This is a genomic window from Nocardia sp. NPDC058658 (assembly GCF_042716665.1).
Taxonomy (GTDB): Bacteria; Actinomycetota; Actinomycetes; order Mycobacteriales; family Mycobacteriaceae; genus Nocardia.
Map to the genome: position 1 here is coordinate 60,497 of NZ_JBHXRR010000014.1, position 57,671 is coordinate 118,167.

Sequence of the window (57,671 nt, forward strand, 5' to 3'; positions counted from 1 at the left end):
ACCGGCGAGCAGTGTGACGGCGGTGTCGGTGGTGATGTCGAACCAGATCCAGCCGCCGTCTTCGAACGGGCCCAGATCGGTTTCGAACTCCACGACCACCGAGTCCGCGCCCTGCGCGACGGCGAATTCCTTGCCCTGCACGTGAATTCGCGAGCCGTCAGCCTTGGAGCGGTAGACGTCGGCGCGGCCGTGCCCGGCAAGTTCGAGCCGCAGCACGACCGACTTCAGAACGCTCCACCGACGCCAGTAGCTCGCGGGCAGCGCGTTGAAGTAGGTGCAGAACGACACCTCCGACTCCGCGCCGATCGACAGCGCGGTCCGGCTGGTGGCGTGTGCGCGGCGGGCGTTGGTGGTGGATTCCTCCAGGTAGAGGGTCCGCACGTCCAGGGGCTCGCCCGGGCGCGGCAGGATGACGCGCTGCAGCAGCGAGATGGCGCGGGTTTCGGTCTGCACGTCTTCGAGCATCGCCTTGGTCATGCCTCGTCCACCAGCGGCGCGCCGGATTCCAGGTGCGGGCGCAGGACATTTTCGAACATGGTCAGCGCCGAACCGATCGCCATGTGCATGTCCAGGTACTGATAGGTGCCCAGTCGGCCGCCGAACAGCACCTTTTTGGTGGCGGTTTCCTTCTTGGCGCGCTCGCGGTAGGCCAGCAGCTTGGCGCGGTCGTCGGGGGTGTTGATCGGGTAGTACGGCTCGTCGCCGGTCTGCGCCGAGCGGGAGAATTCGCGCATGATGACCGTTTTGTCGGTCGGGTAGTCGCGCTCGGGGTGGAAGTGGCGCGGCTCGATGATGCGGGTGAAGGGGACATCGGCGTCGTTGTAGTTCATGACGCTGGTGCCCTGGTAGTCACCCTGTTCCAGCACCTCGGTCTCGAAATCGATGGTGCGCCAGCCCAATTCGCCTTCGGCGTAGTCGAAGTAGTGGTCCAGCGGGCCGGTGTAGACCACGGGTGCGTCCGGGTTGGCGGCGACGATCTCGTCACGCACGTCGAACCAGTCGGTGTTCACCCGCACCTCGATGAGGTCGGAGGCGGCCATGTTCTCCAGCCACTTCGTGTACCCCTCCTTCGGGAGGCCCTCGAAGGTGTCGTTGAAGTAGCGGTTGTCGAAGTTGTAGCGCACCGGCAGGCGGGTGATATTGCCCGCGGGCAGCTCACGCGGGTCGGTCTGCCACTGCTTGGCGGTGTAGTCGCGCACGAACGCCTCGTAGAGCGGACGGCCGATCAGTGAGATCGCCTTCTCCTCGAGGTTCTGCGCGTCACCGGTCTCGACCTCGGCGGCCTGCTCGGCGATCAGCGCCTTGGCCTCTTCCGGCGTGAAGTACCGGCCGAAGAACTGCGAGATCAGCCCGAGCCCCATCGGGAACTGGTAGGCCTGCCCCTTGTGCATCGCGAACACCCGGTGCTGATACCCGGTGAACTCGGTGAACTGGGTGACGTAATCCCAGACCTTCTTGTTCGACGTGTGGAACAGGTGCGCGCCGTACTTGTGGATCTCGATACCGGTCTGCGCCTCAGGCTCCGAATAGGCATTACCACCCAGGTGGTAGCGGCGGTCGAGCACCAGCACCCGCTTGCCCAGCACGTTCGCCGCACGCTCGGCGACGGTCAGCCCGAAGAAACCGGAGCCGACCACGATCAGGTCGTACCGGTTTGCCGGTGCATTGGAATCTGCGTTGACGGAGTTACCCTCAGGCGATGCGGCGGTCACGGGTGCCCAGCGTATCGGAAGACCGCAAATTGTCCCGGTGGAGTCACCTATCGGGCCCTGACCAGGACATATCCACCTGCCCTCAGCCAGCGCCCGGTCGACGGCGACGCCGGGATCAAGGTGACCGAGGCGACGACAGCGTCGGCGACGTCGAAGCCTGGTGTCAGTACTGCGGGTATTGCTGGTGGCCGCCCTGCCGACCGGCCCGAATCCAGCGGCCCGTAGACGGAGCAGCTGCCATCACGAAGATCAGCAGGGGAATCGCGCCGACGATGGCAAGCCCGACGAGTGTGGCCGGGGTGGTTTGCCAGCCGTATTCGTTACGGTTTGCCGCGATTCCCGCTGCCGCCGACAACCCGAGGCCGATCAGGCTGATCGACGTGAGGAGGATGAGCAGAACCCGGCCTGCGGTCTTGCGCCGGAACAGCAAGATGGAGCCGAGCAGTAGCAGCAGGGCTGGCGCCGAGCCGATCGCCAGGGCGATCAGTACTCCTTCGCGGCCCGCTTCGTCGCTCGCACTCGTGGCCTCGGTGCTCAGCAGAATCGCCAGGCCGAGGCCGACACCGCCCAGGGATACCAACGAGAGCAGCAGTGCGAACAACGCGGCAGTGATGGCGGTGCCGCCACCGGCCCTGGGCTGGCCGTAGCCGGGGTACGGTGCCGCGCCGTAAGCCGGTGCGCCGTAACCGTTCTGGACGGGCGCACCGTACGGCTGCGGGTAGCCTTGCTGACCGCCGTACGGGTCGTGCCCGTAACCGGGCTGCGCGTACCCCTGCCCCGCGTACGGATCATGCCCCTGCTGCGGGCCGTACGGATACCCCATGATGTCCCCTCCTAGCGAGCTGTACCTGTAGCCGATATCTCGTGTGCCGGCCCCGCGGCGATGCTGACCTGCTGAAACTATACGTTCGGTCCGACAACATCTTCCGGGCGAGCGAGCGTGTAGGCGGCGGTCCATGGCATGGCCGCCGGCAACAGCACGATCCCACCGAGCAGCGCGCTCGAAAGTGCCGCCGCCCAACTGTGATTCACCATCGATGTCACCGCACCGGGTACCCCGCCGAGGCCGATCAGAATCGAACGGAGGACGGATTCGTCGGCGAACCAGTGGATCCCGTACCCGGAGTCGTAGTTCACGAGCGTGGCGAGCAGACCGATCAGCCCGAGGGCCAGCTGCGCGGCCGCGGCGACGACGATCACCCATCGCCCGGTCTCGTCCCGGCGCGCCAACAGCCAGCCGCCGTAAACGAACGCGAACACCGACACCAGCGCGCCGAGCGTGGCGGACATCGCCAGCGAGTCGTCGAGTTCGCCCGGGTCGCTCAGGAACGACCGCACCAGAACCACGGCACCCACCAGATTCGCCAACGCGGCGACCCCCGCGAGGCACACGACGATAATCGCCGCCACCTCACCGCTCTTCGACTTCGTCTCCAGCACGACCATCCCCCGACCGTAGCGCCATCGACCGCGCCGTACCGAGTTCGAGCGAATGCGCGTCGAACCGACCGCTACCGCGTGATGGTCCAGCGCCGTGTCGGCTCGCTCAAACTGAGCGCGAGGATCACCACATTGAGCACCAGCCACCCGTCCAACGGCCCGAACCGCCACCCGTGACTGGCCCCGTTGAGCACGACGACCAGCAACGTCGCCCCCGCCATCACCGCCGCCACAGTGATCAACATGCGCCTGCCGACCATCCGCCGCCGCAACAACAGCACCGCCCCGAGCAGATACACCACCCCGAGCCCGCCGACGATCCCCGCACCCACGTAATCGAGGTCGAGCTCGCGCCCGACCGCCCGCAGCGCCGAGGTCGCCGTCCCGACGACGATCCCCGCGGCACCGACCAGCACCCCGAGCCAGCCCGCGATCACCCCGGTCACCGCCCGCGAAGCCCGCTCCGGCCCCACCTGTTCCACCACTGCCCCCGCTAACTGTCGACGTCGCCGTCAGTTATACGGCGCAACCGGCGGACGCGGGTGTTCAACAGTGTGACCTGGGCATTCTTGCCTTCAGGCGGGATGGGCGGCGGCGTAGGCGCGGAACGCTTCGAGGATGTACTCGGCGACACCTTCACCGTGCACGTCGTAGTTCTTCCGGAAGCGCGGATCGGCGACATACATTTCGCCGAGGCCGACCAGGTATTCGTTGGTCACCGGCCTACCTTGTGTGCCGTCGCCGAGCCACACCCGGTGACGCGCGACGATCGCCTGAACTTCCTCACCATCAACGGAAAGCCCTGCGGCTGCGGCCTTTCCGAAGTCAGCGGCGATGTCGAGCTGGGTCTGCTGGAAGGCCTTCTTGTCGTCTTCGGTCAGCGAACGCCACCAGCGGTCGCCGCTCTCGTAGGCGTCCTTACCCCAACGTTCGGTGACTTCGTCCTTGTACTGCGTGTGGTCGAATCCGTCGAAAACCTCTGCGGCCATGAGCGGTTCACCTCTTTCTGTCTTGCGCAATGTGGTCGACACCGATTCGATCTGCCGCGCCACCCGATCCTGTTGTTGCCGAAGCAGTTCCAGGTGGGTGCGCAGCGCACCGGCGGTGTCCTGTTCACCGGCGAGGACCTCGGCGATCACGGGGAGGCCGAGGCCGAGTTCGCGCAGCAGCAGGATTCGCTGCAGTCGAACGAGGGAGGTCTGGTCGTAGTAGCGATACCCGTTGGCCCCGATCCGGCTCGGCTCCAACAGCCCGAGCTGGCCGTAGTGGCGCAACGTTCGACTGGTGGTTCCCGCGGCTTTCGCGAGGTCCTGAATGGACCATTCACCCACCATGACCTGCTCCCTTTCTCGTCGGTATCTCCACTCTGCAAGTTGACGCTACGTCAATGTCAAGCGTTCGCGGGAACTCGCGCCGGAGCGCCCGCGATCGGATCGGTCGAAGTTCCGATCGCCCGCGGCGGGATCTGACCGAGCACGGTGCCCGTGAGGGCGACACCGAAGCCGACGATTTGCAGTGCGGTCAGCGCCTGCCCCAGTGCGATCCAGCCGATCACCGCGGCCGACACGGGGCTGAGCAGAGCGAGGAAGACCACCGAAGTCGCTGGTACGCGCGAGATTCCGCGGAACCACAGCCAGTAGGCCAGTGCGGTGCCGATGATGCCGAGGTACAGGTAGCCGCCGATGGCCTCCGCGTCGAACGCGGGCGGCGCGCCTTCGATCACCAGGGCGAGCGGCGCGATGAGCAGCCCGCCCGCGGTGAGCTGCCAGCCGGTCATGGCCAGCGGGCCGACACCCTCGGGGCGGCCCCACTTCTGGGTGAGCACCGTTCCCGCCGCCATCGACGCCGCACCCGCGAGCCCGGCGAGCACACCGATCAGGTCGAGTTCGGCGGTGCCACGGAGCACGACCAGCGAGACACCGACCACGCCGACCACACCCGCGATCGCCTTGCGCCTGGTCGGCGTCTCGGCCAGCAGGACAGCGGCGAAGCCGAGCGCGAACATCGGCGCGACCGCACCGAGCACCCCGGCGACGCCACCCGGCAGCCGATACGCGGCCAGGAACAGCAGCGGGAAGAACACCCCGATATTGAGCACGCCGAGCACGGCGGCTCGGCCGATCCACTTGCCGTGCGGCAGCACTCTGGTCAGCGCGAGCAGCACCAAGCCTGCGGGGAGGGCGCGCATGAGCGCGGTGAACAGCGGCCGGTCGGGCGGTAGGAGTTCGGTGGTCACCGCGTAGGTGGAGCCCCAGACGATGGGGGTGAGTGCCGTGAGCGCGAGGGTGCCCGCGTACGTCGAGCGGGTTGCGGTCGTCATGTTCACTCCTGATTGATAATCTCAACATTGAAATATCTACTCGCGAGGTATCTCCGCGTCAAGTAGATGAACGTTAAGAGTTTCAACCGAGAGGGAAATGAGATGCGCGACGCGGTCGACCTGATCACCGAGCACTGGCACGCCGCACGGCCGGATGTCGACGTGTCACCGATGGCGATCATCGGCCGGATCAACCGGATATCCCGCGTCCTCGAACAGGAACTGAAGCAGTTCTTCGCAGGTCACGGCCTCGAACGCTGGGAGTTCGACGTACTGGCCACCCTGCGTCGCTCCGGCGGCGAAGCCGGCCTGACCGCGGGCGCGCTCAACCGCGCGGCCATGATCACCTCCGGCGCCATCACCAACCGCATCGACCGCCTGGCCGCGAAGAACCTGGTCCGGCGCGTCCCCTCCCCCGACGACCGCCGCTCGATCTTCGTCCAGCTCACCGCCGAGGGCCGCGAACTCGTCGACCGGCTCCTGCCGCTGCACGTGGCGAACGAGCAGCGCCTGCTCGACGCTTTGGGTGCCACGGATCGCGAGCAACTCGCCGATCTGCTGCGCACCCTGGCGGTGGCACTGAACGACACCACGCTCGATTGAGCGGTGCAGGACTGGCGTAATCGCACAAAACGCGACGTTTTAATCAGTTTTCTGATTTTTCAGAGGCGTTTTGGGTGATTACGCCAGTCACTCCCCGTCGTGCGGGCCGGGTACCGCGCCGTGGCCCGACTGGCTGGGGTCGGGGTGCGTGCCGGGTGACGCGGCCGGATTCGCCGGGCCGTGGACCGGTTCACCCCTGACCTCGGCCTCCGTGGGGACCTGCAAGGCCTGCGGGTCGACAGGTGAGACCACTTGGGGCACAACGGCTTCCGGCGCTTTCAGCTTGGGTCTGCCCGAAGCCGTCGAAGGCAGCTGATCGCCCGCGTCGGGAACGAGCTGGAGCAGTGTGGAGAAGTCGACCACCTGGGCGCCGAGCGTCGGCGTCGCCACGATGACACCGTTGGTGAACATCCGGTACGTGCCCGCCCGTTGCGGCAGCAGCATTTCCGGGCCGATCGGCTCACCCACCGCGCTGTCGGCGCCGCCGATTCGCCGGTACTCGGTGTCGATCACCGACTCGCCCGCCAGTGCCTCGATGGTCAGATCCGGCTCGGCCGGTGCGGCGGGAACCGGTGGGGCGGGGGCGGATTCGACGAGTTCGTCCGGCGCCGGTCCGACCTCGAAGGTCTGGATATCGGCGGGGCGACCGCCGTCGGGAGCGGCCGAGTATTCCGAACGCAGGATCTGTCCGTCGCGCAGCAGCACGGTGCCGGTGGTGGCGGCGACGGCTTCGGTGGAGCGCGAATCCTCTTTCACCGTACCGGGATAGGCCTGGCAGTCGGTGGTATCGCAGGTCTGCGCGTAGGCGTACCGGCTCTCGGCGAGGGCGTAGGAGCGGGCCGCGATCGCCTGTGCGCGTAGGGCTTCGAAGGCACCCTGGTCGGCCCAGTTGGCCTGCATCTCGGCGGGCAGTACGCCGGCGAGGTAGTCGTCGAGATCCACTCGGTTGACGGTTCGGAAGGACTCGCCCTCCAGCGCGACACCGAGCGCGCCGCGATAGGCGGTGCCGCCACAGAGGGTCAGGTGTTCCTCGGCGGGCCGGCCCGCGCCGGGGCCGAGCGGGTAGACGAACGGATCGTCGGTGGCGGCCTGCCACAGGACTTCGCCGTCGCAGCCCGCGGTCACCACCACGTTCGCGCCGCCGTCCGGCAGCGGGGTGAGGTGGGCCGCGTCGCCGGGGCCGATCGTGCGGCCGGCGACCTGCGCGCCCGCGGCGGCGAAGGTGTCGAGGGTGGCGTCGTCCTGCGCTTGGAGCCGGACACCGATCGTTGTCGGGCCGATTTGCCCGAGGTCTGCGCCGGGGTAGTAGTGACCGAGGATTTCCTCGGCCGACCAGCCCGCGCGGGCGTTGTCGAACGCGCCGACCTGGCTCATGCCGCGACCGTGTCCGGCGCCGACGGTGGGCGTGATCTGCCCCGGCAGGATCTGCCACAGCCCGATCGCCCCGGTCAATGCCAGCACAGTGCCGCTGAGCAGCACCGGCATCGGCACGGTCCGGATCATCGGCACGGTCCGGCGACGCTTCCCACGGTCGGTTCTGCGGTTGATCACGGTGTCGGCTCTCATACTGCGCTCCCACGGTTTCGCGGTTCTACCGGCGGAGCTCGCGTCGGCATGTCGTCGTCGCCGAGCGGGATCCGAGGGCTACATTCGAGCAATCACATAAGTCTCGAGTTGAGGTTGAGATGTGTGACGTATGTTAACTAGTGTGATGTGTGAGGTTAGAGGAAGCAAGCATCACATGCACTGAATGCACGAACTGAATTCCGTTCGCGGCCCGCCTCGACCTGGACTGACCAGCCGCCGGAAAACGCCTGCTCGACCCTGATAGGAGTCGCACGTGCGATACCGAAAGCCGAAACGTTCCTACGTGCTCCCGGTGGTCACGACCCTGGTTGTCGCCGCACCGATCGGCGCGTTCGCCCTCAGCGACTCGACCGATTACCGCCGCGCCAACGATTCCCAGGCCACGGCTGTGCCCGCGCAACTGGCCGAGGTGGCGCTGACCTCGGTGCCCGACATCACGATCCCCCTGCGCGACCTGACCGGCCTCGACCTGCCCGACCTACATCTGTCGGACCTGCGGATGTTGCAGCTGCCGCCGTCGATCCAGATCCCCCCTGGATTGCCGGTCCCCCCGGGCGTGGCGCTGCCCACCGAGATCCCGCTGCCGCAGATTCCGACGAAGCCGCAGCCGACCCCGACCCAGCAGGCCACCCCGGGAGCCGCGACTCCGCCTGCCCCCGGCGCCGCAGCACCGCCTGCGCGCCCGCCGGTCCCGAGCACGGCGGTCCCCACCGCACCCCCCGCCGCGCCCCGGGCTCAAGCCCCCGCAGCTCCCGCGCCCGGCGCTCCCGGTGGAGCAGCGGCCCAAGCACCAGCACCTCCTGCACCGGCCGCGCCTGCCCCAGCGCAGGCAGCTCCCGTCCCGGCGGAACCCGCCCCCGCGGCTCCGGCGCCGGCCGCTCCCGTCGCACCTGCCCCCGCGGCCCCGGCCGCTCCCATCGCACCTGCCCCGGAGGCTTCTGCCCCGGCGCAAGCGGCCGCACCAGCGGCACCCGCCCCAACGCAAGCAGTTCCCGGCGCACCCCTCCCGGAAACTCCTGCTCCAGCGCAATCAGCTCCTGCTCCAGCCGCTCAGCCGCCGGCCGGCGCTCCAATCGCCCAAAGTCCTTCCGCCGAAGCGAAATTCATCGCCGACCCGGAAAATCTCGAACCCGGCACCACCCCCGACACCCCCGCCCTCTCCCCGGGCGCGGTCGGCGCCGACGTCATCGACCAGGTGGGCGCGCAGGTCAAGGAACTCACCCAGGAAACCCCGTTCAGCATGGTCGCCCTGACCGCCCGCGACCTTGCGAACACCACCACCAAACTGCGGGCCCGCCAGCAGGACGGTAATTGGGGCCCCTGGTACGACGCCGATCCGATCGACACCAGGGCCACCGACCACACCCCCGCCGACGCGCCCACCGGCACCGAACCGATCTACGTCGGCGAAACCACCGCGGTGCAGATGCTGGTCACCCGCAAGCCCGCCGCGGGCCCCGACCACGACCCGGCCCATCTCACCGACGCCGCACTCAAGGCCGTGTTGATCAATCCGGGCCGGGCGGCGATCGATGCCGCGCTCAACGATGTCGCGGCGGCGCTGCCCGGCGGTGGACCGAAGGTCATCACCCGCGCGCAGTGGGGTGCCGACGAGTCGATCCGCTGCCAGGAACCCACCTACGACGACGGCGTCGGCGGCATCACCGTGCACCACACCGCCGGTCGCAACGACTACAGCCGCTCGGAATCGGCGGGCATCGTCCGCGCGATCTACGCCTATCACGCCGAAACGCTGGGCTGGTGCGACGTCGGCTACAACGCCATGGTCGACCAGTACGGCCAGATCTTCGAGGGCCGCTACGGTGGCCTCGACCGGGCGGTGCAGGGCGCGCACGCGGGCGGTTTCAACGAGAACACCGTCGGTGTGGCGTTGATGGGCAACTACGAGTCCGAGCAGCCGAGCAACGAGGCGATCACCGCGATCGGCAAGTTCATCGGCTGGCGTTCCAAGCTCGCCGGGCTCGATCCCGAGGGCGAGACCACGATGTACTCCGAGGGCACCGAGTTCACCCCGTACGCCCAGGACGAGGCCGTCGAGCTGCCGGTGGTGTTCGCGCACCGCGATGTCGGCAACACCGACTGCCCCGGCGACGCCGCCTACGCGCTGATGGATCGCATCCGTGGCATCGCGGCGGGCAATTCCAACACCTACAGCTCGCCCGCGACCGCACATCGCCCGCCGAGCCAGCAAGCCCGTGCGCCGCAGGGCAATATGGCCGAACTCGGCGCCATGATCGACAAGTTCCTCGGCCTTGCAGGCGACAACGCGATCGCCAAGCACTGGGTCGCCAAGGGCGGGGTCGACGGTCCGCTCGGGGCGCCGCAGTCGGACCTGATGGCGGGTGCGCAGGGACGTCAGTACGCGAAGTTCGCCAACGGTTTCGTCTATTCGGGCGAGGACGGTGAGGTGTTCGAGGTGGTCGGCGCGATCCTCGACCGGTATCTGAGTCTGGGTGCCGACGCGGGCGTCCTCGGGTTGCCCACGGCCAGTTCGTATCTGGTGCCCAACGGTGTGCGCACGGATTTCCAGCACGGGTCGCTGGTGCTCAACGAGCTCACGGGGATCGTGACGACGTTCTGGAAGACCTACGACGAGACCTACAAGCAGGAAATGAACGGGCAGCCGAAGCCGGGGCAGACTGCTCCGACGCTGGGTCTCGCGGTTCCTGCCCCGGCGCCGGGCCAACCTCAGGCCCCGCCCACCGAACCCGCACCTGCCGAACAGGTTCCGGCCGAAGCCCCGCCCGCCGACCAGGCTCCCGCAGAACCGGCTCCGATCGAACCGGCCTCCGAACCCGCCCCGACCGGCTGACCCCGGTCACGGCGAAGAACGGCCGGTGCACCCTCCGAGCGAGGGGCACCGGCCGTTTTATATCGGTTCGACGGCCATTCCGGCGCGGGCTGTGCGCGTGGGGCCTAGCTCCACCAGCGCTCGAGCACCATCGCGACGCCGTCGTCGATGTTGCTGCCGGTCACTTCGTCGGCGGCCGCGCGAGCCTCGGGGTGGGCGTTGCCCATCGCGACTCCGTGACCGGCCATCGTCAGCATCGGCACGTCGTTGGGCATGTCACCGAACGCCACGATCGACGAATTCTCCACCCCGATCCGGCGAGCGACCTCGGCCAGGCCGGACGCCTTCGTCACCTGCGGCACCGCCAATTCGATCAGCCCGCTCTCGGTCGAGTAGGTGATCTCGGCGCGATCACCGATGAGCGGAGCCAGGACGGCGCGCATCTCGGAACTGCGGGCCGAACTGAGCCGGATGAGCATTTTGATCGCCGGAGAATCGATCACCTCGGCGTGCGAAACGACAGTGTCGTCGGGATTGAGCCAGGCGTGTTCGTAGGTGGGCGAGCTGACGAACTGCTGGGTCACCGCGTCGTGCGCGCTCGCCCCGACCCGCTCGGTGGCCAGCCCACAACCGGGTAACGCCCGCTCGGCGACCTCGGCCAACCAGCTCAATGTCTCGACGTCGAGGGTATGGCTCGACAGCACGCGATCGGTGGCGCTGTCGTAGACGACCGCACCGTTTCCGCAGATCGCGAGCGGTGCGTACCCGAGTTCGCTCACGACCGGTTCGATCCAGCGGGGCGGCCGTCCGGTGGCGAGCACGAAGGTCGCGCCGTCGGCGACGAGCGCCCCCACGGCGGCCTTGGTGCGCGCGGAGACCTTGTCGGAGTCGTCGATCAGCGTGCCGTCGACGTCGCTGGCCACCAGCCGCGGTTTCGGGTGCAGGTGCGTCATCCCATCTATCCTGCCGCACGTCGCCACGCGAGGACGCCGGACTGTCCCTATGATCAGGGCCTGATTACCCGATCCAGAGGGGACTGATGACCGGCTTCTTGCTGCGGCGCACACTCAACTATGTTGTGCTCCTTCTGCTGGCATCCTTTTTGACGTTCAGCCTCGCCTCGCTCACCTTCAATCCGCTGGAGAGCCTGGAGCAGCGCAATCCGCGCCCACCGCAGTCGGTGATCGACGCGAAGGCCGAGCAGCTGCACCTGAACGAGCCGATCCCACAGCGCTATCTCACCTGGCTCGCCGGCATCCCGCAAGGGGATTTCGGGACCACCCTGGCCGGGCAGCCGGTGAGCGAGGAACTGGGCAGGCGCGTCGCGGTGAGTCTGCGGTTGCTGATTCTCGGGTCGATCGTCGGCACCGTGCTCGGCGTGCTGATCGGTGCGGCGGGCGCGATCCGGCAGTACAAGTTCAGTGATTACTTCTCTACGGTGCTGTCGCTGCTGATCATCTCGACGCCGATCTTCTTGCTGGCGACGTTGCTGAAATACGGTGCGCTGCAGATCAATACGATGACCGGGTCACAGATCTTCCTTTACACCGGCGAGACCTCGGCTAATCAGATCACCGGGTTCTGGAACCAAATGGTCGACCGCGCACAGCATCTGGTGCTTCCGACCTTAGCGCTGGCCCTGTACGGAATGGCCGGCTACAGCCGCTACCAGCGCAACGCCATGCTCGACGTGCTGCAGAGCGATTTCATCCGAACCGCGAGAGCCAAAGGCCTGACCCGCAATCGGGCCCTCTACAAACACGGTCTGCGCACCGCGCTGATCCCGATGGCCACTCTGTTCGCCTACAGCCTCGGCGGCCTGATCACCGGCGCCACCTTCGTCGAGAAGATCTTCGGCTGGCACGGCGTCGGTGAATGGCTCGTCGATTCGATCAATGCCCAGGACCTCTACGTGGTGGTGACGGTGACGGCGTTCGCCGGGCTGGTGGTGCTGGTGTCGGGGCTGCTCTCCGATGTCGTTCTGGCCCTGCTCGACCCGAGGGTGCGTGTCTCATGACTGAAACCGAACTGATCGTCGTCGGCGCGCCCGAGGTCGCGGCGGCCGGGCGCCGCAAGCTGGTGTGGCGCCGTTTCCTGCGCAACAAGCCGGCCGTGGTCGGCGCGGTGATCCTGTTGCTGCTGCTCGTGGCCAGTTTCGCGCTGCCGCCGCTGCTGCCGTGGGACTACCAGCAGATGGACTACACAGCGCTGATGAAACCGCCGAGCCTCGAGCATCCGTTCGGCACCACCCAGATCGGCCAGGACGTGCTCGCCCAGACGATGCGCGGCCTGCAGAAGTCGCTGATCATCGGTTTCTGTGTGGCCTTCTTCTCCAGCATCATCGCCGCGACGGCGGGCGCGCTGGCCGGACTGCTCGGCGGCTGGACCGACCGCGCCATCATGTGGCTGGTCGACCTGCTGCTGGTGATCCCCGCCTTCATGATCATCGCGCTGTTCGCGCCGCGGACCAAGGGTTCCGGTTCGATCGTGATCCTGATCGTGCTGCTGAGCGTGTTCGGGTGGATGATCGCCGCCCGCATCATCCGCGGCCTCACCCTGAGCCTTCGCGATCGCGAATTCGTCCGCGCCGCACGGTATATGGGCGCGCCGACCCGCACGGTCATCATCAGCCACATCATCCCGAACATCGCCTCGATCCTGATCATCGACACCACCCTCGCGGTAGGCGCGGCGATCAGCGCCGAAACCGGTTTGAGCTTCCTCGGTTTCGGTGTGCAGCCGCCGGATGTGTCGTTGGGTTCGCTGATCGCGGCGGGCACCAAGTCGGCGCTCACCTTCCCGTGGTTGTTCCTGTTCGCCGGTGGCATCCTGATCACAATCGTGTTGTGCGCCAACCTCGTTGGCGACGGCTTGCGTGACGCGTTCGACCCCGGTGCCCGTGGTGCGCGTAAGGCCCGCAAGGAGGTCGCCGAGCACAAAGATGAGGCGCAGGTGGAGTTGAAGAAAGCCGAGAAGCGATGACCGCGTCGACCGCACCCCTGCTCGAGGTCACCGACCTGCGGGTCTCGTTCCCCGGCGAGGAAGGCCGCGTCGAGGCCGTGCGCGGGGTGAATTACACCGTCGCCGACGGCGAGGTGCTGGCGATCGTCGGCGAATCGGGTTCCGGCAAGTCGGTTTCCTCGCTCGCGGTGATCGGCCTGCTGCCCGAACAGGCTCGGGTGCAGGGCTCGGTGCGCCTGCGCGGCCGCGAGCTGCTCGGCCTCGGCGACAAGCAGATGTCGAAGCTGCGTGGTTCGTCGATCAGCATGGTCTTCCAGGACCCGTTGTCGGCGCTGACACCGGTCTATCGCGTCGGCGATCAAATCGCGGAAGCCCTACTCGCACACGGGAAGATGGGCCGCAAGGAGGCGGGCGAGCGCGCGATCGAGCTGCTCGAGCTCGTCGGTATCGCCGACGCGCGCGCCCGGTCGAGGGCGTTCCCGCACGAGTTCTCCGGCGGTATGCGTCAGCGCGTGGTGATCGCGATGGCCATCGCCAACGACCCCGCCCTGATCATCTGCGACGAACCGACCACCGCGCTCGACGTGACGGTGCAGGCACAGATCCTCGCGCTGTTGCGCAAGGCGCGCGACATCACCGGCGCGGGCGTCATCATGATCACCCACGACATGGGCATCGCGGCCACCGTCGCCGACCGGGTCGCGGTGATGTACGCGGGCAAGATCGTCGAAACAGCGCCTGTCACAGAGCTTTTCGCGGCTCCCCGGATGCCCTACACCGTCGGCCTGCTCGGTTCCATCCCCCGGATGGACGGGCCGCCGCGCACCCCGCTGATCCCGATTCTCGGCGCGCCACCGGCCATGCACGCCCTGCCGCGCGGCTGCTCGTTCGCGCCGCGCTGCCCGGTCGCGATCGACGACTGCACCGCTGCCGAACCGCCGCTGGAGAAGGTGAGCCCGGGGCACTCGGTGGCCTGCATCCGCACCGCCGAGGTCGGAACCCACCAGCTCTTCGAGGCCTACCGCAAGGAAATCCCGACCCCCGCGCACCCCGACCGCACCGACGACGAGGTGGTCCTGCGCGTCACCGACCTGGTGAAAACCTTCCCCCTCACCTCGGGTGTGCTGCTGCGCCGACGCACCGGCGAGGTTCGTGCGGTCGACGGCATCAGCTTCTCGGTGCGCGCGGGCCGCACCCTCGCGCTGGTCGGCGAATCCGGTTCGGGCAAGTCGACCACCCTGTCGCAGATCATGGACCTGGTGCGCCCGCAGTCGGGCAGCATCGAGGTCCTCGGCAACGACGTCGCCACCCTCACCAAGGCGAGCACCCGCGAGATCCGCCGCAAGATGCAGATCGTCTTCCAGGACCCCAGCTCCTCCCTCGACCCGCGGCTGCCGATCTTCGACGTGCTCGCCGAGCCGCTGCGCATCGACGGCCGGTCCCGCGAGGAGGTCAACCGACGGGTGCCGGAGTTGTTGCGGCAGGTCGGATTACGACCCGAACACGCCGACCGCTACCCGTCGGACTTCTCCGGCGGCCAGAAGCAGCGCATCAGCATCGCGCGCGCTCTGGCGCTGGACCCGCAGCTGCTCGTGCTCGACGAACCGGTGTCCTCGCTGGACGTGTCGATTCAGGCGGGCGTGCTCAACCTGCTGCGCGACCTACAGGCCGAGCACGGACTGTCGTACCTGTTCGTCTCCCACGACCTGTCGGTGGTACGCAATCTCGCCCACGACATCGCGGTGATGCTGCAAGGCAAGATCGTCGAATCCGGCCCGGCGGAGCGGATTTTCGCCGATCCTCAGCACGAGTACACGCGCTCGCTCATCGCGGCCGTGCCCGAACCCGTCGTCAGCGGCTGAGAACGTCGGTCCCGCCGAAAGAGGAGGCGTCATGAGAATCCGTCGAAGGCAAGCAGGCGGCCGAATGCGCTGTGCTGCCGTGGTGGTGGCGGCCGGGATGCTCGTGGCGGGCTGTAGTGGAGGTGACGAGTCGGCCACCGGGTTGACCGACTCGATCGGTGCCACCAGCGACGTCAACCCCAAGGGCACCGACGAGCTGCGCGAGGGCGGCAACCTGCGGCTGGCGACCACCTCCTATCCAGCGAACTGGAACACCCTGTCCAATGACGGAAACGACGGCGAGATCGGCGAGATCGTGCGCCCGATGCTGCCGCGTTCCTTCGAGATCGACGCGGCGGGCCAGCTCAGCGTTGACACCGATTACTTCACCGATGTCACCCTGACCAGCTCTGATCCCATGCGGGTGACGTACACGATCAACCCGAAGGCCGTCTGGTCTGATGGTTCGCCGATCACCTGGGAAGACCTCGCCGCCCAAGCGCACGCGTTGAGCGGGCGCGACAAGAGCTATCTGATCGCGATCACCAACGGCTTCGAGTTCGTCGACAAGGTGGAACGCGGCACCGACGACCGGCAGGCGATCCTCACCTTCAGCAAGCCCTACGCCGACTGGCGCGGCCAGTTCGCCGGCAACTCGGCGCTCTACCCGAAGTCGGTGACCAGCACCCCCGAGGCATTCAACACCAGCCTCGCCGAGGCGATCACCCTCACCGCAGGGCCGTTCATCGTCAGCGCCACCGATCGCGCTCAGGGCCGAATCACCTTGGGCCACAACCCGAAATGGTGGGGCGACAAGCCGGCCCTCGACACCATCACCTACAGCGTCCTCGACCGCTCGTCCTGGGTGCAGGCCCTGCAGAACAACGAGCTCGACCTGGTCCGCCTGCAGACCATCGACGATGTGAAGACCGTGCGCGGCACCGAAGGCCTCGTCGTCCGCCGGGCGCCGGGAAACCGCTGGCGCCACATCACCTTCAACGGAGCCCCCGGCTCCATCCTCGAAGATCCCGGTGTGCGCGTGGCGATCTCGAAGGCCATCGACCGCGTCGGCATCGCCAACGCCATTCAGAACGGGCTCGTCGAAGACCCCAAGCCGCTGAACAATCACGTCTTCGTGCAGGGCCAGAAGGGCTACCAGGACAACAGCCTCGGCTCCGACCCCGCCGCTGCCGCCAAGGAACTCGACGCCCTCGGCTGGAAGCTCAACGGTGAAGTACGCGAAAAGGACGGCCGCAAACTCGTCATCCGCGACGTCATGTACAACGACCCCACCTGGGTCCAGGTCGCCCAGATCATCCAGCAGAACCTGGCTGCCATCGGCGTCGGCCTGACCATCGACACCAAGCCCGCCGCAGGCCTTTTCACCGACGTGATCCAACCCGGCGACTTCGACGCCGCCCAATACGTCTACCAGGGCGACCCCTTCCCCCTGAGCAGCATCCGCCAGATCTACTACTACGACCCCACCGACCTCCAGTCCAACTACGGCCGAATCGGCTCCCCCGAACTCAACGCCCTCATCGAACAAACCCTCACCGAACTGGACCCCCAGAAGTCCATCGACCTCGCAAACCAGGTCGACCGCAAGGTATTCGAAGAAGGCCACTCCCTTCCCCTGACCCAGGACGCAGGCAATTTCGGCGCCCGAACCACCCTCGCCAACATCGGTTCCCCGGGTTTGGCAACGTACGACTACACGAAGATCGGATTCACGAAATGACCACAGCTACTTACGCCAGGCGGCTGCGCCGGGCCGGTTTCCGCATCGCGGTACCTGTTTTCGCATTGACGTTGGTGCTCGGTGGTTGTGGGTCCGAGGACAGTTCGCAAATCGGGGCAAGCTCCCTCGGCACGGTGAACGACATCAACCCCAAGGATGTGAGCGAACTGCAGGAGGGCGGCAATTTCCGCCTGGCACTGACTTCGTTCCCCGAGACCTTCAACTCGGACCACGTCGACGCGAGCAGCGACGTGTCCGATGTCGTCGGATGGACGCTGCCGGGCACCGTGACAGCGAACGCCGCGGGCGAATTGTCGGTCGATCATGACTACTTCACCGATATCCAGCTCACCGGCACCGAGCCTCAGCAGGTGACCTACACGATCAACCCGAAGGCCGTCTGGTCCGATGGATCGCCGATTACCTGGGAGGACATGCGGTCCCAAGCTCAGGCGCTCAGTGGCAAGGACGTCGCCTACCAGGTTCGCGGTACCGACGGCTTCGACCGGGTGGAGAAGGTCGAACGCGGTGTCGACGATCGACAAGCTGTTGTCACCTTCGCGAAGCACTATGCCGAGTGGCAAGGCATGTTCAATCCGTTCTACCCGAAGGTGGCCACCGAATCTCCGACGGCCTTCGAGAACTGGGCACGCAACAGCCTGCCACTATCCTCGGGCCCTTTCGTCATCAGCTCGATCGATCGCGCGCAACAACGCATCACGCTGAACCGGAATCCGAAGTGGTGGGGCAATACTCCGAAGCTGGATTCGGTCACCTTCGCGGTACTCGACTATTCAGCGCGTATCGCCGCACTGCAGAACAACGAGCTCGATGCTGCCACTGTCTCGGGCATCGATGAGATCTCCACCGCCGCTGGATCACCGGGCCTGGTTGTACGGCGCGCCCCTTCGCCGAGGTTCTCACACTTCACCTTCAACGGTGCTCCCGGTGCCTTGCTCGAAGACCCGCAGTTGCGCATCGCCATTTCCAAGGCGATCGATCGTCAGGGCATTGCCAACGCCACACAGAACGGCGTTGTCGCGAACCCGGAGCCCCTGAACAATCACATCTTTATGAAGGGGCAGAAGGGCTACCAGGACAATTCCGCTGCGGTCGCGTACGACCCGCAGGCAGCGGCCAAGATGCTCGATGACCTCGGCTGGAAGCTAAACGGTGATGTCCGGGAGAAGGACGGCCGCAAGCTCGAACTGCGCGATGTGATGTACCAGCAGGACGCGTGGGTCCAGATTGCCCAGATCGCCCAGCAGAACCTCGCCGCGGTCGGTGTCAAACTCATCATCCAACCGGTGCCGGGCAATGGTTTGTTCAAGGACGTTGTCGACCCTGGCAACTTCGATATCGTCCAGTTCACCTGGTCCGGCGGCATCCTGCCGCTCGGTGCCCTCCCGCAGATCTACGCCTACGACCCGAACAACCGACTCAGCAACAAGGGCCGCATCGGTAATCCCGAGCTCAACGCGCTGATCGAAGAGACTGTCGCCGAACTCGATCCGGAGAAGGCGATCGAATTGGCCAACAAGGCCGATCGGATGATCTTCGAAGAAGGCTTCTCCCTGCCGATCGTGCAGTCGCCCGGCGCGGTCGCGGTGCGTTCTACGCTGGCCAACTACGGCGCATTCGGTCTGGCGTCCACCGACCTGACCAAGGTCGGCTTCGTCAAGTAGAACTCCGCCACGCGCGGAAAGGAAGGACCACCATGCGAATCAGCTCGCTTGGCACCCGCTTTGCCATTCCGTGCGTGGCGATCGGCCTGATCCTGTCAGGCTGTTCCTCCGACAACGGCGTCACACCGGGCACCTCCACCATCGGCAGCACCAATGACATCAACCCCCACGATGTGGCGGATCTGCGCGATGGCGGCAACCTGCGTCTGGTGTTGAGCTCATTTCCGGAGACGTTCAATTACCTGCAGGTAGACGGCAGCAGTGAAAGCACCGGCGACGTGATCGAGCCGCTGCTGCCGTCGCCGTACACCAGCAATGCCGCCGGTGAGCTGGCGATCAATCACGACTACTTCACTGACATCCAGCTCACCGGCACCAGCCCACAGCAGGTGACGTACACGATCAATCCGAAGGCCGTGTGGACCGATGGGACGCCGATCACCTGGGAGGATCTGCGTTCGCAGGCCGCGGCGCAGAGTGGGCGTGATCCGGCGTATCTGATCGCGGCCACCAGTGGGTTCGAGCGGGTGGAGAAGGTCGAGCGTGGTGTCGACGACCGGCAGGCGATCGTCACGTTCGCCCAGCCCTATGCCGAGTGGCAGGGCCAGTTCAGTCCGCTGTATCCGAAGGCGAGCACCGAGTCCGCGGCGGCGTTCAACGACCGTGATCGCAACGGTCTCGCGGTGAGTTCGGGTCCGTTCCAGATCAGTGCGCTCGATCGTGGTCAGAATCGGATCACCTTGTCCCGCAACCCTTCCTGGTGGGGTGCGACGCCGAAACTCGACACGATCACCTTCAGCGTGCTCGACAGTTCGGCGTGGCTGCCCGCGATCCAGAACAACGAACTCGACATCGCCTACATGTCGGGGATCGAAAACGTCACCGGCGCAAAGCAAGCGGCCGGCGTTGTGCTGCGGCGGACGCCGGAACCCAGCTGGTCGCACATCACTTTCAACGGTGCGCCCGGTTCGCTGCTGGAGGATCCGCAGGTGCGGGTCGCGATCTCCAAGGCGATCGACCGGCAGGGCATCGTCAACGCCTCCCAGAACGGCGTCGTCGACGATCCGAAGCCGCTCAATAATCACATCTTCATGAAGGGTCAAAAGGGGTACCAGGACAATTCGGCCCCGATCTCGTTCGATCCCGCCGCTGCGGCGAAGATGCTCGACGACCTGGGCTGGAAGCTCAACGGCGACGTACGGGAGAAGGACGGTCGCCGGCTCGAGCTCCGCGATGTGATGTACCAGCAGGACGGTTGGGTGCAGACCGCGCAGATCGTGCAGCAGAACCTGGCCCAGATCGGTGTGAAGCTGAACATCCAAACTGTGCCGGGCAGTGGTCTTTTCAAGGACGTGATCGATCCCGGCAATTTCGAACTGGCGCAATTCTCCTGGGGCGGCAGCGTTCTCCCGCTCGGCGCGCTGCCGCAGATCTACGCCTACGATCCGAACAACCTGCAGTCCAACAAAGCTCGGATCGGATCGCCGGAACTCAATGCGCTGATCGAGCGCACCGTGGCCGAGCTCGACGCCGACAAGGCGCGCGAGCTCGCCAACCAATGCGATCAGATGATCTTCGCCGAAGGCTATTCGATTCCGCTGCACCAGGCTTCGGGCACCTACGCGGTGCGCGAGAACCTGGCGAATTACGGCGCGTTCGGTCTCGCCTCGGCCGATTACACCAAGGTCGGCTTCCTGAAGTGAGTTCCGGTCCGGTGCGCGCGCTCACCTATCCGCTGCTCGTCACGAGTGGCACCCTCGCGGTCGTTGCCGCGTGGGTGCCGTTCGCGGATATCGATCAGCTGAGTGCGCTCGCTGTGGTCGCGCTTGGTGTTCTCGCCTATACCGCGTATCAGCTGGGCCTTGCCTTCGGCGTTTTCCCGACCGGGCTCGTCGCGACCGGTGCGGTGGGTGGGCGGCGGGTTCGGCAGCAGTTTCGGCTGGTCAGTCGGTCGTGGTTGGAGATAAGTAGTGGGGATCGGATGGTGTGGTTGCCGGTTTTCTATGATCCGGATTTATCCACATTCGTCCCCAGTGAGTTGGAACTGGCCGGGCGGGCCGTTCTCGATGGCGAGGCTCGTTTTTACCCTTCGGGCCGGGTTCGGACGTCCGAGCCAGCGGGCAAACTCGTCGACAATCCGTCCCGGCCTTCCGAGCCGCCGGTCTACGGGATCGGTCGGCGCCTGATTCTCGACGTGCAGTCGGCGATCGGCGCGCCGCTGGTGGGCCTGCTCTGGGTTTATGTCATGAACGGCGGCCTCGGCGCTTTCGTGGCCACCACCACGGTCGCCGCGGCCACGTTCACCTGGCTTTCCGCCATCCGGGGCTCCGACCCCAGCTGAACTCTCAATTCGATCGCGTGTCTATTCCTGCGGTGAACATGAATCCGCTAACCGGGGTCACTCCGCGAACCGCTGTTCGTGCTCGCCCAAACCCCTGATCAACGCGATGAGCCGCTGGTGTGACCGATCGAAGACGCCACGCATGTCGCCGGCCAGCCGGACCTGTAGTTGAGGATCCTGAATCAGCGTCCTGATCTGGTGGAGCTCAGGTAGATCGAGAGGACCGCGATGGCATTGCCGATCTTGTGGGCGCCTGCGGGTGCAGTGTCGTAGTCATACATCTCGACCAGATCGAAATGGCTCTCGTACAGCTCCTCGAGGAGTTGCGGCGCGTCACTCCATTCGAGCATCGTCCGCAGGTCGACCGCGTCCTTCGTGCTGGTCCAATGCCGATCGTGCCAGGCGACCAGTTTTAGCAGCACTTGGGCGGCGATGGAGGGAATCCGAACCATCAGTCGGCCAGGGAGCAATACCGTCTCGGCAGACCCGAACGCTTCGCGAAATCCCAGCGTGTTCATCGTGAAGTCGCCCGGCCAAGCCACAGTCCGGTCGGCGCGTTCGATCGCACCGCAGGGGATGATGTCGACCGGTATGCCAGCGATCGTGATCCGGTGCGAAAGCCGACCTCGATCGCCGAACATCGACCCGAGCTGCCACACTTCTTCCCAGTTGGCTACGCCGACGGCGATATCCACATCGTGAGTTGCCCGTTCGGGAGTCACACCGGTAATGCTGTGCGCCCGCATATTCCGGGCTGTTGCGCCGACAACGAGGAACTCGACTCCGGTCCGGCTCGCGACCGCGTCCAATTCTCGAAGGACTGTTGCGGCGACATTGATCTCAGGATCTGTCGATTTCGACAAGTCGAGGGTCACCGCTTCTGATCCTTTCAGCATGAGCGCGTTGGCGAGCATCGCCCGATGTCCACATGTCGGCATAGATCAAAGTGCTTGGCACCAGCGGCTCGAGCGGTTCAGTCGGGGTCCAAAACCGCTGTCGAATAATCACATTCGGTTCACCATCGACTCGGCGCCACCGGCGCTCAGCGGCCAGTACTCGAGGCAGGGCGTCCACATAGAGGATGCCTGTCGAAGAGCGAAGCTCGGTATCCAGTTTTGAACCCGCCGCTTCACCGCCTAGTTGCGCTCTCTCTCCGATAAGGGCGGCCCTCGCTTCCAACCACCAGGCATTGGAGTTGTCGGTGAAATCCGCCAGGCTGATCCGTGGCACCACAGCAGTGGAAAAGGACTCTGTCCAGCGGTCCAGCAGCTCGCGCCCATTCAGAAGCTGCCGTCGTCCACCGACTGTCACAACGTAGCCACTACGTTCCAGCTCGCTCATGACGATCTGCGTGGTGCCGAGTGACACCCCACTACGTTCGGCAATGGACCGCAAAGGCGTGTTGATCGCATCGCTCCAGCTGAGCAGCGTGAACAGCACCTTCGCACCTGCAGGACTGAACGCCCGAGGAGCGCGAGCAGACGCTGGTCTCGCGGTGGAGCGCGCTGAATTGCCCACGACGGATACATACAGCGACGGCCAAGTGAGAGTCATGTTGCCGACTGTGTCTACGAAGTCGATCTCGTGGCGCTGTAGAACTTCTGCCGCCTCGCGCGAAATATGCGGTGCTACCAAGAGCAGGGGTAATTCGGTCGACCGCAGCGCACGAGCGCCTGAACTGGTGATTCGGCGTCGGATTTCAACGGCATATGTTCGATTACCGCGAGAGCCCGCATCCAGTCGTGCGATCAGATCCGAACCGGCGCCAGGCCGCTCGGTCGTTTCCAACGTCTCGAAGGACACTCCACGGCCATCGAGATGGTGTCTCGCCGCGTCGAGGATGTTCATCATTCCTTGGCGTTCATTCAAGGTGAACATGGGTCAATAATGAACGTTCGACTCACGGTACGCAAGCCCGAATAGCAGCCATCTGGTCTGACCACTTGACCTCTTACCGCTGAGGGCGCAGTATCGGGGTATGGCGTGGACTCCCGTGGTGAAGCGGTCGGTTTCCGGTGATGTGTTCGAGCAGATCGCCGCCGAGGTGCTGGGTGGGGAGTTAGTGGCGGGGAGCACGCTGCCTAGTGAGCGGCAGTTGGCGGAGGCGTTGGGGGTTTCGCGGCCTGCGGTGCGGGAGGCTTTGCAGCGGTTGGCCGCGGCGGGGCTGGTTGCCGTTCGGCAGGGGGAAGCGACGACGGTGCTCGATTATCGGCGGAGTGCGGGGCTGGAAGTGCTTCCGCGACTGTTGCTTCGGGGAGATTCGATTGATCCCGCTGTCGCGCGCAGCATTCTCGAGGCGCGGCTGCACAATGGGCCCAAGATCGCTGAACTCGCCGCTGCGCGGGTGGGGAAGGCGGCCACCGGTCGGGCCGATCCCGGCATCGAGGGCGCAGTGGCGAAGCTAAGTGAATCGGTCGATTCCCTTGCCGCCGAGGCAGATCCACTCGCCCAGCAAGTGATCGCGCTCGAATTCTGGGACCACATCCTCGATCTCGCCGATTCGATCGCCTTCCGGCTGATGTATTCCATGCTGCGCGCCGCCTACGAACCCGCCTTGGCCGCGCTGGCGCCGATCATGTCCGCCGAAGTGGGCAATGCCGACGCCTATCGAGACCTGGCCGCCGCGATCGCCGCGGGCGAGCCGGAACGGGCCGCCGACACCGCCCGAGCACTGCTCGAGCCGACGACCACCGCCCTCATCCATGCCCTCGACGGGGCGTGATCCACCTTAGGGAAACACCATGATGAAAGACCGTCCGACAACGTCGTCGCACGACACCGCCGCCGGCGACCACAGCCCCACCGACCAGGCGACGGCCGACTCGGCGCAGAACGCGCGCCCGACGAGAAGTCGTGCCACCCCCCGCGCGATACGCCGGAGCCTGACGTTGCCCGCAGCGGCGCGGGAGTTCCTGCGCCACCCGTCCCCGTGGATGATCGCCACGGTATTCGTCGCAGCCCTGGCGGCGCGCCTCGCGAGCGGGGACTGGCAGCCCACCGACGCCCTGGCCCCCCTGGTGATTCTCGCCGCGTTCCCGATCATCGAATGGGTCATTCACGTCACCGTCCTGCATTGGCGCCCAAGGCATCTCGGCCCGGTGACCATCGACAGCGAGCTCGCCCGAAAACACCGCGAACACCACGTCGACCCCCGCGACATCCCGCTGATCTTCATCCCGCCGAAGTCGCTGCTGCTCACGATCATCGCCCTGGTCGCGATCGCCCTACTCGGCTTTCCCCGTACAGGCCTCGGCCTCACCTTCCTCCTCACCATCACCGCCCTCGGCCTGCTCTATGAGTGGACCCATTACCTGATCCACACCGACTACAAGCCGAAACACGCTCTCTACCGCGCAATTTGGCGCAATCACCGCCACCACCACTACAAGAACGAGCACTACTGGTTCACCGTGACCACCTCCGGCACCGCCGACCGCCTACTCGGCACCGCCCCGGACCCGGCCACCACTCCGACTTCCCCCACCGCACGCAACCTCCACTCCGCCTAGAAACAACCCGGTTCGCACCATCACGCGAACCGGGTTTCTTCTTGACACGCTTATACCCTAGGGGGGTATGGTACCGATCACGAGAAGTTCTCGGTCGAAAGGACGAAGTCGTGACTTGTCGCTGGCCTTCATTCCCTCGCTCGGCACCGCGATCTCGGCGGCTCGTCCCGAGGAAGGCGGGCTGGCTTCGGGCATCGTCAATGTCAGTTACCAGGTGGGTTCGGCGCTCGGGCTGGCCGCTATGACGGCGGTGGCTGCCGCGTTCGGCGCTGGCGAGCTCGGCGACCCCTCGGCGCTGACCGATGGCTACTCCGCGGCCTTCCTGGGTGCGGGGGTGCTGGCGCTGGCAGGCGCGGGCATCACCGCTGTGGTCATGCGCACGCCAACCGAGGTCGACGCGAACGTTTGACAACGTACCCTAGGGGGGTATGGTAATTATCGAGAGCGAGGAGAGTTTCATGATCACTATCAGTGTCACCGGCATGACCTGCGGCTGCTGCGTCAACAAGGTCCGCGACAAGGTCGGCGCGCTGCCCGGCGTCACCGGCGTCGATGTCGACCTGGCGGACGGGAAGGTGACCATCGCGGGCATCACGCCCGAACGCACTGCCCTCGCCGACGCCGTTGCCGCGGCGGGCTTCCACCTCGCAGATTGACAAGGAGCATCCCGATGAACGCAACAGGCAAGTTCGCCGGATTCGCCCTCGGCCTCGCGGCGGTCTTCGGGATCGCTCTGGCCGTCGGTGCCCTGGTCGGTCCGGAACCTTCCGAACCGGCCGGGCACGACGAGCACTCGACCGAGGCGACCCCCGAACTCCCCGGTGGTCTGCTCGCCACCGACCAGGGCTACACCCTCGCCTTGGACAAGCCGAACACCACCACCGCGCCGCAGTCGCCGACGAGTTTCCGGATCCTCGACGCGAACGGCGCACCGGTCACCAAGTACGTGAACAGCCACGACAAGGACCTGCACCTGATCGTGGTCCGGCGCGACATGGTGGGCTTCCAGCACGTTCACCCCGTCCTCGACACGGCCGGGACCTGGACCGTTGCGCTGAACCTCAGCCGGGCGGGCGACTACCGGGTCTACGCCGACTTCACCCCCGAGGGCGGCTCGAATCTGACGCTCGGCGCCGACCTGCGGGTCGCGGGCAACTACGACGTGCAGGCGCTCCCGGCCCCGGTCGCCACCGCGCAGGTCGGCGAGTACACGGTCGCGCTGAACGGCACGGTCATGCCGGGGACCGCGTCGAAGGTGACGCTCTCGGTCAGCCGCAACGGCACCCACGTCACCGACCTGCAGCCCTACCTCGGCGCCTACGGTCACCTGGTCGCCCTCCGCGCCGCCGACCTCGCCTACCTGCACGTTCACCCCGAAGGCACCCCCGGAGTCACCCCCGCGGGCCCCGGCATCGACTTCGTGGTGAACGCACCGAGCGCAGGCGACTACCGCCTGTTCCTCGACTTCCAGCACCAGGACGTGGTCCGCACGGCCGAGTTCACCGTGAAGGTCGCCACGCCGAACGTGACCGGTGCGAGTAACCCGGCCCCGACCAGCGCACCCGCCGACCACGGCACCCCCGACCACGGCCACTGACCCGGCCGCGCATCAACGACCGGTCGCTCGACAGCGCAGGCCAGCGCGCCACCCGACTATCCGACCCGCTACCTCTCAGCAAGAATCAACACCAGCAACGAAGGAGCACCCCATGACCACCGTGACGCACCCACCGGGCACCGGCCAGGTTGAACTGGTGATCGGTGGCATGACCTGCGCTTCCTGCGCCAACCGAATCGAGAAGAAGCTCAACAAGCTCGACGGAGTCACCGCCACGGTCAACTACGCCACCGAGAAGGCGCACGTCGACTTCACCGGTGACGTCTCCCCCGACGAGCTGATCGCCACCGTCGAGCAGGCCGGTTACACCGCGGCACTGCCCGCCCCGAAGAAGCCCGAGGAGACCACCGCCGAGCCGGACCCGACGGCCTCGCTGCGCACCCGGCTGATCGTGTCGACCCTGCTCACGGTTCCGGTGATCGCGATGGCGATGATCCCCGCACTCCAGTTCACCAACTGGCAGTGGCTCTCACTCACCCTGGCCGCACCGGTCGTGATCTGGGGCGCACTCCCCTTCCACCAGGCCGCGTGGACCAACCTGAAGCACGGCACCGCCACCATGGACACGCTGGTGTCGATGGGCACCATGGCCGCGTTCGGCTGGTCGCTGTACGCCCTGTTCTGGGGCACGGCGGGTACGCCCGGCATGAAGCACCCGTTCGAATTCACCATCGCGCGGATGGACGGCACCGGCAGTATCTACCTCGAAGCCGCGGCGGGCGTGACCACGTTCATCCTGGCCGGGCGGTATTTCGAGGCGCGGTCGAAGCGGCGGGCGGGCGCGGCGCTGCGGGCATTGCTCGAACTCGGTGCGAAGGATGTCGCGGTGCTGCGTGACGGTGTCGAGACGCGAATTCCGGTGGAGCAGTTGGCCGTCGGTGACGAGTTCATCGTGCGACCGGGTGAGAAGATCGCCACCGACGGGGTGATCACCGAGGGCACGTCGGCGGTCGACGCGTCCATGCTGACCGGCGAGTCGGTGCCGGTGGAGGTCGGTGTGGATGATGCCATCACCGGTGCCACAGTGAACGTCGGCGGTCGACTCGTGGTGCGCGCCAGCAGGATCGGTGCCGACACCCAGCTCGCCCAGATGGCGCAGCTCGTCGAAGACGCGCAGACCGGGAAGGCGCAAGCGCAGCGACTGGCCGACAAGATCTCCGGCATCTTCGTCCCGATCGTCATCGCACTGGCCGTCGCCACGCTCGGATTCTGGCTCGGCACAGGCGGTTCCATCGCCGCCGCCTTCACAGCGGGCGTGGCGGTGCTGATCATCGCCTGCCCGTGCGCCCTCGGCCTGGCCACCCCGACCGCGCTGATGGTCGGCACCGGACGCGGCGCGCAGCTCGGCATCCTGATCAAGGGCCCCGAGGTGCTGGAATCGACCCGCAAGGTCGACACCATCGTCCTCGACAAGACCGGCACCGTCACCACCGGCAAGATGACGCTGCTCGAGGTGGTCCCCGCCGAGGGCGAACAGCGCAATCGGGTTCTGGAACTGGCTGGTGCGCTGGAGGATTCGTCGGAACATCCGATCGCGCAAGCCGTTGCCAAGGGCGCGCGCGACGAGTTCGGCACGCTGCTGCCCGTGGAGGGCTTCGCCAATGTCGAAGGTCTCGGCGTACAGGGTGTGGTCGACGGCCACGCGGTGATCGTGGGCCGGGCGCGTCTGCTGGCCGACTGGTCTCAGCCGCTCGACGAGAAGCTGGAAACCGTGCTGGCGGAAGCGGAATCGGCGGGCAAGACCGCAGTCGCGATCGGCTGGGACGGTAAGGCGCGCGGCGTGATCGTTGTCGCCGATGCGGTGAAACCGACTTCGGCGCAGGCGATCTCGCAGTTCCGCGAGCTGGGTCTCACCCCGATCCTGCTCACCGGTGACAATGCCCGCGCGGCCCGCACCATCGGCGACGAAGTCGGGATCGGCGAGGTGATCGCCGAGGTGCTGCCGCAGGACAAGGTCGACACGGTGAAGCGGCTGCAGGCCGAGGGCAAGGTCGTCGCCATGGTCGGTGACGGTGTCAACGACGCGGCCGCCCTGGCCCAGGCCGACCTCGGCCTGTCGATGGGCACCGGCACCGACGTCGCCATCGAGGCCAGCGACCTCACCCTCGTCCGTGGCGACCTGCGCGCCGCCGCCGACGCGATCCGCCTGTCGCGACGCACCCTGGCCACGATCAAGGGCAACCTGTTCTGGGCCTTCGCCTACAACGTGGCGGCGATCCCGCTGGCCATGGCGGGCCTGCTCAACCCGATGCTGGCCGGCGCCGCCATGGCGTTCAGCTCGGTCTTCGTGGTGAGCAACAGCCTGCGGCTGCGCCGGTTCAAGTCGACAGCGCAATAGCTCGGATGCGAAAGGGCGGGACGGCAAAAGATCTGCCGCCCCGCCCTTTTCGCGCTCAGAAGATGTGCTGGTTGTCAGCCGAGATGGCGAAGCCGTGCCCGCCCGCGACACAGCGCACACCCTGCGTGGACGAGGTGCAGGTGTAGCCGTTGACCGACAGGGATTCGCCGTAGTTCAACACCTTGCCACCGGCCTTGCCGTCCGTTGGGAAGCCGACGAAGATGCCCTGGCTGGTGCACCACAACTCCGACTTGCCCTCATAGAGGTGCGTGGCGACCTTGCGGTCGGGCGCATCGGTGCAGTTCGGCAGTTGCGGCGTGATGAACTTGGCCTTACGCAGCTGGCAGCCCACACCGAGAGGCGCCTTGTCGAGGACACCGCACATGATGTTCCCGGTGGGCGACTGGAAGAAATAGCTGCCGTCGATCTGGAATTTACTCGCATCGACGCCGGTGAAGCCGCCATTGGCCGGCGCCCCGCTTGCGGGCGTACCGGCCTCCGGTTCGACGGACGGCAGGGCGGTGCCCGACTCGTCCGAGGACTCGCCCGGCGCGTCCGGGAACTCGCCTGGTACGTCCGGCGCACCGGACGGCTGGGCAACGGTGACTGTGCTCGCCCCCTGGTCGATGGACCCGTTGCAGGCGGTGAGCACCCCGGTCAGCGCCACAAAAACGGCTGCCACGACTACTGATTTCACGATTGCTCCGATTCTGTACTCCCGACCCGTCAAGGGGAAATCGGTGGCGGATGCGAAGTCGTTTACTTAGCTCACAGAACGCTATAGAACCGTTACCTGCGCGCACTAATCGGAATCTGTTGTCGTGCAACGGCTGTCATCGTGATCCGGCGGAGTCGATGCCGGCGAACGAGAAAAGCCCGGCACGATGGCCGGGCTTTTCATTGAGCGGATGACGAGATTCGAACTCGCGACCCTCACCTTGGCAAGGTGATGCGCTACCACTGCGCCACATCCGCGTGCCTTCCGAAGCCGTTCCGGGCACCGCCGGTGACTTCGTCGTGCGAATAGGAACTCTAGCGCGTAACTCCCGAACTACGAAATCCGGACTCACTCACGTAGCCGTCCGCCGGTGAGATCCGGCCCGCCGGGCATCGTTAAGCAGGTCACAAGGTTGCGGAAACGGGTGCCGGGCAAGGTATTTCGCAGGGCGGCTGTGACCGCGGGAATCATGGGAGAAACAGCTTGAAGACTTTGGGGATGATCGCGGCGGGCGTTGCGGTGACGGCGGTCACCGTGCTGGGGGCCGGGCCCGCGCAGGCCGACTTCACCGATCAGGTGGAGGTCACCGACAACGGCGAGAACGTGGAGGACGAGAGCTTCGGGGAGTACGCGGTCAGCCGCACCGAGCCGGGGTCGTGTCTGGTGGTGCAGAACCACACGGGCGGGCGGGTGACACTGCGATTGAACTACCCGGCCAGCGGTGGGAAATGGCAGTTCAGGCACAACCAGATCGGCGTGCTGACGCACAAGGGCAAGCTGGTGACCTCGCCGTCCGGGAACTGGAACGTGCGGACGAACCCGCCGATCAGGTTCGACTGGGTCTACGACCGCAACATGAACAAGCGGCAGGGCTGCAATGGATCGTGGCTGCTGACGATGAACTGAACGCGCTGGGCCCGGAACCATCCGTTCCGGGCCCGCGTCGTACGGACCCAGTCCGCGCAGAACGTGTCGCTAACCCGCGACGCCGACCGCGTCGAAGACCGCCCGATGGTCGGCCGCCCACTCGGCGTAACCACGCGGCGGGCGGCCGAGAACTGTGCCGTGGTGCTCGCTCGAACGCAGCGCCGCCACGGCGACCGCCGAGACATCGCGCGGGTCGACCACGGCCTGCCTGCCGTCGCCGGTGAGGTTCGGGACGGGGCGACCGGCGCTCAGCGGTTCGATCCAGCTGAAGGTGTTCGACGCGAAAGTGTTGGGGCGCAGGATCGTCCACTCGAGGCCTGAGTCACGCACAGCCTGCTCGCCCGGCACATGCAGGAGCCCGGTACGCCCAGCCGCGGGTCGCCGGTCCCGACGGCCGATAGCTTCACCACGCGTCGCACCCCCGCTTCCTGCGCTGCGGCGACCAGCGCGGCGTCGGTGCCGGTGTCGTCCGGGCCGGGAACGCCGACGAGGAACGCGGCCTCGATTCCCGCCATCGCGGGTCCGAAGGTGGCCGGGTCGCGAGCGCTCACCGCCGACCACGCCCCCGCCCTGCCGAACTCAGCGCCCGCCTCGCCGTCAGCGAACGACAGTTGCGCAACCTGTTCACCGCTGGAGTCGGCCTGTCCCCCAAGCACTTCGCGCGCATCGAGCGTCTGCGCCGCGTTCTCGCCTACGCGGGCAACACGCCGTGGTCGCACCTGGCGGCGGACACCGGCTACTACGACCAGTCCCACCTCACCGCGGACTTTCGCACCCTGATGGGCGTGCCGCCCGCCGCCTGAGTTGCACAGCCGCGCAGCGTTCCTCAGCTGCGCACGGCCGGAGCGAATGCGCAGGTACGCCTATCTGCGCGGCAATCTCCCGGCACCGACTCGCTGTCAGGCGCCCCGGTAGCGCGGCAACACCGTCGGGGGCTGATACCGCGATCGGCCGCCCACCTGGCGTAGGTGAGCGGCCGATTACCTGGTCGGAAGGCGTCAGGCCTCGGGCTCCTGCGTCTTCTCCGCCTTGCGGGCGAAACGTTGCGCGGCCTCGGCCTCGTCGAGGGCGGTTGCCTCTTCGAGGGAAGGCGCACTGCCGCCCAGGCGCTTGGGGACCCAGTAGGCGCCGGGTTCGTGAACGTAGTCTTTTTGCAGATCGGCGAGCATTTCCTGCATGGTCGTGCGCAGTTGCGCGGTGAGGTCGGCGGCGGGTTCGTAGGGCTGGATGGGGGCGCCGACGGCGATCGAGATGGGGGTGTTGGTGCGGCCGAGGCGCTTGGGGAAGCCCTTGGTCCAGACGCGCTGGGCGCCCCAGATGGTGATCGGGATGATCGGCACGTCTGCTTCCAGCGCCATGCGGGCGGCGCCGGACTTGAATTCCTTGATCTCGAAACTGCGGCTGATCGTGGCCTCGGGGTACACGCCGACGAGTTCGCCGTCTCGCAGGTATTTCACCGCCGATTCGTAGGAGTCGGCGCCTGCGGTGCGGTCGACCGGGATGTGCTTGAGGGCGCGCATGATCGGGCCGGAGATGTTGTTGTCGAACACTTCCTTCTTCGCCATGAACCTGATGTAGCGACGCGGGGTGCGCACCGGTATGCCCGCGTAGGTGAAGTCCATGTAGCCGGTGTGGTTGACCGCCAGCACCGCGCCGCCGGTAGCGGGGATGTTCTCCGCGCCCTTGACGGTGAACTTCAGACCTTCGAGGAAGAACAGGGTTCGGGCCACGCCGATGATCGAGAAGTAGAGGGGTTCCACAATTACGCAAGCGTAGTCGTAGATCGCCGCCTCGGCTGGGGTGCCATCGGCGGGCCCGGTCACCGTAGAATCGCGGCGTTCGCGCGCGTAGCCAATCCGCTTCGCGCACACCGGTCTACATCCGGCGAGTCCGCTCGCCCCGACAGTCTCCACCCGTGGATTCATCCCGCGGGTGCCACGACCTAGGAATTGAGGAACGTCGTAGTGGAACGCGCTCAGCTTGCCCTGACCCGCCCGTATGCGCTGGTCGCCGGACTGACAGTCGCCGCGGCCCTGGTCACCGGGTGCGATTCGGTATCGGGCATTCCGGGCGACCCGGTCGAGATCGAGGCGAGCACCACCACCGCCGCGCCGACCACCGCCACCCAGGCCATCGCACCGGGCGAGCCCGCACCGACCCGCGCAACCCCGCCGCTACCCGCCGACGCACCGCAGGTCGGGGCGGTCGCGGGCAATCCCGACGCGGTGACCGCCGTGCGCCGCTGGGCCGCCGACCTGAAGACCGGCACGCTCGAAGACCTCGAGTCGAAATGCTGGACCATCCCGCCGAACACCGTCGCCGAGATGTACGCCGACCCACAGACGGTTCTCGCCGCGCTCACCGGTCCCGCCACCGCGACCGTCGACGCCGTGACCTGGCGAAACAGCACAACCACCGTCACCGTCGACCGCGAATCCATCGCCTCCGGCTATGCCTGCGGACGGGTGTTCGCCGCGGGTGTCGAGCCCGCTTACGACGACGCCGACGCCCGCCACACCGTGCGCCGCTACCTGGCCCGCGCCACCGGCAAACCCCTCGACCCGGCCGACATCGAAGCAGACCATCCACTGACCTGCAAGGCCTCTCCCGCCAGTTGGGATCCACAGGGCACCGGCAACCCGGTAGCACCCCCCTTGACAGGCGACTCGGGCAAAGTAGGCAATGTCACCTCCTTCGCAGGCGAAGAGCTACGATCCGAGCAGGTTCGTGGCGACTACCTGGCAGTTCACGTCCCCGTGACCACCTCGCCGGGCGGCACGCGGACTCGCACTTTCACGGTTATAACGACAGCTGAGGGCTATTGCATCGGTGACGTAACGATTTAGCCGTTACCCTGGTTGGCTGATACGCCGCAAGCAGATCAGGGGGCACTGAGGCGGTTACTCGCCGCTGATCCGGCGAATCAGATCCTGGTAGGAGGAAACAGCTCGTGCAGATCACCAGCGTCGGACATGCCGGCTTCCACATCCGAACCGAGGCCGGAACGATCCTGTGCGATCCGTGGGTGAACCCCGCGTACTTCGCGTCGTGGTTCCCGTTCCCGGACAACTCCCAGCTCGACTGGGAGACCCTCGGCGATGTCGACTACCTCTACGTCTCGCACCTGCACCGCGACCACTTCGACGCCGCCCACCTGGCGAAGTACGTCAACAAGGACGCGACCGTCCTGCTGCCCGACTACCCGGTGCTCGACCTGCGCCGTGAGCTCGAGGCGCTGGGCTTCACCAAATTCTTCGAGTCCGAGGACTCGGTCAAGCACACGATCACCGGGCCCAAGGGTTCGTTCGACTTCATGATCGTGGCGTTGCGCGCGCCCGCCGACGGTCCGATCGGCGATTCGGGCATCCTCATCTCCGACGGTGAGACCACCTGTTTCAACATGAACGACGCGCGGCCGGTCGACATGGATGTCATCCACGACGCGTTCGGTGAGATCGACATCCACCTGCTGCAGTACTCGGGCGCGATCTGGTACCCGGCGGTGTACGACATCCCCGCGCGGACCAAGGCCAACTTCGGCAAGCAGAAGCGTCAGCGCGGCATGGACCGTGCGCGCTCCTACATCGAGCAGGTCGGCGCGACCTGGGTGGTGCCGTCGGCCGGTCCGCCGGTGTTCCTCGACGACGACCTGCGCTATCTCAACGACGATCGCGGCGACGAAGGCAACATCTTCCCCGATCAGATGGTGTTCCTCGATCAGATGAGCATCCACGGCAACGCGGGCGGGATCCTGATGATCCCCGGCTCGGTCGCCGATGTGCGCGGCAAGGAACTCGACCTCGCGCACCCGGTCGACCCGGCCACGATCTACGGCGACAAGGCCGCCTACATCGAGGAGATGGCGCAGCGTTTCGCGCCGGTGCTCGCCGCGGAGAAGGCGTCGTGGGAGACCGGCGAGGGCTCGCTGCTGGAACCGCTGCGTGAGCTGTTCGAACCGATCATGAAGCAGAGCGCGCTGATCAGCGACGGCATCGGCTACCCCGTCGGCCTGGTGATCGGCGACGAGACCATCGTCCTCGATTTCCCGCACCGCACCGTGCGCGAACCCCTCGAAGGCGAAGGCCGCTACCGCTACGGCTTCCGCATCGCCCCCGAACTCGTCCGCACCGTCCTGCGCGACAACGAGCCCGACTGGGTGAACACCATCTTCCTGTCCACCCGCTTCCAGGCGTGGCGCATCGGCGGCTACAACGAATTCCTCTACACCTTCTTCAAATGCCTCACCGACGAGCGCATCGCCTACGCCGACGGCTGGTTCTCCGAGGCCCACGACGACTCCGCCGTCACCGAACTCGACGGCTGGGAAGTCCAGCGCCGCTGCCCCCACCTCAAGGCCGACCTCTCCAAATTCGGTGTAGTGGAAGGCAATAACCTCACCTGCAACCTGCACGGGTGGCAGTGGGATCTGGAATCGGGGCGCTGCAAGACATCCAAGGGCCACGAATTGCGTTCGCGCAAGCTCTGAGCTGAAACGTCAACGGGCGGGGCGATATTCGCTCCGCCCGTTTCCTTTTGGTTCAGGACTCGGCGGGCTCTGCCACGTGGCGGGCGTATTCGAGGATGCGCAGGGTCTCCACGGCGTCGCGGGGGTCGACCGGGACCGGGGCGCCGTCGAGGAGGGCCGCTGCCATTCCGGCGTAGAAGGCCGGGTAGTCGCCGGGGAGGGTGGGAATGGTGCGAAGGTCCTCGCCTGCGCCGAAGGTGCCCCACTTGTCGGGTGTGACTGTGCCCCATGGTTTTCCGTCGTCCGGGCGGCGGCCTGCGCGGAGTTCGTCTTCCTGCGGGTCGAGGCCGTGCACGGTGTAGCCGTTGGTGGAGCCGAGGACACGCAGACGCGGACCGAGTTGCGGCGCAACAGCACTCATCCACAGCTGCGACCGGGTGCCGTTGGCGTGGGTGAGTGCGATGAAGGCGTCGTCGTCTGCTTTGACCTCCGGGCGGCGGCGGTCGAGTTCGGCGTAAACCTCGGTGACCGGGCCGAACAGGGTCAGCGCCTGGTCGACCAGGTGACTGCCGAGATCGAACAGAATCCCTGCCCCGTCCTCGGCATCACCGACTTCACGCCACCCACCCTTCGGCACCGGCCGCCACCGCTCGAACCTCGACTCGAACCGCCGAACCTCACCGAGCTCCCCACGCGCCATCAAGTCCCGCACGGTCAGAAAGTCGTTGTCCCAGCGACGATTCTGAAACACACTCAGCGGCAACTCGGCCCGCTCGGCAGCCTCCACTACCTCCTCGGCCTCGGCCGCCGTCACCGCGAACGGCTTGTCCACCACCACCGGCAACCCAGCGGCCAACGCCTGCAACGCCAGCGGCGCATGCGAACGATTAGGCGTGGCGATCACGGCGAGATCGACATCCTCGTCCTCGACGAACATCTCCTGCGCCGACCCCCACACCCGCACCCCGGGATGTTCGGCACGGGCCTGCGCGGCCCGCTCCGCCGACGAAGTCACCACGGCGGCAACTCGCATCCGAGGCTCTGCCGCGATGAGCGGCGCATGGAAAACAGACCCGGCCAGTCCGTATCCGACTACCGCAACTCCGAGTTCGTCCATTATTGACCTCCCGCGTTCGCCCGATGCGTTCGGTCAGCGTACTGGCGAAGATCTACCCACGAGGTATCCGCGCACGGTGGCGGCGGCGCGACGAATGGGCGTTGACCGCGATCTCACGCCTGGTCGGGCGGCGCCGACCGCCCGGCGCCACTCGCCACGACCACCGCGCAGAGCACGATGCCGCAGCTGACTATCGCAGTGAGCGAGAGCTTTCCGTCTGCGGCATCGAGCAGCGCGGCGGCGACCAGCTGGCCCGCTACCGAGGTGAGGCCGAGGAGCAGGACGCCGGTCATGCCGACGGTGACGGCGGCCAGGGCGATGAAAGCGACGCCGATCAGGCCGCCGGTGTAGAGCCAGGGATCGGTCGGGAAATCGGCGGGAAGGCCGGTGGTGAAAAGGGTGTAGAGGTCGAACAGGAGCAGGGCGGTCAGGCCTACGGCGAAGTTGATCAGGGTGGCGGTGAAGGGGCCGCCGGTGGCGCCTACCCGGCCGTTGACCGCTTGCTGCCAGGCCAGGCCGATGCCCGCGAGGGCGGGTAGGACGATGAGCAGGTAATCGGGAACCCCGGTTGTCGCCGCGGTCGGGGCCGAACCGCCGCCGGCCGAGAGGACGACCCCGGTGATGCCGAGGGCGGCCGCGCCGATGCGCCACGGGGTGACCGGGGTTCGGCCGTTCGGGGCGAGGCCGAGGCGGTCGACCATGAGGCTGCTGGCGAGTTGGCCCGCGACGACCGCGACGGTGAACGCGGTGACGCCGATCGCGGCGATCGTGAGGCCTTGGGCGGCGACGAAGAACGCGCCGCACAGGCCGCCGAGCAGTTGCCATCGCGGCAAATTGCCGTCCAACACGGCATTACGCACCTTGGTGACACCCGCACGCAGCGCGGGACTGACCGCGAAAGCGATCAACAAGGCGATCAGCCCCGTGCCGAAACTGATGGTCGCCGCGGCGATCCCATCGGCCAACCGCGCACCCAACGCCCCGTTGATCCGCCCCTGCACCGCGACACCAGCCCCGATGCAGAACCCGAACACCAGCCCGAGACCTCGACGCCCGATCATCCGCTCCTCACCACGATCGACAAACCCAGATGTGAGCATGCCAGCTTCGGCCGGGATTGTGCGTCAGGGCTTGGGCAGTTGCCGCACCGCCTGCACCATCAGCGACTCCACCGTCCGGCAGATCGAAGCGCTGTCGACATGCGGTCCCTGTATCGCCAACTCCATTGCCTCGTAGTGCTTTTCGTCGATTGTTCGGTGTCGGTAGATTCGCGAGCACCCCGTCACCGGACCGGACGGGTCATCGTCGGTGAGCAACGTGACGCCGTCTACGCTGACCGTTCCCGTCGGCTTGAAGGACGTCCGTGCGACGTGCAATGTCACTTGCGCACTGCCGTACCACCGGCACTCGTGCGAGTTTTCCGGCGTGGTCGGCTCCGGTGCCAATCGAGGGACCGCCGCATTTGCTCGGGGACGATCCAGGAGCGCGCACGGGTCGACTGATGACAGTGAGATCGCGGTATCGGGCCTACGTGGTGCGGTACGGAGACTTCGAGCGAGCTCGGTGATGACGTGATCCGCGACGGCACAGCCTTGCTTTTTGGCCAGGTCGGTATCGAACTCGAGCAGGATGCCGGTTCTGCCGTCGCTGTCGGAACCCGCGATCGCGCGCCGACAGTGCTCGTCATCGTCCGAGAGCACGGTGATGCCGTCGACCAGCCTGCGGTTGGGCGGGACTTCGCGCAGGTCGACCCCAAGGCTCAGCCGGATTGCGTCGCCGTAGGCCCGTGGTTGCTCATCCGCAGAGCAATTCCAGTACTTGTCGAGCTCGAATCGCCACGATTCGGTCCGGCTCGGCTTCTCTCGCCATGCGACGGTGTCTCCCATCGCCGACCGCAGCCACGCACAGGAATCGAGTTGGCGTATCTCGGCCGTCGACAGGACCTTCGGTGGCTCGGCCGCGGCGGAGTCGCCGGTTCTCGACATCCACAGCGCTCCCGACGCGACGAGAGCCACGACGATCGCCGCCGCGAACACCCGACGAGTCCGCACCGAGGTCGCATCGACCCGATCACGCAGGCTCGCATACCGATTGCGCCCGAACCTGGCCGCCGCAGCGAACGCCGAGCCGACAGAAGCCGAGTTCACCGGTTCGACGGAAGCGGGGGCAGGAGCAGCGGCGAGCATTGCCGACACGGCCCGTTCGGTACGGTCGATCTCGTCGACGATGTCCGACGGCCAGGCCTGCTGCCGCGCACCGACGTAGGCGATGATCTGGGCGGGAGAGGGCCGCGCGAGCGGGTCCTTACGCAGGCACGCGGCGATCAGTTCGCGCAATGATTCGGGGACCTCGGACAGGTCGGGGTCGCGTTGCGCGATGTTGAACAGTGTGTACGGGACCGAAGGGGCAGCGAACGGCGCAACGGCGCTTGCGGCAAAGGCCAGCACCGAACCGAGCGAGAAGACGTCCGACGCGGTTGTCAGCACACCGTGCACGGACTGTTCGGGCGACAAATAGTCCGGTGGCGCAAGCAACGTGCCCCCGAGAACCTCGACGCCGGCCAGCTCGATGCCGTCCTTGGTCAACGCGACGGTGTCGGGTCGTACCCGCTGATGAACGAGTCCGGCCGCGTGTACCCCTTGCAGTGCGTGGGCAAGCGCCGAAGCCAGCGCGCGAACAGCTTCGACGGGAAGCGGTCCGAAATCTGCGACAGCACGGTCGAGCCGAACTGACGGCACGAATGTTCTTGCCATCCAAGGCAATTCGTCGTCAGCGTCGACATCGAGCACGGTGGCATTACCCGGGCCGCTGACCCGCATGGCCGACACCGCGCCGTGCCGCAGCCGCAGTCGCAGGTCCGGCAATTCGAGCAAGCGTGGCAGCGACTGCTCGACCACACGGAGCGAATTGTCGGGCGCGGCGGCCAAGAGCAGGCGGAAGTTCGGCTGCGGGTCGAGCAGGCCGACTATGCGGTAGCGCCCCAGCTGGGTCGGATCGGTCGACGACGGTCTGGTCGGGGTCATGGTTTCGGTAACTTCGCGAGGATGGGGGTCAGCAGGGTTCGTAGGCGGTCACAGCCATCGGTCGCCGAGTCGTAATAGGGGATGTAGGTAGCGTTGGCAACCTCTGCTAGATCGTTTCGCGTCGGTCGAATCGTGAGCGTGTACTCACACCAGCCACCCCGATCGTCGATGGTGCCTGCCCATCCGTCGAGCGAGGCCAGTTTCTGAAAACTGCTGTTCGGCACCTTGTTGTCTTTGCGGCTCTGTTCGTGGAAGTTCAAGTGGAATTCTCCGTTGGCCCCGGTGGCCCAACAGCTACTGGGCCCGGTGGGATTCTTCTTCGCCGGGTCACCGACGACGCGGAGGTTGACGTCGCGGTCCATGATCGCGCAGGCGTTCACCAACTGAAGAGAACCGGCGGCGACCTTGCGCAGCGGCGGGTTGACCGCGAGTCGGCGGATCACCGCGGCCAACGCGCGCTCAGCCAGCGGGCAACTGTCGGCGAGTCCGGAAGCCTCCATATTCAGCGGAAGCCGCGAGCCGGCCTGAGTCTCGACGAATCGATCGCAAGTCTTGCCCTCTTTCCGAGTGCCTCGGACCGGCAGCCATGCGATCGTGCTCCCCGTCGGGACCGCGGTGTCGAACGCCCAGCCGTATCCGATGGACATCGTCAGTTGCAGCTTCTGTCCGGCGGGATCGGTCATATTCACCGAGCAGGTGCTCTCGTATACACCTCTGGGGGTGGACCGGTATGTCCCGAAGTCGCCCAGCACCTCGGGTCCCACCAGCGCACAGGTGTCGAGCAGCAGCGCCTCTCGTTCGGTGAGCACGAGGGGCGGATCCGTCATCGCCACCGCGTTCCCCGGTACCCCGATGCCGACGAGCATCGAACCGATCAATATCGCCACCGAAACCGTCGCGACAGCCACGAGTGCCCGGATCCCCCTCGCACGTTGGTCGCGCTGAGGTTTCTGCGACAGCTCCGCTGACGGCACGGTATCGCCCGCTGCCAGCGCGGTCGCATCACGCTCGTACTCGGCGACCCGACGACGCACTCGCACCGGCCACACCGGTTCGACCTCGAGTTGCTGTGCCGCCGCCAGCAATTCACTCGGGGTCGGGCGCTCGGCGGGATCCTTGGACAAACACGCATCGACAATGCCGCGAATCGGCTGTGGCACCGCGCTGGTGTCCGGCTCGACGTAGAGCACGTTGTACAGCGTCTGCGGAGTCGACCCCGCCGCGAACGGGCTGAGCCCCGTCGCGGCCATCGCGAGCACCGCACCGGCCGAGAACACGTCGGATGCCGTGGTGAGCGTGCCGCATTCGGCCTGTTCCGGTGACATATAGGCCGGTGAGCCGATCACCGCACCGGTAGCCGTCAAGCTGATGTCGTCATCGAGGGCGCGGGCGATGCCGAAGTCGATGAGTCGTGGGCCCTCGTTGGTGAGCAACACATTGCTCGGTGTGAGGTCGCGATGTACCAAACCGGTGCGGTGGATCTCCAGCAGTGCCATCGCCAGCCCGATGGCCAGGAGTTTGAGTCCGCTCGGGGTGAGTCGACCGAAGTCGTTCACCACCTCCTGCAGCGACGGACCAGGGATGTATTCCGAAGCAAGCCAGGGTTTTTCGGACTCTACGTCATGACCGACGACACCGGCGGTGTAGGCACCGGTCACCCTGCCACTGGCGAGGACTTCCCTTTCGAACCTGGCCCGGAACTCGGAGTCGCCGGTCAGATCGGCATGGACCTGCTTCACCGCGACGAGTCGACCGTCGGGCGCCTGGCCGAGAAACACCCGACCCATTCCGCCGCTGCCGATCACCGCGAGGATGCGATACCGGCCGAGTAGCTCGGGGTCTTTTCGATCACGAGGTTGCATGGCCGATCACCGATCCTGGGCGAGTAGCGCGTATTGAGCCGCGGCGAGGTGGCGGACGTCGGCTTCCAGGTAGCTGAAGAGAACCACCACATCGACGCCGTGATAGACGATGCATTTGAAGCGGTTCGCGAGAACGTTGCGCTCGTTCGGAAATCTCGCCTGCGCGCACGACACCGTGGGCAGGGACGGTTCGCCCGGGATCGCGACATAGTCGCGTTCGCCTTCTTCGACCAGTCGGGCAGCCTCTGCTGTTGCCGCATCAGCGCTGGCCGTGCGACGCAGGTATTTGTTGTGTGCCACCGCGATCTGCGACACCGAGGCAGCACGCAGGGTCGCAAAGAATGTGGACGGGCGATCCGACAGCAAGGCGAAGGCGCGCGGACCATAGACCGAGAAGGTGTCGGCTCCGGTATCGCCATCGAGTTCAGGTTCGGCGGTCTGCACGATTCGGGTGAGCAGCTTGTCGGGGTCGATACGCAGATTCGGCAGATCCGGCTCGGCGGTGGGGACGAACCCTTCCAGGTCGGCGAGTTGGGTTCGATAGGTCTTGGTCAACACGTCGGCCAGGAGCTCGGCTCGCGGCTCGAGCACCTTGGCGTAGACGCGGACGACCAAATTCTTCCACGTGAGCCAACTGCCCACGGTCGGCACCGACGGTCGCCAATGGCTCAGTGCCGCAGGGTAATCCGGCAGCACGATCGGTGCGTTGTCGGCGCCCTGCTCGAAATCCGCGCGGGCCATGTCGGCTGCCGCAGTTCGTGCGATGTCCTCGCTCGCAAAGGCGAGCAGTGAAATCGAGACGAACTTCTCGTCCTTGGTGTCGGACCGACCGTTGTCCGCGATCGCACCGAACGATGCGTGGACGCCGAGCTTGCTCGCCACATTGCTCTGGACGCCGGACAGGGAATTCATGCCGGGCACCAGGCCGCGATGATCGCCCATCACCCCACCGCCGCCCGTCGACGTCAGGTCGGGATCTATTCGGTCGCCGAAGCTGATGCGCTCACCGAGTCGCAGCGACTCCACCAGGATTCCGCGAGCCCTGCTCGGTCCCTCGTCGTAATCGGCCGGAATGGGGACTGTCGAGTAACTGCCGTGGTCGGGCCCGACTGGTGCGTCACCACACCCGATCGGTAAACCGACCACGAGAAGTGACAGCACCGCTACGCGATGCAGCCTGAACCGCACGATCATTCCCCCTAGACCCGGCCGCAAACTGTGACCGGTCATGTCAAACCTGTTGCGAAAGTTAGCATCCCGTGCCGGAGACTGCTACCGCTGCGGTAGCCGGGGGATCAATGCCGCGACAATCGCCTCTCCCGCCGGGCATCGCTTCTTCTCGGGCTGGGCGCCGAATACCTGCACAGTGACCGCCTCGTGGAACTGCGCATCGACTGCACGGAACCGATAGATGCTGGAACAACCTCGGTTGTCGGCGTCCTGATAGATGTCTTTGTTGTAGACCACCGTGCCGCCGCCGATGTCGACGGCATCGCTGGAGGTAACCGTGCCAGTATCGAGGTCATCCGGCCGACCGAGTTCCACCTTGACCCGACCGGGTCCGCTCCACGAACAACCGTGCGCTGTCGGCACACCCGGCCCCGACGAACCGGCAGCCCTGACTTCCTCTTCGGTCACGAGGGCGCAGGGGTCGACCGATGCCAGCGAGCGCGCGGCGGCGGGATCCACGACAAGAGATGGCAGTGCCGCGACAAGGCGATCGACGGTGTATTCGGCCAGTGAGCAGTCGACCGCCACACCGGTGTCGACACTGATCCCCCACGTCGCGGGCTCGCTTCCGGCAACGGCGAACGCACAGTCGCGACCACGTCTGAGTAGGTCCAGTTGGGCGACTGTGCGCTGCGTCGACGTGAAACCCGGGAGAGACCGGCCTATCTCGACGGTCATCCGACCCGACCCCGAGCTACCGTCACACCCCCATGACGATGTTGTCCTCCACGTCCACGAGTCGGTTTCGCGGCGAACACCCTTGGCGACCGATTCGGGCAGTACCGGGCCCAGCGCTTGTCGCAACCACGCACACGCATCAACTTCGCGCAGTTGCGCCAAGGTGGGCATAACCGCTGCCGCGCCTGCCACATTCGGCGCTGCGGGCGCGCCGCCACGCATCAGCACCACTACGGCGGACGCGGCGACAATCACTGCGACAACCGCACACGCGACACCGATGAGGAGCCCGCGGCGAGGTTTCGGCTGGTCGACCGGCACCGGACGGTGTGGCTGTGCGGCCAGAATGATCTGGGTGCGTTCGGGATCGGCAGTCAACTCCCGCAGCCGTGCGGCCTGTGTCGCGATGTCCTGATGGATCGGCGCAGGCCACGGACTGGACTGGATGGCGAGAACGCCCAGATAGTCCAGGATCTGAGCAGCGGTCGGACGCGCACGTGGATCTTTGCGCAGACAGCCCGCGATGAGCTCGCGCAGTTGCTCGGGAACCGGTGCGAGGTCGGGCTCGGTGTGGACGATATTGAACAGGGTGAACGGTGCCGAGGCGGCGGCGAAGGGGCTCACGCCGGTCGCCGCCATGTACAGCAGCGAACCGAGGGAGAAGATGTCGGCGGCGGCGGTGATCGGTTCGGCAGCGGCCTGCTCGGGCGACATGTACGCCGGCGACCCGAGCACACTGCCCACCTCGGTGAGCGACTCCTCCGCTTCTACCGTTCTGGCGATGCCGAAATCGATCACGCGTGGGCCGTCGGCGGCGAGAATCACATTGGCGGGCTTGAGATCTCGGTGGATCAGGCCTGTTGTGTGAATCGAATGCAGCGCCGAAGCGAGCCCGGAGGCCAAGGTTCGCACACTGGCGAGCGGGAGCGGGCCGTACTGCTGAACCGCTGAGTCCAGGGGCACGCCGGCGATGAACACCGATGCAAGCCATGGAATTTCACTGGCGGTATCGAAGTCAACGACCGCGGCGGTGAACGCACCCGATACCCGGGTCGAGATCGCGACCTCGCGGTGGAATCGGGCGCGGTAGTCGCCGTCGTCGAGCAGGCGGGTGTGGATCTGTTTGATCGCCACGAAGCGGGCGTCCGGGCCGAGGCCGAGCAGTACTCGACCCATGCCGCCTGCACCCAGCACACCGAGGATTCGGTAGCGGGACACCATGTTCGGGTCGTCGACCGACAATGCCTTGATCAACTTTTCGACTCCCCCGATAGCGCTCATCGCGGCAGGAGTACTGCTCACCTGCCGTGCGTCCAAAACCTAGCACCGGACCCTGCTAGTCCGCGGGGCGCGGCGGCATCCAGGTGGGGGTCAGCAGGGCGGTCGCGAGCAGGATCGTGCCCAGCAGGGCGATCGTGGTCGACATCGACAGGTATCGGGTTGCCGTCGCTACGAAGGCGAAGACGGCCAGGGCGACGATTTCGGAGAGCAGGCCCGAGACCGAGGTGACGGTGGCTCGGGCCGGGCCCTCGATGGCGTCCTGGAGGCGGGCGCCTGCGACGACTTCGGCGTTGAAGTCGATGCCGTAGGCGATGCCGATGCCGATGAATCCGATCCAGATCCAGGCTGCGCCGACGGCTAGTGCGCCCGCGATGAACAGGATTCCGGCCAGGAACATGGCGGCCGCGAAGGTGCGGGACGACAGTGATTCGGTGCGGCCTGCCAGGAGCGAACCGGTCAGCGAGCCCGCGACGGTGACGCCGACCAACAGTGCCGTGGTGCTGGTGGATGCGCCGCCGGAAACTGCGAGTAGGCCGAAGTATTCGTCGAAGGCGGTGACGCCGTAGAGGAGGGCGCCGAGTAGGACGCCTCGGCGGACTCGGCGGACGTGGAGTGCTTCGGCGACACCGGTTTTGAGCATCGAGAGGTATCGCGACGAGGTGCCGTGTGCTGTCGAGGGCGAATTCGATTGGGGTGCAACGGCTACCTGCTTGACATGGGGACCAACCGGTTCGGGGTCGTCGTCGAGGTCGTCGACGGCGGTGGCGGAGATGGCGACGGGGGCGCTCGGTAGGGCGAGGGCGGCGAGGGTGTGGATGACGCCGATGGCGACGCTGACCCAGCCGACCAGGGCGTAGCCGCCGAGGGCGAAAAGGGGGGCGGCGGCGAGGATTGCGAGCAGGACGGTGGATTCCTGGGCGCCTCGGGCCCAGCCCATGATCGAGGCGTAGGCCGACGGCTTTTCGCGGGCGACCAGGTCGTCGTAGATCAGGGCCTCGAAGGTGCCTGATTCCAGCGCGCCTGCGATGCCCCAGACGACGAAGCCCACGGCGAAACCGGCGAACGAAGGCGCCAGCATCCAGATCGTGAAACACGCGGCCTGCAGCACACAGCTCAGGATCAGCAGCCCGCGACGCGAGACCGTGTCGGCCCAGGCGCCGGAGGGCACCTCGAGGACGAAGGCGGTCACCGACCAGAGTGCGAGCAACAGGGAGATCTGCGCGGTACTCAGCCCGTGATCGGCGAACAGCACGCCGTAGAGGGCGTAGATCGGCAGCAGATCACGCGTGCCCTTGAACAGCACAGCGCGGACGGTGAGGTCGCGAACGGGGTCACGTCGCAACCAGGTAACCGCCTGTCGGAGCGGTGAAGATCAACAGCCGTAGACGAGCATTCGCATGAGCTCTATCGTTCGCCCCGAAACCGGCCGGGTCAAGCGATTATTTGCGCTGATCAAGAGCCGGACATGCGGGCGAACTCTGCCAGCCCACGCTCGAGATGGCGTGCGTTCGAGGGCGTCCCGAGCAGATGCACGGTCTCCTTCAACGCTTTATACGCGCGCGCTGACACCACGACAGCGGGCTCGTGGCCGACACGGGTGACGACGACCTCGTCGTGGTCATCAACCACGGCGTCGAGCACACTCGCCAAAGTAGCCCGAGCTTCTGCGTGGCTGATCTGCCTCATCCGAGTGGGATCCAGCCGTTGGCGGCCAGGGAATCGTCTTCGTCGGTGGTGCTCGCCAGAGGGCGGCCCTCGTTGAGGTCGTTGATGAGGTCGGCGACGGGGTGGGAGTCGCTGTAGTGGTAGCCCTGGGCCAGGGCGAAGCCGAGTTCGGTGAGGACGGCGGCCTGGTATTCGGTTTCTACGCCTTCGGCGATGACCTGGAGGTCCAGGGATTTGCTGAGGGCGGCGATGACGCTGAGCAGGGGTGGGGCGGGGGAATCGGAGCGGATGGCGGCGACGAAGGACTGGTCGACCTTGAGGATGTCGCTGGGGATGGTGGCCAGGCGGCTCAGGGAGGAGTAGCCGGTGCCGAAATCGTCGATGGCGATGCGCACGCCACGCTCGCGCAGGGTGTGCAGGTTGGTGATCGCGGTCTGGGATTCGGCGGCGAGTTCGCTTTCGGTGACCTCGAGGACGAGCTGGTCGGCGGGCCAACCGGTGTCGGACAGGATGGTCGCGACGCGTTCGGCGTATTCGGTTTCGGCCAGTTCGAGGCCGGAGACGTTCACGTTGAGCGTCAGATTGAGCGAGGCGAAGCTCTCCTGGAGGCGGGCGGCGTCGGCGCAGGCGCGGCGAAGGACCAGCTCGTCCAGGTCGGAGATGAGGTCGTATTCCTCGGCGACGCGGATCAGGCCCTCGGTGGTGACCTCGGGTTGCGCGCTCGACGACCAGCGCAGCAGCGCTTCGACGCCGACCGCCTGGCCGCCGTCCTCGGTGAGGCTCACGATCGGCTGGTAGTGCACGTCCAGAGCCCCGCGGTCGATGGCCTCGCGCAGTTCGACCGCGAGGGGAAGCTGACGCGAGGATTCGAGGACCGTGCGGTTGCGGCCCGCCTGCTTGGCCCGGTACAGGCCCACATCGGCGCGGCTGACCAGCAGCGATCCGGATTCGCCCGGCTGCCAGGAGGTGACGCCCGCCGAACAGCCCATGGTCACGGCGGCGCGCAGTTGTTCGGTGAGCAGGATCGCGGCCTGCTCGGTGGTGCCGGGCAACAGCAACGCGAACACGTCGCCGCCGAAACGAGCCAGCACCTGGCCGGGGGCGAGCAGGTCGAGCCAGGTGTCGGCGACGCGCTGCAGGACGGCGTCGCCCGCGCGGTGGCCGAGGTGGTCGTTGATTTTCTGGAATCGGTCGAGGTCGACCAGGACCAGGGCCATGCCCGGGCCCCCGCGACCGGCCGCATCGATCGCCGGATTGAGCTGTTTCTCGAAACCGCGCCGATTCAGCAGGCCGGTGAGTACGTCGATATCGGCTTCCTGCGCCAGCCTGGTGAGCACGCCGACGCACACGCCCGCGCCGAAGGTGACACCGGCGGGAATCAGCCCGGACCACCACGGCAACCCGCGCATCGGCAATACCAGCAGACACAGCACCATCGCGAAACCGATGTGCGCGGCGGCCCTGGACCAGGCGAAGAACAGCGCGGCATCGCAGGCGACGAACACGAAGAACGAGGCCAGGGTGATGCCGCCGACGAGATTGGGGAAGTCGTAGACGGCGATCGCGACGAGCACGGTCGCGGTGGCCAGGTAGGCGTGGTGCAGGGCGTGCGGCATGCGCGGGCCCCAGACGAGCAGCGTGAGTCCGAGCAGCACGGAGATAGCGGCCGCGGTGCCCACCACGGTGCGGTTACCGTCGTTACCCGGTGCGACGGCAGTGATCATCAGGCCGAGGACACCGCCGAGGACGTAGAACGCCCCCGTTGTCCTGGCCATGACCTTTGCCGTCGCCAACGCCGATGCCGCCCGCACCCGGGTTCGGGTATCGCCGCGCGCCCCGATTCCTCGCACGAGCACCAGCCTAGATGTTGATGGGTCAGGGTGTTTGCTACATCCACAAATGTGGTGCCAGCAAACTGTGAGCTTACGGCTTCAGCACCTCGGTGCCGACGAACGGGACCAGTGCGGCGGGCACCCGCACCGAACCATCGGCCTGCTGGTGGTTCTCCAGGATCGCCACGATCCAGCGCGTGGTGGCCAGCGTGCCGTTCAACGTGGCTGCCACCTGCGCCTTTCCGTTCTCGTCGCGGTAGCGGACCGACAGCCTGCGTGCCTGGAAGGTGGTGCAGTTGGAGGTGGAGCTGAGCTCGCGGTAGGTCTGCTGGGTGGGCACCCAGGCCTCGCAGTCGAACTTGCGCGCCGCCGAGCTACCGAGATCGCCGCCGGCCACGTCGATCACCCGGTAGGGCACCTCGATCGCGGCGAGCATCTCGCGCTCCCACGCCAGTAGCCGCTGATGTTCGGCTTCGGCCTGGTCAGGGGTGGTGTAGACGAACATCTCCACCTTGTCGAACTGGTGCACGCGGATGATGCCGCGGGTGTCCTTGCCGTAGCTACCGGCCTCGCGGCGGAAGCACGACGACCAGCCGGCGTAGCGCTTCGGGCCCTCGCTCAGGTCGAGGATCTCGTCGGCGTGGTAGCCGGCCAGCGGCACCTCCGAGGTACCGACGAGGTAGAGGTCGTCTTCGTCGAGGTGGTAGACCTCGGCCGCGTGCTGGCCGAGGAAACCGGTGCCCGCCATGATCTCCGGGCGCACGAGTACCGGCGGGATCATCATGGTGAAGCCGTTGGCCACGGCCTTCTGGGCGGCCAGCTGCAACAGACCCAGCTGCAGCAGCGCGCCATAGCCGGTCATGAAGTAGAACCGCGAACCCGACACCTTGGCGCCGCGTTCCATGTCGATCAGGTGCAGCGACTCGCCGAGCTCGAGGTGGTCCTTGGGCTCGAAGTCGAAAACCGGTGGGGTGCCGACGGTTTCGAGCACGATGTAATCGTCCTCGCCACCGGCGGGCGCGCCCTCCTGCACGACATTGGAGATCGCGCGCTGGGCGGCGTCGAGGTCGGCGTCGGCCGCGCTCTGGGCCAGTTCGGCCTCTTTGACCTTGGCGGACATGTCGGAGGCGGCGGCGAGCAGCGCGGGGCGCTCCTCTTTGCTCGCCTTGCCGATCACCTTGCCCATGGCCTTGTGTTCGGCACGCAGGTTGTCGGCGGTGGCCACGGCGGCCCGGCGCGCGGCGTCGGCTTCGAGCAGGGCGTCGACGAGCGCGGGGTCCTCACCGCGGGTCCGCTGCGAGGCACGGACGGCTTCCGGGTTCTCGCGCAGGAATCGGAGGTCGATCATGAGAATCAAGCCTAGTTGTTTACGCAACCCTTAATCTTTCGGCCTATGCCAATCGGGCAGCACAGGGGCATAGTTGCGGTGTGAGTACCACTTTCGACACCGCCGTCATCGACACCGCGCTCGCCGATCTCACCGAGGGGGAGAAGACCTGGGCCGCGACCGGCCTGCGCCGCCGCCGCGAACTGCTCGACGAGCTGCACGCGCTCACCGCGCGCGACGCCGAGGCCTGGGTCGCCGCCGCCCGCACCATCAAGAAGCTCGACGTCGACAGCCCGCTGCTCGGCGAGGAGTGGATGTCGGGCCCGATGACGATGCTCGCGGGCGCGGCGGCGCTGAGCGAGTCGATGGCGGCGCTCGAGAAGGGCGCGAGCCCCATCGACGGGGTCGAACTCACCACCGCGCCCGGCGGCCGGGTGGCGGTGCCCGCGCTGCCGCACGGCATCTACGACAAGCTGCTGCTGAGCGGGTTCAGTGCCGATGTGTGGCTGAAACCCGGTGTCGACGCCGCGACCGCGCGGCGCAAGGCGGGGCTGGCCCAGCTCGAACCGGCCGCGACCAACGGGGTCGGCGCGGTGCTCGGCGCGGGCAACATCATGTCGATCGCGCCGCTGGACACGCTCTACGAGCTCTACGCCAACAACCGCGTGGTCGCGCTCAAGCTCAACCCGATCACCGATCCGCTGCTGCCGGTGTTCCAGGCGATCTTCGCGCCGTTCATCGAGCTCGGCGTGGTGCGCATCCTCACCGGCGGCGCGCCGGAGGGCGGCTACCTGGTGAACCACCCGCAGGTCGCGCACGTGCACATGACCGGCGGCGCGCCCACCCACGACGCGATCGTGTGGGGGCCGGGTTCGGACAAGACCGGCGAACCTGTCCTGGCCAAGCCGATCACCAGCGAGCTCGGCGGGGTGGCGCCGTGCATCGTGGTGCCCGGTGACTGGTCGGCCGCGGATCTGAAGTTCCAGGCCGAGCACGTGGCCACCCAGCGCCTGCACAACGGCGGCTACAACTGTGTCGCCGCGCAGACCGTGGTGCTCGCCGCGGACTGGCCGCTCAAGGACCAGTTCCTCACCGAACTGCGCGCCGCGATCGACGCCGCGCCCGCCCGCACCGCCTACTACCCCGGCAGCGACAACCGCGTCGCGGGCGCACTGGCGTCCTACCCCGACGCGGCCCGCGCCAACGGCCGGTTGCTGGTCGAGAACGTGCCCGCCGGTGACTCTCCCCTGCTGCGCACCGAGTACTTCTCCCCTGTTCTCGGCGTGGTCGAACTGCCGGGACTCGGTGCCGAATTCCTCGGCAACGCGGTCGATTTCGCCAATGACGAGCTGATGGGCACGCTCGGCGCCAACATCATCGTCGACCCCGCGACCATCACCGAACTCGGCGCGAAACTCGACACCGCGATCGAGAACCTGCGCTACGGCACCGTCGCGCTCAACGTCTGGACCGCGCTCGCGTTCCTCACCCCGCGCGCCAGCTGGGGCGCCTACCCCGGCCACACCATCGACGACATCCAGAGCGGCATCGGCGTCGTACACAACGCCTTCCTCCTCGACGACGTCGAACGCACAGTGGTCCGCGGCCCCTTCCGCCCCGCGCCGCGCTCGATTCTGGGCGGCGAACTCGCCCTCAGCCCGAAGCCGCCGTGGTTCGTCTCGAACAAGACCGCGACCTCCACCGGCCGCAAACTGACCGACTTCTACGGCGACGGCAAACTGCGCCGCCTGCCCGGCATCTTCGTGTCAGCTCTGCGCGGATAGGTACGCTCAGGCCAGCAGTCACACACACCCAGCCACAACGACCCGACCTCGAGGAGGGTCCGCCGACGCAGTCGGCGGTCGCGGCCGTCCCGTCGATCAGGTGCCGTTGCGCAAGCGACGAAGGAGCAAGCAACGGTGCCTGATCGACGGGACACAAGGGGCCGCGACCTCGAGCGCGCCAGCGCTCCCAAAACACTGTCCGCGACGAAACTGCGGTGGGGGCTGCTGATAGCCGCCCTCGGGGCGATCGTCGCGGCCGGGGTGACCATGACCGTGGCCGGCTTCGACACCGACAAGGTGGAGGCGCATCAGCCCGGCGCCGCGCCGGTGGTGCGCGACAAGGAGTTCAGCAGCGCCGCCCAGGGCGACTGCCTGACCTGGTCCAAGCCCGACCGCAGCGACCTGGTGAAGGTGAACTGCGCCGACAAGCACCTGTTCGAGGTGGCCGGTGTCATCGACCTCAGCGCCTATCCGGGGCGCGAGTTCGCCGAGGGCACCCGGCACCCCGATTCGCTGCGGATGACCGAGTTGCGCGACGAGCACTGCGTGACCGCCGTGCAGAAATACCTCGGCGGGCGGTTCGACCCGCGCGGCAAGTTCATGGTGAACGTGATGTCGCCGAGTCCGGCCGGGTGGCAGCACGGCGACCGGACGCTGCGGTGTGGCGTCCAGGTCGCCGCGACCACCGCGAGCCCGGCCACCACCGGCAGCCTGGTCGACAGCGACCAGTCGAAGGTCAACGCCGTCGGCACCTGCCTCGGCATCAATCAGAATCTGCCCACCGATCCGGTCGACTGCGCCCAGCCGCACGCGGTGGAGATCGTCGGCACCGTCGACCTGTCGACCAACTTCACCGGCGGGCCGCCGTCGGAGTCCGACCAGGACAAGTTCGTCGAAGCCGAATGCAACCGCCTCTCCGGTGACTACCTCGGCAGCCCCGACGCCATCCGCAACAAGACACTGACCCTGTTCTTCGACTATCTCGAGCCCGCCAGCTGGCTCGCGGGTAGCCACAAACTGGACTGCTGGCTCGGAAAAGGCGCCGACCGTGAGGGTTTCGCACCCATCGTCGGCTCCGCCCGCGGCGAGATCCTGATCGACGGACAGGCTCCGGTGCCCCCGCCGAACTCCGGCCGCTCCACACCGGCCCCGCTGCCGGGCGCCGCGCCGCTGCCGCCGCAGCCACAGCCGAGGTGACGTTGTCCGAGCGGATGCCGGAGGCCCGTTTCGAGGAATTGGTCAGCGATGCGCTCGACCAGATCCCGGCCGAGCTGTCCAGTGCCATAGACAACGTTGTCGTGCTGGTGGAGCCGCGAAACGACGAGGAACCGTCGCTGCTCGGGCTCTACCACGGGATCGCCCTCACCGAGCGCGACAGCTACTACGCCGGATCGTTGCCGGATACCATCACCATCTATCGAGAGGCTATTCTCGACATCTGCAACACCGACGACGAAGTCGTCGAGGAAGTCGCGATCACCGTGATCCATGAAATAGCACACCATTTCGGGATTGACGACGACCGGTTGCATGAGCTGGGATGGGGTTAGCGAAATTGGGTGGGGAATCGATGGAACCGAATGACCCGCCCTCGCGTCCTAGTACTCGTAGGGGGAATTCTCGTGGTTCCCGATAGCCGCCACCAGAAGGAGTCGGGTCATGGTTGGACACGTTCTCATCGCACCTGAAATCGTCCTCGCCGCATCCGCGGAGTTGGATCTGCTCGCCGAGCGCCTCGCCGCCGTCGCCGCCCTCGCCGGGCCGACCACGCATGTGCTGCCCTCCGGCGCCGAAGAGGTGTCGCTGCTCGCGGCGTCGCACTTCAACACCGCGGCGGGCAAGCACGACGGTTCGGTCGCCCAGGCGATCCTCGAACTGCATCACGCGGCCGCGACGTTGCGCTCGCAGCTGGCCACGAACATCGGGGAAGACGTGGTCCGCGCGGCGTCGATCAGCGCCATCCAGGTGTAGTCGCGGCGAACTCGCCGATCATCAACTCGTCGCCGCGCGACGGACACATTCACCGCGACGGACACATTCACTCAGGGGAGAAACAAGCATGACCGCAGGGATCACCGGGGTGTTCTGGCTGCCTCGTATGGCAGAAGTGAACTCCACCACCCTCAACGCGGGCGCACACGCCGTCCCGATCAGCGCCGCCGCCACCTCGTGGGGCACGCTGGCCGCCGCGTGGGGCGACGCCGCCTTCACCATCACGCGTGTGATCGCCGAGGTCGGCGTCGGCCTCCAGGGCGTCAACGGCATGGCCGTGCTCGCCCGTCTCGCACCGTTCGCGGGCTGGGCCAGCCAGCAGGGCATCGCGGCCGCGGCGGCCAGCGCCAAGTGCGCGTCCAACGCCACCGCCTACACCGTCGCCTCCATCGCGATGCCGAGCCTGCCCGAGATCCTCGCTACCAACACCGCGGTGGTCGCCTCGGCCAACCCGCCCGGTGTCGTGTCCGGCGCGTTCGAGGCGGCCGAGGTCGTCAAGCACGCGATGGACATCCGCGCCGCGCTGGTGATGGAGACCTACGAGGCCGCCACCACGGCCACCGTCGCCACCCCCAGCGAGTTCACCATGCCGCCCGCGATCGCCAGTGGCGCGGGCTCCGCGCAGGGTGACTTCGGTGGCGGCGATCCGCTGCAGACCGCGGCCGCCGCGGTGCAGGCCATCGCCTCCAACCCCGGCGTGGTCAGCGCGGTCACCCAGGCCGCCAACACCGCCGGTGGCGTGGTCACCAGCGGCGTCAGCACGGTCGGCCAGGTCGGCGCCTCCGCGATCTCGGCGATCACCGCACCTGCCGGTGCCACCGCTGTCGCGCCCGCCATGGCAACGGGTGTCGGCGCCGCCGGTGCCGCTGTGGGTGGCGGCATGGGCACCACGTCGGCCGGTCTCGGTGGCGTCAGCGCTGGCTCGCTGAAGCTGCCCGAGGGCTGGGGCGCGCCCGCCGCGAACGCGACCGCGAACGCGCCGGTGTCGGAAACGGTCGTCAACCGCGCCGACGCCGCACCCGTGCGCAACACCGGTACCGCGGGCAACCCGCTGATGGGCAACCGGCAGAAGGGCGAGGAAGACGATGAGCACGACGGCATCGACTACGTGCGCACCGACGAGTTCACCGATGGTCGCTACGCGGCCGAAGGTGTGATCGGCGCCGACCTCACCGGATCGGCCAAGTGACGGTTCTCGGCTCGGGCAGCGGAGGTTCGCTGCTCGGCGCCGTCGTGCTCTCGCTCGACGACATGCAGTTCCTCCTGGAGAAACTGGAATTCGACGAGATGCCCGTGGTGCTCGACGCCATGGGCCGCTATGACAACGTCACCGCGCACGACGCCGCCATGAACGTGGCGCAGGACGCCCTCGCCGAACGCGAACTGCTGTTCGGCGACGTGGTGGCACCCGAACTGGCCGAACGGCTTCGGGTGCTCTACCGGCCGCAGTGGATCATCGCGCTGCGGTGGGTGGTGGCAGGCCAGGTCAACCGATTCTGTCTGGCGCAGGGCGACGACCGCGCGGTCGTCGCCCTGCGCGGGCCGGAGTCCTTCGTCATCGACGACGCCGGTCTCGACCTGCCCGGTGCGGTGCTGCAGGCACTCGGCCCGGTCGAAGCGCTGGAACTGTACGGAATGAACGCGCCCACCGAACAATTGGCGCCGATCTTCGGCGACACCGGTGACGCGACCGCCACCGCGCAACGCCTGAGCAAGGTGGGCAACCCGGCCACCGACGCACAGACACTGGCCTCGGCGCTGGTGGAGATCCACTCCTACGCCGAGATCGTCGGCGTGGCCTACGGTGACGGCACCCGCGACATCCAGGACAACCACATCGCCGTGTTCAACACGCGCGCAGGGCGATTCATCATCACCGCCAGCGTCGCCGACGACGGGGTGAAATGGTCGTCCATCGCCAGCGGAACCAACGCCCGCCTACGCACCGCGGTCGCCGACCTCATCGAGTCACTACCGGTGCGATCGGAATTCCCTACCGCGGCAGCCAGTAAGGCGTAAGCCCGGCTCACGTTCTCGGCGCGCCTCCGCCTCTGGACTGAGTGGAGGGTCCCGGGTTAGAGCTGACCCGTCACTCCTGCAACGAAGGAGTGCCCGTAGGGAGGGAAGAGGCGGAGTTGAGCGCCGAGAACCGCGGCGCCAGCCGCTATCCCATGGGGTCGTCGGCGGACGGCTCGGCTTGGATGGTGAACGGTGGGGTGAACTTGCCCCAGCGTAGGCATTCCCAGCCGCCGTCTTCGGTGGGGAGCAGTTCGATGGTTTCGGTGTTGTCGAGGTGGTTGTTCGTGGTGAACGGGGGCGCCACCCCGGCCAGCCACTTGCCGAGCAGACGCATGGCGGCGCCGTGGTTCACGACCACCACGTCACCGTCGGCGTCGTCGGTCAGGAATTCCTCGCGCAGGCCGTCGAGGACGGGCAGCATGCGGGCGAGTACTTCGTGGCCCGTTTCGCCGCCGGGGGTACTGAATTCGAGATCGCCGTGGTGCCAGCCTCGGTAGATCTGCTGGAAGAGTTCGTGGGCTTCTTCGTCGGAGCGGCCGTCGAGGTCGCCGAGCTGCACCTCGTACAGGCCGTCGAGGACGAGTGCCTGTGTGCCGGTTGCCTCTTCGATGTAGCTCGCGGTCTGGCGGGCGCGCAACGCGTCCGAGGACACCAGCACCTGAGGTGCACGCTCCAGGCCGGCACCGAATGCTTTCGCCTGTGCCACACCGCGTTCGGTGAGTGGAAGGCCGGGCACCTTGGTGTCGAGGATCTTCGCGACATTGCCCTCGGTCTCGCCGTGGCGCACCAGAATCAGTTTCGCGCGGGTCATAGGTCCGCGACCCCCTTTCGCAATTGCGTCAACCATTCTGCGGCAGGCTCGTCCGACGGTGGCGGGGAGCCGAGAAGCGCTGTCGCCGGCCATGATCCGAGGAATCGAACCTGGGTGGTGCGGTGCAAGGCTTTCAAAGTTTCGGCGACCGCCGGGTCGTCGATGTGTCCGACGCAGTCGAGGTAGAAGCGGTAGGTGCCCATACCCGTGCGGGTGGGGCGCGATTCGATGCGGGTGAGATCGACGCCGCGCGTGGCGAATTCGGCGAACGCGCGCATCAGCGAGCCCGGTTCGTTGGGCAGTTCCAGCACGACGGAGGTGCGGTCGGCGCCGGTGGCGTTGGGGGCGACGCCAGGTGGGGTCACCAGGACGAAGCGAGTGATGGCCTGGTCGTGGTCGGCTACGCCGGCGGCCAAGGTGACCAGGCCGAGTCGTTCGCCTGCCAGGGCGGTCGAGATCGCGGCGTCGGCGGTGCCCGCGGCCACGTCTTCGGCGGCGGCCGCGTTGGAGGCCGAGGTGAACGGGCGCGCCTCGGGCATGTTCCGCGCCACCCACTCCCTGACCTGCGCCGCCGCCACCGGGTAGGCCGCAAGGGTGCGCACATCGGCCAGTGCGGTGCCGGGTCGCGCGAGGATCGTGAAGGTCACCTCGAGCTCGGTTTCGGCCATGATCTGCAGCCGGGGTCCGATGGCGAGGGAATCCAGGGTCGCGGGGATCGAGCCTTCGACCGAGCTTTCGATCGGCACCACCGCACCGTCGACCTGGCCGGCCCGGATCAGATCCAGCGCCGCACCCTGACTCGGCGCGGCGACCCGCTCGACCGGCCCGTCGAAGGCCCCCGAGCTCTCGAACTTCGCCAGAGCCATCTCGGTGAAAGTCCCGGATGGTCCGAAGTAGGCAATACGCGGCACACCGCAACTCTAGCTGTGTTTGTTGGAGCGCTGGCGCGCTCGAGCGGGGCCCTCCGGTGCCCCTTTGGGTAGAGACTTCCTGGTGATTACCCGGTCCAGGCTGTGTGGCCAGGTGGCGACTCGACGGAATGAACCCGGCCCGGGTTGTGAACGCAGGTGGGTGCGTCGGGTTGGCAATCCGGGCTCGGAAATTAGCGGTCCAGTACCCGTAGGGCTTCGGTTATCGGCTGTTCGTCGGGCGTTTCTATGGCCAACAGGACGGTGCGGGTGGCTTCGATCGCGGCGGGTTTCAGGGACTTCAGGAAGGCCAGGTCGGGGGTGGTGAGGGCGGTGGGGATGTCTTCGCCGCAGAGGGCGGCTACGGTGCCCGCGACTACCGCGAGGGCGCGGGGGCCGCTGGTGGTGTGGGCGGTGAAGCCGTGGTCGGCGTGGGCGATGGCGGCCAGGAAGGCGGCGAGGTCGGGGTCGGGGATGTCGACGTCGACGGGGGCCGGGGAACTGCCCGCGGGGCGGACCAGGTCGGCCACCAGGCTGCGGCGGGCGGGGGCCGAGAGGTTCAGCAGGACGGGTTCGGCGGGGGCGGGATGGTCGTCGCCGTGGTCGTCGTGCGTCATCGGTCCACCGTATCGGCTCGATTTTCGGGGTGTCCTCTTGCGTGGCGGAGGTTTGTAACTTAGCTTAGGTTTACCTAATCAAACGTTCGCGGAGGTTGTCATGTCGAGCCCCACCACGATCCTCGCGCCGACCACCGCCGAGCGAGTGCGCAGCGCGTGCGCCCATGCCGAGACCGCGGTACTCGCGCTGCCAGGGATCGACCCGGTCCCCACCTCGCTGCACCACCTGCGACGGTGCGGCGACGCGGTGATCGCGGTGCCCGAGTCCTCGCTCGCGGCGGCGCTGGCGGCCACGGCCAACGAGACCTCGGCGGTCCTCGAACTCACCGACCACGCGCCGCTGCCGCTGCGCGAACCGGTGCGGGCGCTGGTGTGGTTGCGCGGGTGGGTGCGGCAGGTGCCCGCGCAGGCGCAGCGCGCGCTCGCCGTCGAAATCGCCAAGGAGTACCCGCATCCCGGGCTGCTCGACGTGGGGCACGGGGTGACGTTGCTGCGGATCGTGGTGAATTCGGCGGTGCTGGCCGATACCGCGGGTGCCGAATCCGTCGATCACGCCGATCTGCGTGGGGCTACGGCCGATCCGTTCTGTGAGCTGGAAAGCGCTTGGCTGCAACACATGTCGGAGGATCACGCCGACGTTGTCGCGCTGCTGGCCCGGCACCTGCCGACTCGACTGCGCGGGGGGATCGTTCATCCGCTCGCCATCGACCGCTACGGCCTCACCCTGCGGGTGGAGAGCAACGACGGCGATCACGATGTGCGCCTGCCGTTTCCCACTCCGGCCGATGACATCCAGTCCCTGAGCCGCGCTGTCCGCGTGCTGGCCGGCTGCCCGTTTTTGAACGGCTTACGCCGCATCTGACCACTTCGAGTCATCAGGAACAGACCGCGGCGGGTTCGCTGCTTA

General features: G+C 66.8%; 52 protein-coding genes, 1 tRNA gene and 1 pseudogene (1 of these 54 cut by a window edge). 26 read left to right on the plus strand and 28 right to left on the minus strand.

The window, feature by feature from the left end; genetic code table 11:
• From ACFWUP_RS20105 to ACFWUP_RS20135, 7 genes are all read right to left on the minus strand, one after another.
• Window positions 1-477, minus strand: the 5' portion of a protein-coding gene (locus ACFWUP_RS20105; RefSeq protein ID WP_379236381.1) for a glycosyltransferase. It extends 1,449 nt beyond the left edge of the window; the window shows 477 of its 1,926 coding nt (coding positions 1-477); it begins with the start codon at window positions 475-477; its stop codon lies beyond the left edge, outside the window.
• Window positions 474-1,712: a UDP-galactopyranose mutase gene (glf, locus tag ACFWUP_RS20110; RefSeq protein ID WP_379236383.1), complete on the minus strand. Its 1,239-nt coding sequence runs from the start codon at window positions 1,710-1,712 to the stop codon at window positions 474-476. Before glf ends, ACFWUP_RS20105 begins: the two co-directional genes overlap by 4 nt.
• Before the next feature lie 163 nt (window positions 1,713-1,875).
• Complete coding sequence (locus ACFWUP_RS20115) at window positions 1,876-2,535, minus strand: hypothetical protein (protein WP_379236385.1); 660 nt, start codon at window positions 2,533-2,535, stop codon at window positions 1,876-1,878.
• A gap of 77 nt (window positions 2,536-2,612) precedes the next feature.
• On the minus strand, window positions 2,613-3,158 hold the full coding sequence (locus tag ACFWUP_RS20120) for a hypothetical protein (RefSeq protein ID WP_379236387.1): 546 nt from the start codon (window positions 3,156-3,158) through the stop codon (window positions 2,613-2,615).
• 65 nt (window positions 3,159-3,223) lie between these two features.
• Window positions 3,224-3,634 (minus strand): hypothetical protein, encoded by a 411-nt coding sequence (locus ACFWUP_RS20125; protein WP_379236389.1) that lies wholly within the window; start codon window positions 3,632-3,634, stop codon window positions 3,224-3,226.
• Between the two features lie 93 nt (window positions 3,635-3,727).
• Window positions 3,728-4,486 (minus strand): MerR family transcriptional regulator, encoded by a 759-nt coding sequence (locus ACFWUP_RS20130; RefSeq protein ID WP_379236391.1) that lies wholly within the window; start codon window positions 4,484-4,486, stop codon window positions 3,728-3,730.
• A 56-nt stretch (window positions 4,487-4,542) separates the two neighbouring features.
• The gene (locus ACFWUP_RS20135) at window positions 4,543-5,472 is read right to left on the minus strand and encodes an EamA family transporter (RefSeq protein ID WP_379236393.1); all 930 of its coding nucleotides are present in this window, start codon (window positions 5,470-5,472) and stop codon (window positions 4,543-4,545) included.
• Between the two features lie 102 nt (window positions 5,473-5,574).
• Here ACFWUP_RS20135 and ACFWUP_RS20140 point away from each other — a divergent pair, with 102 nt between their 5' ends.
• Window positions 5,575-6,075 carry a MarR family winged helix-turn-helix transcriptional regulator gene (locus tag ACFWUP_RS20140; RefSeq protein ID WP_379236395.1) on the plus strand — a complete coding sequence of 167 codons (501 nt, stop codon included), beginning with the start codon at window positions 5,575-5,577 and terminating at the stop codon, window positions 6,073-6,075.
• An 87-nt stretch (window positions 6,076-6,162) separates the two neighbouring features.
• On the opposite strand, the gene ACFWUP_RS20145 is transcribed toward ACFWUP_RS20140, so the two are convergent.
• Entirely contained in the window at window positions 6,163-7,641 is a 1,479-nt protein-coding gene (locus tag ACFWUP_RS20145) for a SpoIID/LytB domain-containing protein (RefSeq protein WP_379236397.1), read from the minus strand.
• A gap of 274 nt (window positions 7,642-7,915) precedes the next feature.
• On the opposite strand from ACFWUP_RS20145, the gene ACFWUP_RS20150 reads away from it, so the two are divergent.
• A complete protein-coding gene (locus ACFWUP_RS20150; RefSeq protein WP_379236399.1) occupies window positions 7,916-10,495 on the plus strand; it encodes an N-acetylmuramoyl-L-alanine amidase in 2,580 nt (859 codons plus the stop codon).
• 104 nt (window positions 10,496-10,599) lie between these two features.
• Here ACFWUP_RS20150 and ACFWUP_RS20155 read toward each other — a convergent pair whose 3' ends face one another.
• Window positions 10,600-11,427 carry an HAD family hydrolase gene (locus ACFWUP_RS20155; protein ID WP_379236401.1) on the minus strand — a complete coding sequence of 276 codons (828 nt, stop codon included), beginning with the start codon at window positions 11,425-11,427 and terminating at the stop codon, window positions 10,600-10,602.
• 86 nt (window positions 11,428-11,513) lie between these two features.
• Between ACFWUP_RS20155 and ACFWUP_RS20160 the strand changes: the two genes are divergently transcribed.
• The 7 genes from ACFWUP_RS20160 to ACFWUP_RS20190 are packed head-to-tail and all read left to right on the plus strand — an operon-like array spanning window position 11,514 to window position 21,043.
• On the plus strand, window positions 11,514-12,491 hold the full coding sequence (locus tag ACFWUP_RS20160) for an ABC transporter permease (RefSeq protein ID WP_379236403.1): 978 nt from the start codon (window positions 11,514-11,516) through the stop codon (window positions 12,489-12,491).
• Window positions 12,488-13,456 (plus strand): ABC transporter permease subunit, encoded by a 969-nt coding sequence (locus ACFWUP_RS20165; RefSeq protein ID WP_379236405.1) that lies wholly within the window; start codon window positions 12,488-12,490, stop codon window positions 13,454-13,456. Before ACFWUP_RS20160 ends, ACFWUP_RS20165 begins: the two co-directional genes overlap by 4 nt.
• Window positions 13,453-15,297, plus strand: a complete 1,845-nt coding sequence (locus tag ACFWUP_RS20170) for a dipeptide ABC transporter ATP-binding protein (protein ID WP_379236407.1) — start codon at window positions 13,453-13,455, stop codon at window positions 15,295-15,297. Before ACFWUP_RS20165 ends, ACFWUP_RS20170 begins: the two co-directional genes overlap by 4 nt.
• Window positions 15,298-15,328: 31 nt before the next feature.
• A complete protein-coding gene (locus ACFWUP_RS20175; protein WP_379236409.1) occupies window positions 15,329-17,017 on the plus strand; it encodes an ABC transporter family substrate-binding protein in 1,689 nt (562 codons plus the stop codon).
• Window positions 17,014-18,702, plus strand: a complete 1,689-nt coding sequence (locus tag ACFWUP_RS20180; RefSeq protein WP_379236411.1) for an ABC transporter family substrate-binding protein — start codon at window positions 17,014-17,016, stop codon at window positions 18,700-18,702. The genes ACFWUP_RS20175 and ACFWUP_RS20180 overlap by 4 nt, the downstream gene beginning before the upstream one ends.
• Before the next feature lie 32 nt (window positions 18,703-18,734).
• A complete protein-coding gene (locus ACFWUP_RS20185; protein WP_379236413.1) occupies window positions 18,735-20,405 on the plus strand; it encodes an ABC transporter family substrate-binding protein in 1,671 nt (556 codons plus the stop codon).
• Between the two features lie 11 nt (window positions 20,406-20,416).
• Window positions 20,417-21,043, plus strand: coding sequence for a hypothetical protein (locus ACFWUP_RS20190; protein WP_379236415.1), 627 nt, complete (start codon window positions 20,417-20,419; stop codon window positions 21,041-21,043).
• A 182-nt stretch (window positions 21,044-21,225) separates the two neighbouring features.
• Here ACFWUP_RS20190 and ACFWUP_RS20195 read toward each other — a convergent pair whose 3' ends face one another.
• Entirely contained in the window at window positions 21,226-21,918 is a 693-nt protein-coding gene (locus tag ACFWUP_RS20195) for a hypothetical protein (RefSeq protein ID WP_379236417.1), read from the minus strand.
• Window positions 21,884-22,921 carry a type IV toxin-antitoxin system AbiEi family antitoxin gene (locus tag ACFWUP_RS20200; RefSeq protein WP_379236419.1) on the minus strand — a complete coding sequence of 346 codons (1,038 nt, stop codon included), beginning with the start codon at window positions 22,919-22,921 and terminating at the stop codon, window positions 21,884-21,886. Before ACFWUP_RS20200 ends, ACFWUP_RS20195 begins: the two co-directional genes overlap by 35 nt.
• A 100-nt stretch (window positions 22,922-23,021) precedes the next feature.
• Between ACFWUP_RS20200 and ACFWUP_RS20205 the strand changes: the two genes are divergently transcribed.
• The 6 genes and pseudogenes from ACFWUP_RS20205 (at window position 23,022) to ACFWUP_RS20230 (ending at window position 28,508) form a co-directional block, all read left to right on the plus strand.
• Window positions 23,022-23,765, plus strand: a complete 744-nt coding sequence (locus ACFWUP_RS20205; RefSeq protein WP_379236421.1) for a FadR/GntR family transcriptional regulator — start codon at window positions 23,022-23,024, stop codon at window positions 23,763-23,765.
• 19 nt (window positions 23,766-23,784) lie between these two features.
• Window positions 23,785-24,552, plus strand: coding sequence for a sterol desaturase family protein (locus ACFWUP_RS20210; protein ID WP_379236423.1), 768 nt, complete (start codon window positions 23,785-23,787; stop codon window positions 24,550-24,552).
• 115 nt (window positions 24,553-24,667) lie between these two features.
• Window positions 24,668-24,961, plus strand: a pseudogene (locus ACFWUP_RS20215) (MFS transporter); the annotation flags it as partial.
• A 49-nt stretch (window positions 24,962-25,010) separates the two neighbouring features.
• Complete coding sequence (locus ACFWUP_RS20220; RefSeq protein WP_379236425.1) at window positions 25,011-25,208, plus strand: heavy-metal-associated domain-containing protein; 198 nt, start codon at window positions 25,011-25,013, stop codon at window positions 25,206-25,208.
• A gap of 14 nt (window positions 25,209-25,222) precedes the next feature.
• Window positions 25,223-26,149 (plus strand): hypothetical protein, encoded by a 927-nt coding sequence (locus ACFWUP_RS20225; protein ID WP_379236427.1) that lies wholly within the window; start codon window positions 25,223-25,225, stop codon window positions 26,147-26,149.
• A gap of 112 nt (window positions 26,150-26,261) precedes the next feature.
• On the plus strand, window positions 26,262-28,508 hold the full coding sequence (locus ACFWUP_RS20230) for a heavy metal translocating P-type ATPase (RefSeq protein ID WP_379236429.1): 2,247 nt from the start codon (window positions 26,262-26,264) through the stop codon (window positions 28,506-28,508).
• Window positions 28,509-28,563: 55 nt separating this feature from the next.
• On the opposite strand, the gene ACFWUP_RS20235 is transcribed toward ACFWUP_RS20230, so the two are convergent.
• Together ACFWUP_RS20235 and ACFWUP_RS20240 are read right to left on the minus strand one after the other, a co-directional pair.
• The gene (locus ACFWUP_RS20235; protein WP_379236431.1) at window positions 28,564-29,205 is read right to left on the minus strand and encodes a hypothetical protein; all 642 of its coding nucleotides are present in this window, start codon (window positions 29,203-29,205) and stop codon (window positions 28,564-28,566) included.
• 206 nt (window positions 29,206-29,411) lie between these two features.
• Window positions 29,412-29,483 (minus strand) — tRNA-Gly (locus ACFWUP_RS20240).
• Window positions 29,484-29,709: 226 nt separating this feature from the next.
• On the opposite strand from ACFWUP_RS20240, the gene ACFWUP_RS20245 reads away from it, so the two are divergent.
• Window positions 29,710-30,132: a hypothetical protein gene (locus ACFWUP_RS20245; protein WP_379236433.1), complete on the plus strand. Its 423-nt coding sequence runs from the start codon at window positions 29,710-29,712 to the stop codon at window positions 30,130-30,132.
• A 69-nt stretch (window positions 30,133-30,201) separates the two neighbouring features.
• Here ACFWUP_RS20245 and ACFWUP_RS20250 read toward each other — a convergent pair whose 3' ends face one another.
• Entirely contained in the window at window positions 30,202-30,483 is a 282-nt protein-coding gene (locus tag ACFWUP_RS20250; RefSeq protein WP_379236435.1) for an SDR family oxidoreductase, read from the minus strand.
• A gap of 281 nt (window positions 30,484-30,764) precedes the next feature.
• Here ACFWUP_RS20250 and ACFWUP_RS20255 point away from each other — a divergent pair, with 281 nt between their 5' ends.
• Window positions 30,765-30,956, plus strand: coding sequence for a helix-turn-helix domain-containing protein (locus ACFWUP_RS20255; protein ID WP_379236437.1), 192 nt, complete (start codon window positions 30,765-30,767; stop codon window positions 30,954-30,956).
• A 195-nt stretch (window positions 30,957-31,151) separates the two neighbouring features.
• Here ACFWUP_RS20255 and ACFWUP_RS20260 read toward each other — a convergent pair whose 3' ends face one another.
• Entirely contained in the window at window positions 31,152-31,913 is a 762-nt protein-coding gene (locus ACFWUP_RS20260) for a lysophospholipid acyltransferase family protein (protein ID WP_379236535.1), read from the minus strand.
• Window positions 31,914-32,117: 204 nt separating this feature from the next.
• Here ACFWUP_RS20260 and ACFWUP_RS20265 point away from each other — a divergent pair, with 204 nt between their 5' ends.
• Together ACFWUP_RS20265 and ACFWUP_RS20270 are read left to right on the plus strand one after the other, a co-directional pair.
• A complete protein-coding gene (locus ACFWUP_RS20265; protein WP_379236439.1) occupies window positions 32,118-32,999 on the plus strand; it encodes a hypothetical protein in 882 nt (293 codons plus the stop codon).
• 104 nt (window positions 33,000-33,103) lie between these two features.
• The gene (locus ACFWUP_RS20270) at window positions 33,104-34,639 is read left to right on the plus strand and encodes a Rieske 2Fe-2S domain-containing protein (protein ID WP_379236441.1); all 1,536 of its coding nucleotides are present in this window, start codon (window positions 33,104-33,106) and stop codon (window positions 34,637-34,639) included.
• Window positions 34,640-34,691: 52 nt separating this feature from the next.
• On the opposite strand, the gene ACFWUP_RS20275 is transcribed toward ACFWUP_RS20270, so the two are convergent.
• The 10 genes from ACFWUP_RS20275 to serS all read right to left on the minus strand — a co-directional run bounded on the left by ACFWUP_RS20275 (window position 34,692) and on the right by serS (window position 48,654).
• Window positions 34,692-35,735: a Gfo/Idh/MocA family oxidoreductase gene (locus tag ACFWUP_RS20275; protein WP_379236443.1), complete on the minus strand. Its 1,044-nt coding sequence runs from the start codon at window positions 35,733-35,735 to the stop codon at window positions 34,692-34,694.
• 113 nt (window positions 35,736-35,848) lie between these two features.
• Window positions 35,849-36,796, minus strand: a complete 948-nt coding sequence (locus tag ACFWUP_RS20280) for a DMT family transporter (protein WP_379236445.1) — start codon at window positions 36,794-36,796, stop codon at window positions 35,849-35,851.
• A gap of 63 nt (window positions 36,797-36,859) precedes the next feature.
• Window positions 36,860-38,758: a protein kinase gene (locus tag ACFWUP_RS20285; protein WP_379236447.1), complete on the minus strand. Its 1,899-nt coding sequence runs from the start codon at window positions 38,756-38,758 to the stop codon at window positions 36,860-36,862.
• Window positions 38,755-40,620: a serine/threonine-protein kinase gene (locus tag ACFWUP_RS20290; protein WP_379236449.1), complete on the minus strand. Its 1,866-nt coding sequence runs from the start codon at window positions 40,618-40,620 to the stop codon at window positions 38,755-38,757. The genes ACFWUP_RS20285 and ACFWUP_RS20290 overlap by 4 nt, the downstream gene beginning before the upstream one ends.
• Window positions 40,621-40,626: 6 nt before the next feature.
• Entirely contained in the window at window positions 40,627-41,808 is a 1,182-nt protein-coding gene (locus ACFWUP_RS20295; RefSeq protein WP_379236451.1) for a hypothetical protein, read from the minus strand.
• 84 nt (window positions 41,809-41,892) lie between these two features.
• Window positions 41,893-43,830, minus strand: coding sequence for a serine/threonine-protein kinase (locus ACFWUP_RS20300; RefSeq protein WP_379236453.1), 1,938 nt, complete (start codon window positions 43,828-43,830; stop codon window positions 41,893-41,895).
• 34 nt (window positions 43,831-43,864) lie between these two features.
• Window positions 43,865-45,151, minus strand: coding sequence for an MFS transporter (locus ACFWUP_RS20305; protein WP_379236455.1), 1,287 nt, complete (start codon window positions 45,149-45,151; stop codon window positions 43,865-43,867).
• A gap of 110 nt (window positions 45,152-45,261) precedes the next feature.
• Window positions 45,262-45,495 carry a type II toxin-antitoxin system Phd/YefM family antitoxin gene (locus ACFWUP_RS20310; protein WP_379236457.1) on the minus strand — a complete coding sequence of 78 codons (234 nt, stop codon included), beginning with the start codon at window positions 45,493-45,495 and terminating at the stop codon, window positions 45,262-45,264.
• Window positions 45,492-47,324: a putative bifunctional diguanylate cyclase/phosphodiesterase gene (locus tag ACFWUP_RS20315; RefSeq protein ID WP_379236459.1), complete on the minus strand. Its 1,833-nt coding sequence runs from the start codon at window positions 47,322-47,324 to the stop codon at window positions 45,492-45,494. Before ACFWUP_RS20315 ends, ACFWUP_RS20310 begins: the two co-directional genes overlap by 4 nt.
• A gap of 73 nt (window positions 47,325-47,397) precedes the next feature.
• The gene (gene serS / locus ACFWUP_RS20320) at window positions 47,398-48,654 is read right to left on the minus strand and encodes a serine--tRNA ligase (RefSeq protein ID WP_379236461.1); all 1,257 of its coding nucleotides are present in this window, start codon (window positions 48,652-48,654) and stop codon (window positions 47,398-47,400) included.
• An 80-nt stretch (window positions 48,655-48,734) separates the two neighbouring features.
• Between serS and ACFWUP_RS20325 the strand changes: the two genes are divergently transcribed.
• From ACFWUP_RS20325 to ACFWUP_RS20350, 6 genes are all read left to right on the plus strand, one after another.
• On the plus strand, window positions 48,735-50,417 hold the full coding sequence (locus tag ACFWUP_RS20325) for an aldehyde dehydrogenase family protein (protein WP_379236463.1): 1,683 nt from the start codon (window positions 48,735-48,737) through the stop codon (window positions 50,415-50,417).
• A gap of 135 nt (window positions 50,418-50,552) precedes the next feature.
• A complete protein-coding gene (locus tag ACFWUP_RS20330) occupies window positions 50,553-51,614 on the plus strand; it encodes a septum formation family protein (RefSeq protein WP_379236465.1) in 1,062 nt (353 codons plus the stop codon).
• A gap of 14 nt (window positions 51,615-51,628) precedes the next feature.
• A complete protein-coding gene (locus ACFWUP_RS20335; RefSeq protein ID WP_379236537.1) occupies window positions 51,629-51,967 on the plus strand; it encodes a metallopeptidase family protein in 339 nt (112 codons plus the stop codon).
• A 109-nt stretch (window positions 51,968-52,076) separates the two neighbouring features.
• On the plus strand, window positions 52,077-52,388 hold the full coding sequence (locus ACFWUP_RS20340) for a PE family protein (RefSeq protein WP_379236467.1): 312 nt from the start codon (window positions 52,077-52,079) through the stop codon (window positions 52,386-52,388).
• 88 nt (window positions 52,389-52,476) lie between these two features.
• On the plus strand, window positions 52,477-53,598 hold the full coding sequence (locus ACFWUP_RS20345) for a PPE family protein (RefSeq protein ID WP_379236469.1): 1,122 nt from the start codon (window positions 52,477-52,479) through the stop codon (window positions 53,596-53,598).
• Window positions 53,595-54,428: an ESX secretion-associated protein EspG gene (locus tag ACFWUP_RS20350; RefSeq protein ID WP_379236471.1), complete on the plus strand. Its 834-nt coding sequence runs from the start codon at window positions 53,595-53,597 to the stop codon at window positions 54,426-54,428. Before ACFWUP_RS20345 ends, ACFWUP_RS20350 begins: the two co-directional genes overlap by 4 nt.
• Before the next feature lie 145 nt (window positions 54,429-54,573).
• On the opposite strand, the gene ACFWUP_RS20355 is transcribed toward ACFWUP_RS20350, so the two are convergent.
• The 3 genes from ACFWUP_RS20355 to ACFWUP_RS20365 form a co-directional block, all read right to left on the minus strand.
• Window positions 54,574-55,239 carry a histidine phosphatase family protein gene (locus ACFWUP_RS20355; protein ID WP_379236473.1) on the minus strand — a complete coding sequence of 222 codons (666 nt, stop codon included), beginning with the start codon at window positions 55,237-55,239 and terminating at the stop codon, window positions 54,574-54,576.
• Complete coding sequence (gene pheA / locus ACFWUP_RS20360) at window positions 55,236-56,150, minus strand: prephenate dehydratase (protein WP_379236475.1); 915 nt, start codon at window positions 56,148-56,150, stop codon at window positions 55,236-55,238. The genes ACFWUP_RS20355 and pheA overlap by 4 nt, the downstream gene beginning before the upstream one ends.
• Before the next feature lie 191 nt (window positions 56,151-56,341).
• The gene (locus ACFWUP_RS20365; protein WP_379236477.1) at window positions 56,342-56,764 is read right to left on the minus strand and encodes a hypothetical protein; all 423 of its coding nucleotides are present in this window, start codon (window positions 56,762-56,764) and stop codon (window positions 56,342-56,344) included.
• Window positions 56,765-56,864: 100 nt separating this feature from the next.
• Between ACFWUP_RS20365 and ACFWUP_RS20370 the strand changes: the two genes are divergently transcribed.
• Window positions 56,865-57,626 carry a DUF2470 domain-containing protein gene (locus ACFWUP_RS20370; protein WP_379236479.1) on the plus strand — a complete coding sequence of 254 codons (762 nt, stop codon included), beginning with the start codon at window positions 56,865-56,867 and terminating at the stop codon, window positions 57,624-57,626.
• Window positions 57,627-57,671: the final 45 nt, after the last annotated feature.

Excerpts from the sequence above, each read along its gene's own strand:
- ACFWUP_RS20115 (WP_379236385.1), bottom strand. The coding sequence starts at position 2,535 with ATGGGGTATCCGTACGGCCCGCAGCAGGGGCATGATCCGTACGCGGGG.
- ACFWUP_RS20120 (WP_379236387.1), bottom strand. The coding sequence starts at position 3,158 with ATGGTCGTGCTGGAGACGAAGTCGAAGAGCGGTGAGGTGGCGGCGATT.
- ACFWUP_RS20130 (WP_379236391.1), bottom strand. The coding sequence starts at position 4,486 with ATGGTGGGTGAATGGTCCATTCAGGACCTCGCGAAAGCCGCGGGAACC.
- ACFWUP_RS20135 (WP_379236393.1), bottom strand. The coding sequence starts at position 5,472 with ATGACGACCGCAACCCGCTCGACGTACGCGGGCACCCTCGCGCTCACG.
- ACFWUP_RS20140 (WP_379236395.1), top strand. The coding sequence starts at position 5,575 with ATGCGCGACGCGGTCGACCTGATCACCGAGCACTGGCACGCCGCACGG.
- ACFWUP_RS20145 (WP_379236397.1), bottom strand. The coding sequence starts at position 7,641 with ATGAGAGCCGACACCGTGATCAACCGCAGAACCGACCGTGGGAAGCGT.
- ACFWUP_RS20155 (WP_379236401.1), bottom strand. The coding sequence starts at position 11,427 with ATGACGCACCTGCACCCGAAACCGCGGCTGGTGGCCAGCGACGTCGAC.
- ACFWUP_RS20160 (WP_379236403.1), top strand. The coding sequence starts at position 11,514 with ATGACCGGCTTCTTGCTGCGGCGCACACTCAACTATGTTGTGCTCCTT.
- ACFWUP_RS20165 (WP_379236405.1), top strand. The coding sequence starts at position 12,488 with ATGACTGAAACCGAACTGATCGTCGTCGGCGCGCCCGAGGTCGCGGCG.
- ACFWUP_RS20170 (WP_379236407.1), top strand. The coding sequence starts at position 13,453 with ATGACCGCGTCGACCGCACCCCTGCTCGAGGTCACCGACCTGCGGGTC.
- ACFWUP_RS20175 (WP_379236409.1), top strand. The coding sequence starts at position 15,329 with ATGAGAATCCGTCGAAGGCAAGCAGGCGGCCGAATGCGCTGTGCTGCC.
- ACFWUP_RS20180 (WP_379236411.1), top strand. The coding sequence starts at position 17,014 with ATGACCACAGCTACTTACGCCAGGCGGCTGCGCCGGGCCGGTTTCCGC.
- ACFWUP_RS20185 (WP_379236413.1), top strand. The coding sequence starts at position 18,735 with ATGCGAATCAGCTCGCTTGGCACCCGCTTTGCCATTCCGTGCGTGGCG.
- ACFWUP_RS20200 (WP_379236419.1), bottom strand. The coding sequence starts at position 22,921 with ATGTTCACCTTGAATGAACGCCAAGGAATGATGAACATCCTCGACGCG.
- ACFWUP_RS20205 (WP_379236421.1), top strand. The coding sequence starts at position 23,022 with ATGGCGTGGACTCCCGTGGTGAAGCGGTCGGTTTCCGGTGATGTGTTC.
- ACFWUP_RS20210 (WP_379236423.1), top strand. The coding sequence starts at position 23,785 with ATGATGAAAGACCGTCCGACAACGTCGTCGCACGACACCGCCGCCGGC.
- ACFWUP_RS20220 (WP_379236425.1), top strand. The coding sequence starts at position 25,011 with ATGATCACTATCAGTGTCACCGGCATGACCTGCGGCTGCTGCGTCAAC.
- ACFWUP_RS20225 (WP_379236427.1), top strand. The coding sequence starts at position 25,223 with ATGAACGCAACAGGCAAGTTCGCCGGATTCGCCCTCGGCCTCGCGGCG.
- ACFWUP_RS20230 (WP_379236429.1), top strand. The coding sequence starts at position 26,262 with ATGACCACCGTGACGCACCCACCGGGCACCGGCCAGGTTGAACTGGTG.
- ACFWUP_RS20275 (WP_379236443.1), bottom strand. The coding sequence starts at position 35,735 with ATGGACGAACTCGGAGTTGCGGTAGTCGGATACGGACTGGCCGGGTCT.
- ACFWUP_RS20280 (WP_379236445.1), bottom strand. The coding sequence starts at position 36,796 with ATGATCGGGCGTCGAGGTCTCGGGCTGGTGTTCGGGTTCTGCATCGGG.
- ACFWUP_RS20285 (WP_379236447.1), bottom strand. The coding sequence starts at position 38,758 with ATGACCCCGACCAGACCGTCGTCGACCGATCCGACCCAGCTGGGGCGC.
- ACFWUP_RS20290 (WP_379236449.1), bottom strand. The coding sequence starts at position 40,620 with ATGCAACCTCGTGATCGAAAAGACCCCGAGCTACTCGGCCGGTATCGC.
- ACFWUP_RS20310 (WP_379236457.1), bottom strand. The coding sequence starts at position 45,495 with ATGAGGCAGATCAGCCACGCAGAAGCTCGGGCTACTTTGGCGAGTGTG.
- serS (WP_379236461.1), bottom strand. The coding sequence starts at position 48,654 with ATGATCGACCTCCGATTCCTGCGCGAGAACCCGGAAGCCGTCCGTGCC.
- ACFWUP_RS20335 (WP_379236537.1), top strand. The coding sequence starts at position 51,629 with ATGCCGGAGGCCCGTTTCGAGGAATTGGTCAGCGATGCGCTCGACCAG.
- ACFWUP_RS20340 (WP_379236467.1), top strand. The coding sequence starts at position 52,077 with ATGGTTGGACACGTTCTCATCGCACCTGAAATCGTCCTCGCCGCATCC.
- ACFWUP_RS20345 (WP_379236469.1), top strand. The coding sequence starts at position 52,477 with ATGACCGCAGGGATCACCGGGGTGTTCTGGCTGCCTCGTATGGCAGAA.
- ACFWUP_RS20355 (WP_379236473.1), bottom strand. The coding sequence starts at position 55,239 with ATGACCCGCGCGAAACTGATTCTGGTGCGCCACGGCGAGACCGAGGGC.
- ACFWUP_RS20365 (WP_379236477.1), bottom strand. The coding sequence starts at position 56,764 with ATGACGCACGACGACCACGGCGACGACCATCCCGCCCCCGCCGAACCC.
- ACFWUP_RS20370 (WP_379236479.1), top strand. The coding sequence starts at position 56,865 with ATGTCGAGCCCCACCACGATCCTCGCGCCGACCACCGCCGAGCGAGTG.